Raw genomic sequence first — 56,576 nt, 5'->3', positions numbered from 1 at the left:
GATCCCGGCCGCCTCGCCGAGCCGCGGGTCGTCATTGCGCCAGACGTCGGCCTCGACGCCGAGCTGGCCGAGGTACTGCACCAGGTTGAACACGAAGCTGTCGTAGTTGTCGACGACCAGGATCCGCATCGTGCCAGGGTACCGTCCGCGCCGCTGCGGTGATCGGGCTCAGTACCCCACGGGGCCGGCGGGCTGCGCGTACTGCAGCCGAACGGGTTCGGAATGGCCGACGATCTGCACGTCGGACTTCACCTCTTCGCGATACCCGAGGCCGAAACGGATCACGTACTGCTTGTAGAGGTTCACCAGGGGAGCGGCGGCCAGGGCGGCCTGCATTGCGCCGGCGTCGCCGATCGCGGTGATCGTGTAGGGCGGGCTGTAGGTCCGTCCGTTGAGGAGCAGCGTGTTTCCGACGCACCGCGGCACCGAGGTCGCGATGATCCGCTGGTCCTGCATCTGGATGGCCTCGGCGCCGGCGCTCCACATGGCGTTGAGCACGGCTTCGATGTCTTGCTGGTGCACCACCAGGTCATCGGGGGAGGCGTCGCGCGGGAAGCGGCCGTTGGCGTCACGCCGGGCGTCCTCGAGGGTCACCACCAGGGCCGGGCCGTGGACCGGGTTCATCTCCGCCTCGTCGGCCAGTTCGGCCGACCGCCGCAGCATCGCGGCCAGGGCGGCGTCGGGCGAGCGGCCGTGCGTCGCATCGATCTTGCCCGCCAGTTCGTCGCGCCGCGCGTTCAGCCGATTGACCGACGCCTGCGCTTCCCGGACGAGGTCCACCAGCCGGGGGGCGTCGCTGCGGCGGATCTCGGCGCCGCCGGACACCCCGTGCGTGGCGGCGAGCAGCAACCCCGCCAGCAGGCACACCACGGGCACCCCGAGCCGCCACGCCGAACGGCGCGTGTCGCGTCGGTCGCTCATCGGCTCTCCATTTCCTGGTCACCACGCCAGGTGGGTTAGGCTCATAGCCGGGCTATCCCGTCTGGTGCGTGTAGCCGCCTGTCGTTATCGTTGCACCCCCGTCCCGCCAAGCGTGTTGTTCAGGGAATCCCGAGGTACCAAATGCCCAAATCCAAGGTTCGCAAGAAGAACGACTTCACCGTCGGCGCGGTCAGCCGCACGCCGGTGAAGGTCAAGGTCGGACCGTCCAGCGTGTGGTTCGTGGCGCTCTTCGTCGGCCTGATGCTGATCGGCCTCGTCTGGCTGATGGTGTTTCAGCTCGCGGCCGTCGGAAGTCAGGCTCCGGCGGCCCTGAATTGGATGGCCCAACTCGGCCCGTGGAACTACGCCATCGCGTTCGCCTTCATGATCACCGGCCTGTTGCTCACGATGCGCTGGCACTGAGCGCGGCCCCACGGGTATTGAATTCATTTCGGTGTCGGCGTTTTACTGGGCCAGCAAAGTTGGTGGCACCCAATCACACGCGTGTTATTTATCCCCACTGTTGATAGCGCTTGTGGATAACCCCATCGACGGTGGTCGGAGGGGGTAGGTAACCCATGCAGCAAACCCAGTGGGAGCCGCGCACGGCCGGAATCGCAGGTTGTGCGGTTGTCGGCGTGGCAATGGCTATCGCCAGTGTGACCGTCCTCACAGACGCGCCGGGCCGGGCGCTGGCCGGGATTGCCGCGGCGGGCCTGGTGTTGTTTGCGGGCGCCACGTGGCGTGCCCGCCCGAAACTGGCAATTACCCCCGACGGCCTGGCCATCCGGGGCTGGTTCCGGACGCAGGTATTGCGTGAATCCGACATCAAGGTCATCCGGATCACCGAGTTCCGCCGCTACGCGCGCACGGTCCGGCTACTCGAGGTGGAGACGGTTTCCGGGGGCTTGGTGCTCTTCTCCCGGTGGGACCTCGGGACGGACCCGCTGCAGGTGCTCGACGCGCTCACCGCCGCCGGCTACGCGGGCCGCAAGCGGCGCTAGCGGCTCAAGAGATCGTGATCGACTCGATGACCACCGGCTCGGTGGGGCGGTCGTTGCCGTCGGTGGCGGTGGTGGCGATCGCGTCCACCACCTTCTGCGACTCGGGGTCGGTCACCTCGCCGAAGATCGTGTGGCGCCGGTTCAGGTGCGGGGTCTTGCCCACCGTGATGAAGAACTGCGACCCGTTGGTGCCGGGTCCCGCGTTGGCCATCGCCAGCAGATAAGGCTTGTCGAACTGCAACTCGGGGTGGAACTCGTCGGCGAACTTGTAGCCCGGGCCGCCGCGACCGGTGCCGGTCGGGTCGCCGCCCTGGATCATGAATCCCTGGATCACCCGGTGGAAAACCGCGCCGTCGTAGAACGGGCCGGACGAGCCGCCGGAGGCGTTCTGGGTCGAGTATTCCTTCGTACCCTGCGCCAGGCCAACGAAGTTGGCGACGGTCTTGGGCGCGTGGTTCCCGAACAGGGCGACCTTGATGTCGCCGCGGTTGGTGTGCAGGGTGGCGGTGGCGGTCTGATAGGCGCTATTGGTCACGGCAGCCAAGTCTGCCATTGCCCGCCGATCCGCCCGCACCGGGTGCCGCTGCCGGCCGGGACGGCGGCGGAAACCGCTGTGAGTGCAATGATGAGGCGTTCGGGCGAGCGGCAGAAAGGCGGCAGATGGGCACGCAGACGGGTTCGAGGCTGACGCCGCGGCAGCGGCTGGCTCGCGGGCTGACGTACTCGACGGTGGGTCCGGTGGACGTCACGCGAGGGGTGGTGGGGCTCGGCGCCAAGTCCGCTCAGTCGGCCGCCGCACAGCTCCGCCGGCGCTATCAGGAGGGCCGGTTGGCCCGCGAGATCTCCACCGCCCAGGAGACGCTCGCCCAGGAGCTGGCCGCCGCGCAGGAGGTGGTCGCGGGTCTGCCGCAGGCGTTTCAGGACGCGCGCCGGTCGCGGCGGCGTCGTCCGAGGCCGTGGGTGATCGCCGGGGCGGCCGTGGTGGTGCTGGGTGGCGGCGCCGTCGCGTTCAGCATCGTCCGGCGCTCGATGCGTCCGGACCGCGAGGAACAATCGCCGCGGCCGCCCAGCGTCGAGGTGCAACCGCGTCCGTAGCTGCCTCAGTCCGCGTGCCAGACGACGTTGAGCACGTTGCCGTCGGGCGCTCGCACGAAGAAGCGGCGCACGCCCTCGTATGCCTCCCCTCACCGATCGGCGGGCGACGCTTCGCCGGCGTCTATTTGTGGAGCCTAGGGGAATCGAACCCCTGACACCCGCCTTGCAAAGGCGGTGCTCTACCAACTGAGCTAAGGCCCCTCGTGGTGACCGGCCGGCTGATCGGCCGCCACGTGCCAGACCTCGACCCCGCGTCGTGACCGCACCACCGCCGCCGCGACGGCGAGCACCGCCAGTGGCACCGCGAGTCTCACGCAACGTCTGGACGGGCACATGGTTGTGGGCCTAGGAGGACTCGAACCTCCGACCTCTTCGTTATCAGCGAAGCGCTCTAACCGCCTGAGCTATAGGCCCGAATGCGCATACGGACGAGCGCCGAGATTACCGCAATCGGCGCCCCACCCCCAAAATCACCGCCATCACCGCTAGTCGCGGTCGGCGAGCGTGACCTCGATGCCGCCGATGAGGTCGGTGGTCAGGTTGTAGACGAACGCCGCAATGGTGGCCATGGCCGTCAGCAGCACGATGTTGACCAGGCCGATCAGGACGGCGCCGCCGAATATCGTGCCGGTCGAGATCAGCTCGCTGTTGCTGCCGCTGGTGTTGTTCAGCAGGTCCCCGACGTTGCTGTTCAACTTCGCCCACACGCCCATGCCGCCCAGCACCAGATACAGGAACGCCACGGCGATCATCCACACGAAGAACAGGGCCACCGACAGCAGCAGCGACACCTTCAGCGTGCTCCACGGATCGATGCGGCGGATCTGCATGCTGGCCCGCACCGGCCCGCGGCCCCGCCGGGCCACCTGGACGCGGCTCTCCCGGGCCTCGGTGGTCGCCGAGCGCGCCGGCCCCGTCGCGGCGGTCGGCTCCGGGCTGCGCTCGGGCGGGGTGGGGCGTTGCGCAGCGCGCGGAATGGGGCCCGACAGGTCGGGCAGCTCGCTCGCGTAGGCCTCCCCGGGCGGGCCGTCCGAACGCGCGGGCCCGCCGGAACTCGGCGCCGCGGAGCCGGAGATGAAGCGGTTCAGCCGGGCATCGGCACCCGAGGGGGGTGCCGGCCGGGCCGCGGACACGATTCCCTCCGTCCTGAATCCGGCCGGCCTGTGCGGGCGTCGTGCGGTGGTGCGCACCGGCGCGGTCGGCCGACCCCTCCCCATTGGGGCTGTCGCCCTGGTTGGGGGCGCCCGGCTCGTTCGGTGAGCTCACCCCGACTCCTTACCTCTGCTGCCGGTCCGTCCAAGCGGCGGCCGTCGCATCATGCGCATTATGTCTGGTCGGGCTGAGTCTAGTTGCCGCGGCGGCGGCCCGGGCCGCCGCTTACCCCGATCGTGACCGCTTAGCTCTCCGGCTCCGCGCCGCCGTCACCGTCCGCGATCGCTTCGTCAGCGATTTCCTCGGCGTTGCGGGCGATGGCCAACAGGGTGTCGCCCTCGCCCAGGTTCATCAACCGGACGCCCTTGGTCTGCCGGCCGGCCTTGCGGACCTGGCGCGCGGCGGTGCGGATGACGCCGCCGCCGGAGGTGATCGCGTAGAGCTCGCTGTCCTCGTCGACGATCAGGGCGCCGACCAGCCGGCCGCGCCGGCGGTCGTACATGACCGTCAGGACGCCCTTGCCGCCGCGGCCCTGCACCGGGTACTCCTCGATCGCGGTGCGCTTGGCGTAACCACCGGACGTCGCGACCAGCAGGTAGGTGCCTTCGCGGACCACATTCAGCGACAGCAGCCGGTCGTCGGCGTTGAACCGCATCCCCTGGACGCCCGAGGTGGCCCGGCCCATCGGCCGCAGCGCCTCGTCGGTGGCCGAGAACCGGATCGACTGCCCGTTGGCGGACACCAGCAGCAGGTCGTCCTCGGACGAGCACAGCACCGCGCCGACGAGTTCGTCGTTGTCGCGCAGGTTGATCGCCACGATGCCGCCGGAACGGTTGGAGTCGAAGTCGGTCAGCTTGGACTTTTTCACCAGGCCGTTCTTGGTGGCCAGCACCAGGTACGGCGCATCCTCGTAACCGCGGATCTGGATCACCTGGGCGATGCGCTCCTCCGGCTGGAAGGCAAGGAGATTCGCGACGTGCTGGCCGCGGGCCGTGCGGGAGGCCTCCGGCAGCTCGTAGGCCTTGGCCCGGTAGACCCGGCCCTGCGTGGTGAAGAACAGGATCCAATCGTGGGTGGACGACACGAAGAAGTGCGCGACGATGTCGTCCTGCTTGAGCCCGGCGCCCTGCACGCCCTTGCCGCCGCGTTTCTGGCTTCGGTAGAGGTCGGTCTTGGTGCGTTTGGCGTAGCCGGTTTCGGTGATGGTGACCACGACGTCCTCGCGGGCGATCAGGTCTTCGTCGTTGACGTCGCCGTCGGCCGCCACGATGCGGGTGCGACGGTCGTCGCCGTGCTTCTCGACGATCTCGCCGAGTTCGTCGCGCACGATCCCGCGCTGGCGCTCGGGTTTGGCCAAAATGTCTTCCAGGTCGGCGATTTCGGCCTCGATCTTGGCGAGGTCGTCGACGATGCGCTGGCGTTCCAGGGCCGCCAGGCGACGCAGCTGCATGTCCAGGATGGCCTGGGCCTGGATCTCGTCGATGTCGAGCAGCTCGATCAGCCCGGCCCGGGCGATCTCGACGGTCTCCGACGCCCGGATGAGGGCGATGACTTCGTCCAGCGCGTCGAGCGCCTTGACCAGACCGCGCAAGATGTGCGCGCGCTCGTTGGCCTTGCGCAGCCGGTAGGTGGTGCGCCGCACGATGACGTCGAGTTGGTGATCGACGTAATGCCGAATCATCTGGTCCAGCCGCAGGGTTCGCGGCACGCCGTCGACGATCGACAACATGTTGGCGCCGAAGCTGGTCTGCAGTTGGGTGTGCTTGTAGAGGTTGTTGAGCACCACCTTGGCCACCGCGTCGCGCTTGATCTCGACGACGATGCGCAGCCCCACCCGGTCGCTGCTCTGGTCTTCGATGTTGGCGATGCCCGCGAGCCGGCCGTCGCGCACCTGCTCGGCGATGGAGGTGATGAAGTTGTCGTGGTTGACCTGATACGGCAACTCGGTGATCACCAGCGAGGTGCGGCCGCGCGAATCCTCTTCCACCTCAACGACTCCGCGCATCCGGATGGAGCCGCGGCCGGTCTTGTAGGCGTCGGAGATCCCCTGGCTGCCCACGATCAGTCCGTGGGTGGGGAAGTCGGGGCCCTTGACCCGCTCCATCACCGCGGCCAGCGTGGCCTCCTCATCGGCCTCGTGGTTTTCCAGGCACCAGAACACCGCCTCGGCGAGCTCACGAAGGTTGTGCGGCGGGATGTTGGTCGCCATGCCCACCGCGATGCCGCCCGAACCGTTGGCCAGCAGGTTGGGGAACCGGCTGGGCAGCACCGTCGGTTCCTGCACCCGGCCGTCGTAGTTCGGGATGAAATCGACCGTCTCCTCGTCGATTTCGCGCAGCATCTCCATGGCCAGCGGAGTCAGCCGTGCCTCGGTGTAGCGCATCGCCGCCGGCGGGTCGTTGCCCGGTGAACCGAAGTTGCCCTGCCCGTCGACCAACGGGTAGCGCAGCGACCACGGCTGGGCCATGCGCACCAGGGTGTCGTAGATCGAGGCGTCGCCGTGCGGGTGGTAGTTGCCCATGGTTTCGGCGACCGACCGCGCCGACTTGGCGTGGCTGCGGTCGGGCCGGAACCCGGAGTCATACATCGCGTAGAGGACCCGGCGGTGCACGGGCTTGAGGCCGTCGCGCACCTCGGGCAGCGCGCGGCCCACGATCACGCTCATCGCGTAGTCGATGTAGCTGCGCTGCATCTCCTGCTGGATGTCGACGGGTTCGATGCGGTCGCCGGCCTCGTCGCCCGGCGGCAGCGTGGTGTCAGTCATCTGGTCCTCTTCGGCGTTGGTCTGATGCGGCGGACGCTAACGTCACTAACTAACGTCGCTAAACATCCAGGAAGCGAACGTCTTTGGCGTTGCGGGTGATGAAGCTGCGGCGCGCGTCGACGTCCTCGCCCATCAGGATGGAGAACAGCTCGTCGGCGGCCGCGGCGTCGTCGAGGGTGACCTGGCGCAGCACCCGGACCGACGGGTCCATGGTGGTTTCCCACAGCTCCTTGGCGTCCATTTCGCCCAAGCCCTTGTAACGCTGGATGCCGTCTTCTTTGTTGATCTTCTTGCCGGCCTTCAGGCCGGCCTCCAGCAGGCCGTCGCGCTCGCGGTCGGAGTAGGCGAACTCGGGCTCGGAGCGCTGCCACTTCAACTTGTACAAGGGGGGCTGTGCGAGGAACACGTGGCCGTTCTCGATCAGCGGCCGCATGAACCGGAACAGCAGCGTCAGCAGCAGCGTCGAGATGTGCTGGCCGTCGACGTCGGCGTCGGCCATCAGCACGATCTTGTGGTAACGCAGCTTGGTCAGGTCGAACTCGTCGTGGATCCCGGTGCCCAGTGCGGTGATGATGGCCTGCACCTCGGTGTTCTTCAGCACGCGGTCGATGCGGGCCTTCTCGACGTTGATGATCTTGCCGCGCAGCGGCAGGATCGCCTGGAACATCGAGTCGCGGCCGCTCTTGGCCGAGCCGCCGGCCGAATCGCCTTCCACCACATACAGTTCGGACTTTCGCGGGTCGGTGGAGCGGCAGTCCGCGAGCTTGCCCGGCAGGCCGCCGAGGTCGGTGGCGCTCTTGCGGCGCACCAGCTCGCGCGCCTTGCGCGCCGCGATCCGCGCTTGCGCCGACGACACCGCTTTGTTGACAACGGTTTTCGCCTCGGTGGGGTTGGCCTCGAACCAATGGGTGAGTTGTTCGTTGCAGACCTTCTGCACGAACGACTTCACCTCGGTGTTGCCCAGCTTCGTCTTGGTCTGGCCCTCGAACTGGGGTTCGGCGACCTTCACCGAGATGACGGCCGCCAGGCCCTCGCGGATGTCGTCGCCGGTCAGGTTGGCGTCCTTCTCCTTCAGCAGCTTCTTGTCTTTGGCGTACTTGTTGACGACCGACGTCAGCGCGCTGCGGAAGCCCTCTTCGTGCGTCCCGCCCTCGTGGGTGTTGATGGTGTTGGCGAAGGTGTGGACGGACTCGGAGTAGCCGCCGTTCCACTGCATGGCGATCTCGACCTCGTGCCCGGTGCCTTTCCCGTCGAAGTCGATGACGCTCTGCTGGATCGGGTTCTTGGTGCGGTTGATGTGCTTGACGAAATCGACCAGGCCGCCCGGGTAGTGGAATGTGCGGTGCTTGACCTTGTGCGGCGCTTTCGATTCCGCCGCCTTCTCCTCGGCGGACTTGGGCGCCTCGGCGGTGTCGCTGACCACCTCGTCGACGACCTCGTCCTGCTCGACGCGTTCGTCGGTGAGGTTGATGGTCAGGCCCTTGTTGAGGAACGCCATCTCCTGCAGGCGCCGGGCCACCGTCTCGAAGTCGTACTGGGTGGTTTCGAAGATGTCGGGGTCGGCCCAGAACCGGATGGTGGTGCCGGTCTTCTTGGTGGCCTCGCCCTGCTTGAGGGTGCCCGGCACGGCGCGGTCGTAGTACTGGAACCACTCGTATCCGTCGCGCTGGATGCTGACCTCCAGCCGGGTGGACAGCGCGTTGACGACCGAGACGCCGACGCCGTGGAGCCCGCCGCTGACGGTGTAGCCGCTGTTCTCACCGCCGAACTTGCCGCCGGCGTGCAGCTGGGTCATCACCACGTCGACGGTCGGGGCGCCGGTGGAGTGCATGGCGACCGGGATGCCGCGGCCGTCGTCGGCGACTTCCACGCTGCCGTCGTCGAGGAGCCGCACGTCGACCTTGGTGGCGTAGCCGGCCATCGCCTCGTCGACGGAGTTGTCCACGACCTCCCAGATCAGGTGGTGCAGACCACGCTCACCGGTGGACCCGATGTACATGCCGGGGCGTTTGCGGACCGCCTCCAGCCCTGCGCGCGCGCCGCGGCGCGCGCCTCCTCGAGGGTGCGTCGCACCAGATCGATGCCGCTCGGCCCGCTCGGCGGCCGCAAGGCCTCGAGGTCCTCGTCGTCCGCCCCGCTCACGATCGCACGACCGAAATCCGCCCGGAGTCACCGTCGCGCAGGTCGATGTGGATTCGCCTGGCCGCCCATCCCTCCGGGATGTCGTCCTCGACCGCCGCCGTCACCAGGACCTGCTCGGCCGATTCGGCCACCGTGGCCAGCGCGCGCCGCCGCGCGCTGTCGAGTTCGGCGAACACGTCGTCGAGCAGGAGCACGGGCTCACCGCCCTCGTCGCGGAGCAGCTCGTAGGCCGCCAGGCGCAGCGCCACGGCGAAAGACCACGATTCGCCATGGCTGGCAAAGCCTTTCGCGGGTTGGTCGCCCAGGCGCAATTCCAAGTCGTCGCGGTGCGGACCCACCAGGCACATTCCGCGTTCGAGTTCGGCGGCGCGGCGTTCGGACAACGCGGCCAGCAGCGCGGCTTCGAGGACTTCGCTGTCCGCGCCCGCGATGTCGGCGCCCAGGCTGGCCCGGTAGGTGATGGCGGCCGATCGGGACCCCGGCGCCAGCAGTTGATAGGCCTTTTCCACCTCGGGCGACAGCTGGTTCACCAGCTCCAGGCGGGCCGACATCAGCTGGGCTCCATGCTCGGCGAGCCGGGCGTCCCAGACGTCGAGGGTGTCCAGGGCGCCCGGGTCGCTTCGGTGTCGAGCGCCCGACACAGATTTCAGCAGGGCGGTGCGCTGCCGCAGGACCCGGTCATAGTCGGCGCGGACCGCCGCGATCGTGGGCCGGCGCAACGTCGCCAGGTCGTCGAGGTATCTGCGCCGGTCCGCCGGATCCCCGCGGACCAGGGCCAGGTCTTCCGGCGCGAACAGCACCGCCCGCAACACCCCGAGGACCTCACGCGTGCTGCGCACCGGAGAACGGTTGAGCCGCGCCTTGTTGGCGCGTCCGGTGGTGATCTCCAGGTCGATCGCGCATTCCCTGCCCTCGTTCACGACGATGGTGGAGATCACCGCGCGGGCCTCGCCCGCGCGGATCAGCGGCGCGTCGGTGCCCACCCGGTGTGAGCCGAGGGTGGCCGAATACCACAGCGCCTCAACCAGATTCGTCTTCCCGAAGCCGTTGGGCCCGACGAACACCGTCCGACCCGGCTCCAGTTCGAGGTCGGCGTGTGCCCAGGACCGGAAATCGCGCAGTCCCAGCTGGCGGACGTACACCTAGCCGGGCAACCGGACGGGCATCAACAGGTAGACGTAGTCCGTCGGCGAGGCGGAGAAGGGGCCACCACCGCTCGGCTGATCGTCATCGCCGGCCGGCCGCAACAGAGCCGGCTTGCCCGGGGTGGTGAAACCGAAGGACACCCGGTCGGAATGCACCGACGCGAGGCCGTCGGTGAGGTACGTCGGGTTGAACGCGATCGTCAACGGCTCTCCGACGAAGTCGACCGCGAGATCTTCTTCGGCGCGACCGACGTCATCGGCGCCCGCGGACAGCCGCAGCATGCCGTCGCCGAACTCCATGCGCACCTGCGCGCCGCGGTCGGCCACCAAGGCCACCAGCTTGATCGCCTCGGTCAGCTCGGCGACGTTGATCGTGGCGACGGCCGTGTGTTCGGCCGGCAGCAGCTGGCGGAACTTCGGGAACTCCGCGTCCAGGAGCCGGGTGGTGCTGCGCTTGCCGTTGCCGCTGATACCGAGGAGCCCCTCTTTTCCCACCCCGGTGCCGGCGCCGAGCGACAGCCGAACTTCGGATCCGTCCGCGCCGGCCTTGGCCGCCTCGGCCAACGTCTTGGCCGGGACGAGCACCGCGGCCTCGACGTCCGGTGACGACGGGGCCCAGGTCAGCTCGCGAACCGCCAGCCGGAACCTGTCGGTGGCGGCCAAGACGACCTTGTCCCCGGAAATCTCAACCCTGATCCCCGTCAGCATCGGCAGCGTGTCATCCCGGCCGGCCGCCACGGCGACCTGGCCGATCGCCTCGGCGAAGAGGTCGGCGGGCAACATGCCGGTCTCTTCGGGCAGGGTGGGCAACGTCGGGTAATCCTCCACCGCCATCGTCGGCAGCGAGAATCTGGCGTTCCCGCACGTCAGCGCGACCCGATTGCCGTCGACATAGAAGTCGACGGGTTTGTTCGGCAACGCCCGGGTGATGTCGGACAACAACCGGCCGGACACCAAAACGCTTCCCGGAGAAGCGATTTCGGCGGCAACCTGGGCCTCGGCGGATACCTCGTAGTCGAATCCGGAGATGGTGAGGCCCTCATCCGAGCCCGTCAACAGGACACCGGAAAGGACGGGGACCGCCGGCCGGGCCGGAAGGTTGCGCGCCACCCACGACACCGCGTCGGCGAAGGACTCCCGCACCAAACGGAACTTCAGATCGGTGAGGCCAGCTGTCGTCGTCGCCGCGTCCATAGCGTCCCTTCACCTACCAAGAGTTCACGATTGTGTGACCGGCCTGCCGTGACCGCAACGGCAGTCGAAGAACAACCGTAGATCGTCTTAGGCCATCTTGAAAGCTAGTCCATCCGGGCGACAAGCGGGCGCGACGACCCGGTCACGGCGGGTTGTGCGCGGTGCGTCCCCAGAGCCTTCTTTGAAGAGAAACACCTTCGGATAGATCTCAGTAACAGTAATAAGGGCTGTGCATCCTGGGGATGATCCGACCTTGATGCAGCTAGGGGAGCCGTCGCAGTGTGCATGACGGCGTGGACAGGGGTGTGCGGCCCCGTCGAGCCGCTGGGGATGATCGAGCGCTGTGTACCCAGCCGTTGTTGTTGCACTCCCGTTCAAGGCGTTGTGCACAGGAGTTCACACAACGTCACCGTGTGGCTGGTGTGACAGGGGTGCGTAAAGTTTTTTGAAAGAAAGTTGGCGAACGGCCGGCGGTCAGCGCTTGGAGCGCTGGCGGATGCGGGTGGTGAGCTCCTTGACGTGATCGAAGACCTCACGTCGCTCGGCCATCTCGGACAAGATCTTTCGCTGCGCGTACATCACCGTGGTGTGGTCGCGACCGAACGCCTGGCCGATCTTGGGTAGGGACAAGTCGGTGAGTTCGCGGCACAAATACATCGCGATCTGGCGCGACTGGGCCAGCGCCCGGGTCTTGCCGGGCCCCCGTAGTTCTTCCACCGTGGTGTCGAAATACTCCGCGGTGGCGGCCATGATGGTCGCCGCACTGATCTGCATGGTGCTGGCATCGGCGATCAGGTCGCGCAACACGATCTCGGCCAGTGACTTGTCGATCGGGGTCTTGTTGAGCGAGGCGAACGCGGTGACGCGGATGAGGGCTCCCTCGAGTTCGCGGATGTTGCGCTCGATGCTGCTGGCGATGAGTTCCAACACGTCGTCGGGGACCGCGAGCCGCTCCATCTGCGCCTTCTTGCGCAGGATGGCGATGCGGGTCTCGAGCTCGGGTGGTTGCACGTCGGTGATCAGGCCCCACTCGAACCGCGTCCGCAGCCGATCCTCCAGGGTGGCCAGCTGTTTAGGGGGCCGGTCGGAGGAGATCACGATCTGCTTGTTGGCGTTGTGCAGCGTGTTGAACGTGTGGAAGAACTCCTCCTGGATGCCTTCCTTGCCCTCGATGAACTGGATGTCATCGACCAGCAGCACGTCGACGTCGCGGTAGCTGCGCTTGAACGCGACCTTGCGGTCGTCACGCAGCGAGTTGATGAAGTCGTTGGTGAACTCTTCGGTCGAGACGTACTTGACCCGCATGCCCGGAAATAGCCGCTGGGCGTAGTTGCCGGCGGCGTGCAGCAGGTGGGTCTTGCCGAGGCCGGATTCTCCCCAGATGAAAAGGGGGTTGTAGGCGCGGGCCGGTGCTTCGGCGATCGCCAGGGCGGCGGCATGGGCGAACCGGTTGGAGGCGCCGATGACGAACGTGTCGAAGGTGTAGCGGCGGTTGAGGCTGGCCTCGGTCGTGACGGCCGAGTCGGCGTGCCGCGCGCGCTCGGTGAAGTAATGCGGCCAGCTCTGCTCACCCGCGCCGGCCGTTTCCTCACCGTCGTCACCGTCGTCGAACTCGGCGGCCTCCTCGGCGGCGGTGTCGTGCCCGGCGAACGTGTCGGTCGGGGGGACAGGGTCGGCCGGAACGGCGGGTTCGGCGTCCGCGTCCGGGGGGGCGATGCGCACGCCGAGCTGTATCTGCTGGCCGAGGCGGCGGCTCAGGGCGTCGGTGATGGGTGCGCGCAGGTGGCGTTCGATCTCGTTCTGCACGAAGCTGCTCGGCACGGACAGCAGCGCGAAGCCCTCGACGATGGTCAGCGGTCGAACCAGATTCAGCCAGGCGCGCTGTTGAGGGGTCAGCGGATTGATGAGTGTCATGCGGTTTACCGGGGCTCCGTCCGCGGTGGCCTCGCCGTTGAGCTCGGAGACGACCGCGTTCCACACGGTGCTGAAGCCGGACCCGGGGTCATCGGCCAACGACGCATCTCCCTGGTTCTCGCACATGGGTCGGAACTACGAACGACGCTAGACGACAAAGGCAACTGTCCACATAGTTATGCACAGGTGTGGACAAGGATGATCGTAAGCGAGCCGCAACCTATCGGCGACGGCACGAGATCCCCGTGCTGAAGAAAACCCGTTCGAGGTCGTCTACGCAGCTAGTCGATCCGCCATCCTCGCTTCGTTGTCGAGCGCCGTTCAAGTCTAAATTGACCTTGGCAGAAGCTAACAGTTTTCCGTGCGGCTGCCAACAGTTCTGTTCCATTCCAACAGAGTTGTCTAGGGTCTTTCGGCCCGGGTCGACTTCGGGCCGCCCCGACGGGGGACGCGAAGCGGATCCGGGCCGTCATGGTGCGGGTGCGTTGGCGCAGGCCAGGTTTGACCCAGCCGAGCCGCGTCAGTACCCTCAAACAGTCGCCCGAACGTCGGCGATACGGCTGCGACCCATGGATGGGGACCGCGCCGGCCAGCGAGCAAAGTACCACCCCCCGATCGACCCGTAGACCCACCGGCCTGCGAGCGAGCGGATGAGTGGAACGACTTGAGCGAGACACAACGAGGAGAACGTCGTGGCCAAGGGCAAGCGGACCTTCCAGCCGAACAATCGCCGGCGAGCCCGCGTGCACGGTTTCCGCCTGCGGATGCGCACCCGGGCCGGGCGTTCCATCGTGGCGAACCGGCGGCGCAAGGGTCGTCGCGCGCTGACTGCCTGATCGCAACGCCGGGTTTTGGCGGTGCTTCCCGCACGCAACCGGATGAGGCGGTCGACGGACTTTGAGGCGACGGTGAAGAGTGGCATCAAGGCTGTTCAGCCCGACCTGGTCGTGCACGTCCGGCCGGGCAGGCCCGAGGACGAAGGTGGCGCTCCTCGGGTGGGTCTGATCATCTCCAAGCCGGTCGGGTCGGCCGTTGAACGCCATCGGGTCGCGCGCCGGCTGCGTCACGTCGCCCGCACCATGTTGGGGGACCTTCACGAATCGGACCGGGTGGTGATCCGGGCGTTGCCGAGTAGCCGCAACGCGTCGTCCGCGCGCTTGGAACAGCAGGTGCGGCGCGGGTTGCGCCGCGCGGCCCGGCCGGTGAGCGCGCCGACCGCGCCGCGAACGCTGCTGCAGAACGCCTCGGCGGCGGCGGTGCGAGGCGTGGTCTACCTCATCCAGCTCTACCGGCACATGGTGTCGCCCCTTCGGCCACCGACCTGCCGCTTCGTCCCGACGTGCAGCCACTACGCCGTCGATGCACTGACCGAATACGGCTTGATCCGGGGAAGCTGGCTGGCGGTGGCCCGGCTCGCCAAGTGTGGCCCGTGGCACCGCGGCGGGTGGGATCCCATTCCGGACCGCCCGGGCCGCCAAGACGCGAGCGTGACCGAGGACCGCCCGGCCGCGCGAGGGGAGAGTGAGTCTCTTGTTTGATTTCTTCAGCCTCGACTTCGTCTACTACCCGGTGTCGTGGATCATGTGGGTCTGGTACAAGCTCTTCGGGGCGCTGCTAGGGCCGTCGAACTTCTTCGCGTGGGCACTGTCGGTGATGTTCCTGGTGTTCACTCTGCGGGCGCTGCTGTATCAGCCGTTCGTCCGGCAGATCCGGACCACGCGGCAGATGCAGGAACTCCAGCCGCAGATCAAGGCGCTGCAGAAGAAGTACAGCAAGGACCGGCAGCGGATGGCTCTGGAGATGCAGAAGCTGCAGCGGGAGCACGGCTTCAATCCCATCCTTGGCTGCCTGCCGATGCTCGCCCAGATCCCGGTGTTCATCGGCCTGTATCACGTGCTGCGGTCGTTCAACCGGACCACCGGCGGCCTGGGTCAGCCCCACCTGTCGGTGGCGCAGAACCGGGCCACGGGAAACTACGTATTCACCGCGGCCGACGTCGGCCACTTCCTGGACGCCAACCTGTTCGGGGCGCCGATCGGTGCGTCCATGACCCAGAACTCCGGGTTGGACGCGTTCACCATCTTCAGCCGTCCGGCCGTGATCGCGGTGGGCGCGCCCATCATGATCCTGGCCGGCATCGCGACGTACTTCAACAGCCGCGCCTCGGTGGCCCGCCAAAGCCCGGAGGCGGCGGCCAACCCCCAGACCGCGATGATGAACAAGCTCGCGCTGTACGTCTTTCCGCTCGGCGTGGTCGTCGGCGGGCCGTTCCTTCCGCTGGCGATCATCCTGTACTGGTTCTCGAACAACATCTGGACGTTCGGCCAGCAGCACTACGTGTTCGCGATGATCGAAAAAGAGGACGAGGCCAAGAAACAGGAAGTGATCGCCCGACGGGCGGCCAACGCGCCGGCGCCGGGAGCCAAACCCAAGCGCACGTCGAAAGGCGCGGGCGGGACGGGATTGTCCGGGGGCGCCGACGACGCGGCAGCCGAGGCATCCGACGGGCTCGCCGAGAACGGCGATGACGAATCCGACGCCGCGGTTCAACCCGGCAAGGCCAACCCGCCGGCACGCGTCGACGGCCCCACCAACCGGACGCCGCGTCCGGGCGCACGGCCCAAAAAGCGCAAACGCTGAGGGCCCCACAGCTTCAACGGGGACGCCGTGACAGACGACCCCAAATTGGGCACAGGCCCGGGAATCGAGGGAGAGAAAAGACATGACCGACGCCGATACCACCGAGCGCAACCTTGACGAAGACGTCGATGCCGCCCCGCCGGCTGAGGCGGTCGAGGACGCCGCGCCGGACGCCGACACGGACGCCGACGCGGATGGCGACACGGACGCCGACCACACCGACGACCTCGAGGAGCGATTGGTCGCCGAGGGGGAGATCGCCGGCGACTACCTCGAAGAGTTGTTGGATCTGCTGGACTTCGACGGCGACATCGATCTGGACGTCGAGGGCAACCGCGCGGTCGTGAGCATCGACGGCGGCGAGGACTTGAACAAGTTGGTCGGACGCGGGGGCGAGGTGTTGGACGCGCTGCAGGAGCTGACCCGGCTGGCGGTGCACCAGAAGACCGGGGTCCGTAGCCGCCTGATGCTCGACATCGCGAGTTGGCGGCGCCGGCGCCGCGACGAGTTGGCGGCCCTGGGCGAGAAGGTCGCCCGGCGGGTGCTGGCCAGCGGAGAACGCGAAGAGTTGGCTCCGATGACGCCGTTCGAACGCAAGATCGTGCACGACGCCGTGGCCGCGGTCGACGGGGTGCACAGCGAAAGCGAGGGCGCCGAGCCGGCGCGCCGCGTCGTCGTGCTGCATGACTGACCGAGTTACAGCCGTGTAGTTCCGACCCGCGTCGCGGTGGACGAAGGATGTTTCACGTGAAACATGTCGAGCCGGTCGGCCAGGCCCCGCCGGGCAGCGTGGTCGCGGGGCCGGCGCCCGAGGCGGCGTCCAGGGCGTTCGGGGACCGCCTCGACGTCGCCCGCAGATACGCGGACGCGCTCGCGGACGCGGGCGTGGCGCGCGGCCTGATCGGGCCACGCGAGGTCGAGCGCCTCTGGGACCGCCACCTCCTCAACAGCGCCGCCGTCGCCGAACTCCTCGAACCGGGGGAGCGGGTGGTCGACATCGGCAGCGGGGCGGGGCTGCCCGGCATACCGCTGGCGATCGCGCGCCCGGATCTCGACGTCGTGCTGCTCGAACCCATGCTGCGGCGCAGCGAATTTCTCACCGAGGTCCTCGGGCAACTAGGGTTAGCCGTCGAGGTGGTGCGCGGCCGGGCCGAGGAAAAGTCGGTGCGGGAGCGGCTTGGTGACGCCGACGTGGCGGTGTCGCGAGCGGTGGCCTCGTTGGACAAGCTGACGAAGTGGAGTATGCCGTTGCTACGGCCGGGCGGGCGGATGATCGCGATCAAGGGTGAACGGGCGACCGGCGAAGTCGGAGAACATCGGCGTGTGATGGCTGCGGCCGGCGCGGTTGATGTCAGGGTAGTGACATGTGGCGCGGACTATTTGCGGCCCCCCGCAACGGTCGTTTTGGCCTACCGCGCGGCGCCGAAGCGCGGCGCGGCGGTGGGGAAGGGCAGGGCACGATGAGTTCGCCACAGGACCGTGGCGAGGCGGAGCCGCAGGGCCACCACCCGCCGTCGGGCACGTCCGTCGCGCAGGAGGCCGCCGCGCCGCCGGCCCCCGCCCAGCCCGGGGCGACCGCGGATGTTTCACGTGAAACACCGGACGAATTCGACACCCCGATCGGCGCCGCCGCCGAGCGCGCGATGAGGGTCATCCACACCACCTACGAACCGCTGCGCCGCCCGGGCCGGCGGCGGGTCTTCACCGTCGCCAACCAGAAGGGCGGGGTCGGCAAGACGACCACCGCGGTTAACCTCGCCGCCGCCCTCGCCGTCCAGGGCCTCAAGACCCTGGTCGTCGACCTGGATCCCCAGGGCAACGCGAGCACCGCCCTGGGCATCGCGGACCGCCAATCCGGGACTCCGTCGTCGTACGAGGTGCTGATCGGCGAGGTCCCGCTGAAGGACGCGATACGCCAGAGCCCGCACAGCCAGCGGCTGTTCTGCGTGCCGGCGACGATCGACCTGGCCGGCGCCGAGATCGAGTTGGTCAGCATGGTGGCGCGGGAGAACCGGCTACGGACCGCCCTGGCCGACCTCGACGCCCTCGACTTCGACTACGTGTTCATCGACTGCCCGCCGTCGCTCGGCCTGCTGACGATCAACGCGCTCGTCGCCGCGCCCGAGGTCATGATCCCGATCCAATGCGAGTACTACGCGCTCGAGGGCGTGTCCCAGTTGATGCGCAACATCGAGATGGTGAAGGCCCACCTGAACCCGCGGCTGGAAGTCAGCACCGTGATCCTGACCATGTACGACGGGCGGACCAAGCTCGCCGATCAGGTGGCCGAAGAGGTGCGCCGCTACTTCGGTGCCAAGGTGCTGCGCACGGTGATCCCGCGCAGCGTCAAGGTTTCGGAGGCCCCGGGCTACAGCATGACGATCATCGACTACGACCCCGGCTCACGCGGGGCGATGAGTTATCTCGACGCGAGCCGCGAGCTCGCCGAGCGCGCCGATCACCATTCCTGAAGGGACGACGATGACGCAGCCGTTACGCAAGAAGGGCGGCCTCGGCCGGGGCCTGGCTTCGCTCATTCCGACCGGTCCGGCCGAAGGCGACTCGGGCCCGGCGACGCTGGGCCCGCGGATGGGAGACGCCGCCGCGGACGTTCTGATCGGCGGTGCCGCGCAGGCTCCCGCCGCCATGGGTGCGGTGTATCGCGAGATCCCGCCCACCGACATCGAGCGCAACCCGCGTCAGCCGCGGCAGGTGTTCGACGAAGAGGCGCTGTCGGAACTCGTCCACTCCATCCGCGAGTTCGGCCTGCTGCAGCCGATCGTGGTGCGGGCGGTCACCGGATCCCCGGGCGGCGCGCGCTACCAGATCGTGATGGGGGAGCGGCGGTGGCGGGCGGCCCAGGAGGCGGGGCTGGCGACCATCCCGGCCATCGTTCGTGAGACCGGTGACGACAACCTGCTGCGGGACGCCCTGCTGGAGAACATCCATCGGGTGCAGCTCAATCCGTTGGAGGAGGCGGCGGCCTACCAGCAGCTGCTCGACGAGTTCGGCGTCACCCACGACGAACTGGCGTCCCGCATCGGCCGCTCCCGGCCGCTGATCAGCAACATGATCCGCCTGCTGAAGCTGCCGATCCCGGTGCAGCGCCGGGTGGCCGCGGGCGTCCTGTCGGCCGGCCATGCCCGTGCGCTGCTCTCGCTGGAGGCCGGCCCGGAGGCGCAGGAGGAACTGGCCAGCCGGATCGTCGCCGAGGGCTTGTCCGTGCGGGCCACCGAGGAGGCGGTCACGCTGGCCAACCGGGGCGACGCGGCCACGCCGGCACCCCCGCGCCGCAAGCCCATTCAGATGCCGGGTCTGCAGGACGTCGCCGAGCGACTGTCCAACGCCTTCGACACCCGGGTGACGGTCAGCCTCGGCAAGCGCAAGGGCAAGATCGTGGTGGAGTTCGGCTCGGTCGACGATCTGCAACGGATCGTCGACGCGATGACCGACGCAAAGGCCTGATGCAGGACACCGTTTAATTACGTCACTGTGACGACGACGTCGTTCAAGGGCGCCCGCGGCTTGCTGCGGACACCGAAACTCCACGGAAAGCCGATGCACCCCAAGCCATTTCGGGCGTCCAGCCACCCGCGACCGCCCGGCCGCCGGCGTTTGGCGCCGGGCGCGGGCCGGCCCCGCGAAAGTTGGGCCGAACCGCGCGAACTCTCCTATCCTGGAGGGGTTGCTGGTGCAGTCGGCCGCAGTACCGCACAGAGGCCAGGAGGCTAGTGTCCGCTCGAATCATGCCGCTGCGGCTCGAGGCCTTCGAGCAGCTTCCCAAGCATGCGCGCCGCTGCGTCTTCTGGGAGGTCGATCCCGCCACCCTCGGCAACCACGGCCACCTCGCCGACCCCGAGTTCGAAAAAGAGGCGTGGCTGTCGATGGTGATGCTGGAGTGGGGGTCGTGCGGTCAGGTCGCGACCGCGATACCCGACGAACGCAGCCAGGCCGAACCAACCTGCCTGGGATACGTCCTCTACGCCCCGCCCGGGGCGGTCCCGCGCGCGCAGCGCTTTCCCACCGCGCCGGTGTCGCCGGACGCGGTGCTGCTGACATCGATGGGGATCGAGCCGGGGCCGGCCGCCCAGGATCTGCCCGAGGGCAAGAAGGTGCTCGAGGTCAGCTGCGGTCACGGCGGGGGAGCCTCATACCTGACGCGCAGCCAGCACCCGGCGTCATACACCGGCCTCGTCTTGTCGCCGGCGGGCTGGTGCTGTCCTTCGATCTGGCCGTCAGTCACCGCACCAGGATAGGTCGGTTGCGCGCCGCTACGGCTGGCCGGGAAGCAGCCGCACCATCAGGCCATGGCCCTCGGCCAGCACCGCGTCGTCACCGTCGACGAGTTCGGCGGCGACGAAGGCCTTGCGCCCCTCGGTGCCGGTGACCCGGCCGCGCACCGCCAGCGGGGCGTCGATCGGGGTGACTTTGCGGTAGTCGACGTGCAGGAACGCGGTCCGGCTGATCGGCCGGCCCGCGGCGTGCGAAATCATCCCGAACATGTGGTCGAACAGCAGCGGCAACACGCCGCCGTGCACGGCGTGATTGCCGCCGACGTGGAACCGGCTGAAATGACCGGTCATCTCCACCCCGTCCGGCGCGTACCGGGTCAGCGTCCACGGCGGCAGCAGCAGGCTGCCCATGCCCGGCAGGTCGGGCGACCGGCCCGCCGGCGCCTTGCCCTCGTCGGCCTCGAACGGGCCGAGCAGCTCGACCAGGGCCGCGACGCGGTCGGCGGCTTCGTCCCAGACGGCGTCCCCGGGGTCGGCCGACACGGCGAGGTCCTGCAACCGGCGCATGGCCGCCACGAAGCGGCCGAACCCGGGTCCCGGGCTGGCCGGGCCGTATTCGGGGAATCCGCCGTGGTGCTCATAGTCGGGGTCGAGTTCTTTGGGATCGGCCTCGTGATCGGTCACGGGCGAGCCGCCAGGACGTCGCGGCGCACGATGGTCTGATCACGCCCAGGACCCACGCCGATGCACGAAATATGCGCTCCGGCAAGCTCTTCCAGCCGCAGGACGTAGTCGCGGGCCTTGGCGGGCAGGTCGTCGAATTCCCGCGCGTCCGAGATGTCCTCCCACCAGCCGGGCAGCTCCTCGTAGATCGGCTCGGCGCGGTGCAGGTCGCTCTGGGTCATCGGCATGTCGTGCGTGCGTTTGCCGTCCACCGCGTAGCCGACGCACACCGGCACCGTTTCCAGGCTGGACAGCACGTCGAGCTTGGTCAGGAAGTAATCGGTGATGCCGTTGACGCGGGTGGCGTAGCGGGCGATGACGGCGTCGAACCAGCCGCAGCGGCGGCGCCGGCCGGTGGTGACGCCGAACTCGCCGCCGGTCTTGGACAGGTACTCGCCGCTCTCGTCGAAAAGTTCGGTCGGGAACGGGCCGGAGCCCACCCGGGTGGTGTAGGCCTTGAGGATGCCGAGCACGGCGGTGATGCGGGTGGGGCCGATCCCCGAGCCCACGCACGCCCCGCCGGCGGTCGGATTCGAGGACGTGACATAGGGATACGTGCCGTGGTCGACGTCGAGCAGCGTGCCCTGCGAGCCCTCCAGCAACACCGTTTCGCCGTCCTCGAGCGCGGCGTTGAGCAGCAGCCGGGTGTCGGCGATGCGGTGGGAGAACCCCTTGGCCTGCGCCAGCAGCGCCTCGACCACCTGGTAGGGGTCCAGCGCCTTGCGGTTGTAGACCTTGACCAGGATCTGGTTCTTGAGTTCCAGCGCGGCCTCGATCTTGTGGGTCAGCTGCTCGGGGTCGAGCACGTCGGCGACCCGGATCCCCATCCGGGCGATCTTGTCCTGGTAGCACGGCCCGATGCCGCGGCCCGTGGTGCCGATCTTCTTGCTGCCCATGTAGCGCTCGGTGACCTTGTCGATCGCCACGTGGTAGGGCATCAGCAGGTGGGCGTCGGCCGAGATCAGCAGCCTGGAGGTGTCCACGCCGCGGTGTTCGAGGCCCGCGAGCTCGTCGAGGAGCACGCCGGGGTCCACCACCACGCCGTTGCCGATCACGTTGGTGACGCCGGGCGTCAGCACCCCGGACGGGATCAGGTGCAACGCGAAATGTTCGCCGCTGGGCAGGACGACGGTGTGGCCGGCGTTGCCGTCGTCGTTGTCACCCATCCGCCCCAGTGTCCGATACGCACCGGCCGTCGGCCACGGAGCCCCGGCCACCGGCGTCGAGATAGCCGAGCAGCCCGGCCAGCCGCACCCGGGCGCGGGCGCAGCGGCTCTTGACCGTGCCCTCGGCGACGCCCAGCAGCGCGGCGGTGTCGGCGACCGAGTAGCCCTGCATGTCGACGGCCACCACCGCGGCGCGCTGCTCGACGGGCAGCCGCATCAGGGCGCGGTGCACCGTGATCGCGGTGTCGACTTCCGATGTCCGGTCGGCCACCGGGTAGACGTCCTCGAGCGGTGCGGTCGGGTGGGCCTTGGCGCGCCGCAGCCGGTCCAGGCAGGCGTTGACCACGATGCGGTGCAGCCAGCTGCCCACCGCGGCGTCGTGCCGGAACGCCCCGGCGCCGCGGTGGGCGGAGAGCATCGCGTCCTGCAGCGCGTCTTCGGCGTCCTCGGCGGTGCGGGTGGTGAGCCTTGCCAGCCGATGCAGCTGCCGCTGGTGTCGGCGGAACAGCTCGCCGAACGCGTGCCGGTCCCCGGCGACGTGGGCCGCGAGCAGCTCGGCGTCGCTGCGTTGCCGTTGGACGTGACCCCCGAAACCCACCGCCGGACCGTAACCAATCGGGGTGTGGGCGGCACTTCACCGGCGGGCGGGTCTGTGAGCGGCCGGCGATGCGGGCCGGCACCGTCCGGACTAGGACGCGGCCTGGACCGTGATCTCGGAAATGGAGGCCTGGCTCTTGCCGTTGGTCGTCCCGAGCGTGGAGATCCACACCAGAAGGTTCGATGTGGGCGAGCCGGAGCGGACCGGAATGATGTTGTGGCCGGGCTTGAGCGGGAAGGCCGGGGCCAGCACGGTGGTGTCGTTCAGCGTCGACGGGCTCGGGCTGGAGGCCGATCGAATCTCCACCTTGGTGCCCGTGCTCGGGGTGTCGATGGTCACCTGGCCGACGACGGTGGGGCTCGGCAGCTGCAGCATCAGCCCCTCGCCCTGCTTGAAGCTGGGGAACGGGACGGCGTCTGTGTAGATCTCGCTCGACCACGAGGTCGAGGGATCGCCGTCGATCGCCTGCGCCGCCTGGCCCGGGTTGTCGGCATCACCGTCGGGGGAGTAGACCGTCGCCTTCGTGGGTTTGACCACGGCGCCCGCCGCGGCCGAACTCGACGACGACGACGTCGACGACGAGGGCCCGTTGAGGCCGAGCTCGTCCTTGTTCAGGCCGCCGCCGAGGTTGCCGAAGATCTTGCTCACCACCGACGCCAGCACCAGCAGGGCCACCAGGATGACGGCCAGGCCGACGCCGACCCCGATCAGCAGGTTGCGCCGGCGCCGGGCGTACATCGCTTCGTCGCGGCCGGGTGCCTGCGACGACGGCGGCGGCGCCGAGTCGTCGATGGGGCCCAGCACCTCGGTGCGGTCCGCCACCGCGGTCGCCTGTTGCAGCAGGTTCAAAAGCGTTGACGCGCTGCGTATTCCGCCGTCCTCCTGGACCGCCCGCACGGCCACCGCGGAGACCTGGAAGGGGATGGCACTGTCGATGACCATGGGTTCGACGGGGTTGCCGGCGGCGTCCCGGTCCGCGGGCGCCAGCCCGCTGCGGACCCCGGATTCCGGCAGCGGCCACCGGTTGACCAGCAAGGCGTAGAGCGAAGCGCCGATCCCGCGGATGTCGCTTTGCGGGTTGGCGTCGGGCATGGTCGCCGGGTAGGCCAGCACCACGTCGCCTTCGATGCTGACCCGCACCCGGTTCGGGTGGTCGATCGACAGGGCCACGCCGGCGCGGTGGGCCGCGTCGGCGGCGGCCGCCAGCGACTGCATCGCCCGGACGGCCCCGATGGGCGACGGGGAGGTTTCGGCGACCTCCTGCAGCGAGCCGCCGCGGATCCACTCGGAAACCACCAGGCCGCCGGACCCGGTCTGCACGACGTCGAGGACGCGGGCCACCCCGGGCTTGTCGATCCGGCTGAGCCGCAGCGTGCGCGACAGGATGTCCTGTTGCACGTCGTGGGGGAGCGTGCCGTCGGGGTCGACGAAGGTCAGCGCCACCTGCCGGTCCAGGGCGGTGTCCAGCGCCTGCCAGAACTGCAGCGGCGGCGCGCCGCCATGGAAGACCAGCAGCCGGTACCGGCCGCCGGCGATGCGCGCGCCCGGAACCAGGTGCGGTTCGTCCGTGGAATTGGCGGCCGACGGAATCGGGCCCGGACCGCCGCGGCCCGCATCGGCCGGAAGATCGCCGTTGAGCTGGTCGAACGGCCGGCTGGCGGGGGTTTCGGGCCGGCCGGCCGGGATGTCGGGCTGGAAGTCGTCGGCAACCGGTCGTCGCCGCTCGGCACCCGACACCGGGCCGGACGCGGGGCTGTCGATGGGGCGGTCGGTCACCTCCGGTCCTTTCGCTAGTCGGGCGCCGGCGGCCCGCTCGGGAGGCGTTTCCAGGGACCCTTCCGACGTGCTCCGCCGGATCGGCTGCTGGACCGCGTCTGCCTCGGGCGGGGACGAATTCCTGTGCTCAGGGTACGTGAACCGGTCGCTGGGAGACGATCCAGCCGCTACCGCCGCTTTGTCAAGCCCCGGTGCCGCGTCGCCGTCGTGCGCGACGGCGTGCGCGCGCCGCGCGCGGCGCGACGCTCGACGATCTACCGCAACGTCGAGGGCTGGCTGGCGGTCGGATAGCGTCGACCGGTGAACTTTCCCGCCCGCCGCGAAGCTGTGCGACCCAGCCCCATCTTCCTGGCCCTGGTCGGATCGACGGCGATCGGCGGGGTGCTGGCCTGGCTGGCGGGCGCGAGCGTGCGGCCGCTGTCCTATGCCGGGGTGTTCGTCTTCGTGATCGCGGGCTGGCTGGTGTCGCTGTGCCTGCACGAGTTCGGGCACGCCGTCACCGCGTGGCGATTCGGCGACCACGACGTGGCGGTGCGCGGCTATTTGACCCTCGACCCGCGCCGGTACAGCCATCCCGGGCTCTCGCTGCTGCTGCCGGTGGTGATCGTCGCGCTGGGCGGAATCGGCCTGCCCGGCGCCGCGGTCTACGTGCGGACGTGGTTCATGACGCCGGCACGCCGCACCCTGGTCAGCCTGGCGGGCCCGGCGGCCAACCTGGTGCTGGCGGTGTCGCTGCTGGCCTGCATCCGGCTGTTCTACGACCCCGCGCACGCCGTGTTCTGGTCCGGGGTGGCGTTCCTGGGCTTCCTCCAGCTGACCGCCGTGGTGCTCAACCTCCTGCCGGTCCCGGGCCTCGACGGATACGACGCCCTGGAACCGCATCTGAGCCCGGAGACACAGCGCGCCGTCGCCCCGGCCAAGCGGTGGGGCTTCTTCCTCCTGCTCTTCCTGCTGCTGGCGGCCAGCCAGTGGTTCTTCGGGCTGGTGCTCTGGCTGTTCGATTTCTCCGGCGTGCCGCGCATCCTGGTCGGCTGGGGCGACTCGCTGACCCGGTTCTGGGGCCGCTGGATCTAGCGGTTGCAATATATGCGCTAATCCGCATATATTGCTCGGCATGGGCGCCGGCCACAATCACCCCCCCGCCGAAACCGGCCCGCCCCGCATGATTCACCGGATGGTAGCCGCCGCCGGCATCCTGGCGGCATTCTTCGTCATCGAGCTGACGACGTCGCTGTTGATCAACTCGATCGCGCTGCTGGCCGACGCCGGGCACATGCTGACCGACGTCGTCGCGGTGTTCATGGGGCTGGCCGCCGTGACCCTGGCCCGCCGCGGCAGCTCGTCGCCCGCGCGGACCTACGGCTGGCATCGGGCCGAGGTCTTCACCGCGGTCGCCAACGCGGGGCTGCTGATGGGGGTGGCCCTGTTCATCCTGTGGGAGGCGGTCCAGCGGCTCAAAGAGACCCCGTCGATCCCCGGTGTGCCGATGATCGTGGTCGCGCTGGCCGGGCTGCTCGCCAACCTCGTCGTCGCGCTGCTGTTGCGGTCCCATTCGCAGCAGAGCCTGGCCGTCAAGGGCGCCTACATGGAGGTGGTCGCCGACAGCGTCGGCAGCCTCGGCGTACTGATCGCCGGCATCGTCACGGTCACGACGCGCTGGCCCTACGCCGACGTGGTGGTCGCGGTCCTGGTCGCGCTGTGGGTGCTGCCCCGGGCCATCGCGCTGGCCCGCGAAGCGCTGCGCATCCTCTCCGAATCGTCGCCCACCCACATCGACGTGGAGGAGCTGCGCGGTGCGCTGGGCGCGGTCGACGGCGTGACCGAGGTGCACGACCTGCACGTGTGGACGCTCTCGCCCGGTAAGGATATGTGCACCGCGCACCTGATGAGCGCCGGCGACTCCGCGCGCGTGCTGCACGACGCGCGGGCCGTGCTCTCGGCCCGCGGCCTGGATCACGCGACGGTGCAGATCGAGGGTCCCGGCACGGCCGGCTGCACGGAAACCTTCTAGCGCGCGTGCGTCACAGGCCGAGCGCCCCGCGGGCCTCGGGGTCGCAGTCGTCGAGCAGGTCCACGCAGCGCAGGTATTCGTCGGTCTCGCCGATGGTCTCCGCGGCCCGCGCGAGCGCGGCCACGCAGCGCAGGAAGCCGCGGTTGGGTTCATGCGAATAGGGCACGGGGCCAAAACCCTTCCAGCCGTTTCGCCGCAGCCGGTCCAGGCCGCGGTGGTAGCCGGTGCGGGCGTAGGCGTAGGCGGTGACCGCCGCGTCCTGCGCATCGGAAGCCAAGGCCGCCTCGGCCAGCGCCGCCCAGGCCACCGAGGCCGACGGATGCGCGGCGGCGACGATGCCGGGACTCTCGCCGGCGAGCAGCTCCGCCTCGGCGTCGGTATCGCCCGGCAGCAGGATCGGATCAGGTCCCAGGAGGTCACCCATCGGCGTCATGGCTCCTATTGTGCAGCCGCGCCAGTTCGCCGGGCCGGCGCACCTCGACCAGCACCCCACCGGGGGCGCCGGGTCGCTAAGCTCCATTCATGCCAAAAACACCCGAGCCAGAACGCGGCGCAGAGCCTGGCGACCCCGGGGATCAGGCAGCCGAGGGTTATCCGCTGATACCCCGAGACACCGAGACCGAGACCGTCGTGATCAGGGGCGCCGACGCCCCCGAAGGTCAGCCCGACGACCGGCAGCGCGAACGGCGCTTCACCGCACCGGGATTCGACTCGAAGGAAACCGCGGTGATCGCCACCACCTCGGAACCCGCCACGGAGGTCTTCGCGTCGCCGCCGGGCTCCGACGCCACGGCGCAGATCGGTGCGCAAGCGAAACCGGCTGTGCCGCAGTCCATTCCGCCGCGGCTCGGGACGAAGCTGCAGACCTCCCGGCAGTTCAACTGGGGCTGGGTGCTGGCCATCGTGGTGGTCGTGCTGGCGCTGGCGGCGATCGCGATCCTGGGCACCGTCCTGTTGATGCGCGGCAAACACCCGAAGGCCTCCCAGGAAGACCTGGTCAAGCACACGATCGAGCAGTACGACATCGCGATCCAGCGCGGCGACCTGACCGCGCTGCGCGGCCTGACGTGCGGCTCCGCCGCCGACGGCTACGTCGATTACGACGAGCACGGCTGGGACGAAACCTACCGCCGGGTCTCGGCCGCCAGGCAATACCCGGTGATCGCCAGCATCGACCAGGTGGTGGTCAACGGCCAGCACGCCGAGGCCAACGTCACCGCCTTCATGGCGTTCGACCCGCAGGTCCGCTCCACCCGCAGCCTGGACCTGCAGTACCGCGACGACCAGTGGAAGATCTGCCAGTCGCCCAGCGGCTGAGCGCTCGGGCCCCAGCTTGTTCAGGTGGCCGAACGTGAAGCTGGTTTCACGCTGGGCGCCGGGCGTGAAGCCAGCTTCACGTTCGAGGGGGGCGGCAAGCCGAACGCCCTAGGCGCCCAAGGACTTTCCGGCGCAGCGCAGGTCGTTGCAGGCCTCGACGACGCGCTCGCTCATCGACGCCTCGGCCTTCTTGAGGTAGCTGCGCGGGTCGTACACCTTTTTGACGCCCACCTCGCCGTCGACCTTCAGCACGCCGTCGTAGTTGCTGAACATGTGGCCGGCGATCGGGCGGGTGAACGCGTACTGGGTGTCGGTGTCGACGTTCATCTTCACCACGCCGTAGCGGAGCGCCTCCTCGATCTCCGACTTGAGCGAACCCGAGCCGCCGTGGAACACGAAGTCGAAGGGTTTGGCGTCACCGGGCAGGCCGAGCTTGGCCGCGGCCACCTGCTGCCCCTGGGCCAGGATGTCGGGGCGCAGCTTGACGTTGCCGGGCTTGTAGACGCCGTGGACGTTGCCGAACGTCGCCGCCAGCAGGTACTTGCCGTGCTCGCCGGCGCCCAGGGCGTCGATGGTCTTCTCGAAGTCCTCGGGCGTGGTGTAGAGCTTGTCGTTGATCTCGTGGGCCACGCCGTCCTCCTCGCCGCCGACCACGCCGATCTCGATCTCGAGGATGATCTTGGCGGCCGCGGCGTCCTTGAGCAGTTCCCGCGCGATCACGAGGTTTTCGTCGATCGGCACCGCCGAGCCGTCCCACATGTGCGACCCGAACAGCGGGTCGCCCCCGGCCGCCACCCGCTCGGCCGAGATGGCCAGCAAGGGAATCACGTAGGTGTCCAGCTTGTCCTTGGGGCAGTGGTCGGTGTGCAGCGCGACGTTGACCGGGTAGCGGGCGGCGATCGAGTGGGTGAACTCGGCCAGCGCGACCGCCCCGGCCACCATGTCCTTGACGCCCAGGCCGGAGGCGAACTCGGCGCCGCCGGTGGAGAACTGGATGATCCCGTCGCTGCCCGCGTCGGCGAAACCCTTGATGGCGGCGTTGACGGTCTCCGACGACGTGCAGTTGATGGCCGGGAAGGCGTACTCGCCGGCCTTGGCGCGTCCCAGCATCTCGGCGTAGACCTCGGGCGTGGCGATGGGCATGTGGCTCCTCCTGGGCGGCGCGGATCGATCAAGTATCGCAAGATGGCGCGGTGTGCGCCGGTCGCGCCGGTATGTTGAGTGATCATGAGCATCGCCGTGACGGCCCTGCCCGACATCCTCGACCCGATGTACTGGTTGGGCGCCAACGGCGTCTTCGGGTCGGCGGTGCTGCCGGGAATCCTGGTCATCGTCTTCATCGAGACCGGGCTGCTGTTCCCGCTGCTGCCCGGGGAGTCGTTGTTGTTCACCGGCGGGCTGCTGGCCGCGCACCCGGACCCGCCGGCCAGCATCTGGGTGCTGGCGCCCAGCGTCGCGCTGGTCGCGATCCTGGGCGATCAGACCGGGTATTTCATCGGCCGCCGGATCGGGCCGGCGCTGTTCAAGAAGGAAGACTCCCGGTTCTTCAAACAGCACTACGTGACCGAGTCGCACGCGTTCTTCGAGAAGTACGGGCCATGGGCGGTCATCCTGGGGCGCTTCGCGCCGTTCGTGCGGACGTTCGTCCCGGTGGTGGCGGGCGTGTCCTACATGCGCTACCCGGTTTTCCTCGGGTTCGACATCGTCGGCGGGATCGCCTGGGGCGGCGGGGCGACGCTGGCGGGCTACTTCCTGGGCAACGTGCCGTTCGTGCACCAGAACCTGGAGAAGATCATCCTGGCGATCCTGTTCGTGTCGCTGCTGCCGGCGTTCATCGCGGCCTGGCGCGGGTATCGGGGTCGGCGCCGCGGCGACTCAGGACACCCGACTCCTGCGGTACGCAACGAAAGCGTCTAGCAGCTCGGGCCGGTCGACCGAGCTCAGCTGCGCGGCCTGATCCGGAGCCGCGCCCAGCAGGATGCGCTTGACCGGGATCTCCAGCCGCTTGCCGGTCAGCGTCCTGGGCATGCCGGGCACGGCCAGGATGTCGTCGGGCACGTGCCGCGGCGAGGCGTGCCGGCGGATCTCACCGGCGATCCGCGACCGCAGCTCGTCGTCGAGGGCCACGCCGTCGGCCAGGTGCACGAACAGCGGCATCCAGTAGCCGCCGTCGTCCTGCTCGACACCGACCACCAGGCAGTCGTGCACCTCGGGCATGCGCTCCACCGCGGTGTAGATCTCCGCGCTGCCCATCCGGACGCCCAGCCGGTTCAGGGTCGCGTCCGAACGGCCATGCACCACAACCGATCCCCGGTCGGTGATGGTGATCCAGTCGCCGTGGCACCACACCCCGGGGTACTTGTCGAAGTAGGCGGCGCGGTAGCGGCTGCCGTCGTCGTCGTTCCAGAAGAACACCGGCATCGACGGCATCGGCTTGGTCACCACGAGCTCGCCCTCTTCGCCGATGACGGGTTGGCCCTCACCGACCCACGCCTCGATGGCCGCGCCGAGGCAAAGACAGTTCAGCTCGCCGGCGACCACAGGCAGGAGCGGGCAGCCACCGATGAAGGCCGTACACACGTCGGTGCCGCCGCTCATCGAGACGACGGGAACCGGCCGACCGAGGCCCTCCTGCACCCAGCGGAATCCCGACGCCGGCAGCGGCGAACCGGTGGACCCCACCGCGCGCACCCCGTCCAGCGGGTAGGACTCGCCCGGCTTGAGTCCCTCCTTGGCGCAGGCCAGCAGGTAACCGGCGCCCGCGCCCAGCACGTCGACACCGGATTCGGCGGCCACCCGGAAGAGCCCGTCGGTCACCGGATAGGTCGGGCTGCCGTCGTAGAGCACGATCGTCGCGCCGACCAGGAGCCCGGACAGCAGCAGGTTCCACATCATCCAGCTGGTGGACGAGTACCACAGGAAGCGTTCGCCCGGATGCAGATCCAGTTGCAGCCCAAGGTATTTCAGGTGCTCGAGCACCACGCCGCCGTGGCCGTGCACGATGCCCTTGGGCTTGCCGGTGGTCCCCGACGAGAACATCACCCACAGCGGGTGGGCGAACTTGACGGGCGTGATCTCCAGGTCGGCGTCCGACGCGACCGCCGTCGCCCACGGCACGGTGTGCTCGACGGGGTCCAGGCCCAGCCGGGGGACCACGACGGTGGCGCGCAGCGTGGGCATCGCGCGCCGGATCTCCGAGAGCTCGGCGCGCCGGTCGATGCGCTTGCCGGCGTAGACCGATCCGTCGCTGGCCACCAGCACGGCGGGCTCGACCTGGCCCAGCCTGGCGATCACGCCGTCGACGGACACGTCCTGGTTGCAGACCGCCCAGGTGGCGCCGACGCTGGCCGCGGCCAGGGCGGCGACGGCGGCCTCCCCGATGTTGGGCAGGTAGCCGACCACGGAGTCCCCGGGCCGGACGCCGAGTCCGCGCAGGTAGGCCGCGAACGCCGCGGTCTCGCGCCGCAGCCGCGCCCACGACCACTCGCAGGCACCGTCCTCGCCGACGACGACCAGCGCGGGCCGCTCGTCGGTGGCGTGCCGGAACACCTCGGTGGCGTAGTTCAGCGTGGCGCCGGGGAACCACTGGGCGCCGGGCATGGATTTGTCGCCCAGCACCGCGCGGGGCTGGCTGCTCGCCCGGATGTCGAAGTACTTCCAGACGGCGTCCCAGAACCACTCGATGTCGTCGACCGACTTGCGCCACAGCTCTTGGTAATTGGCGTACTGACCGCGCCCGGTCTCGGCCAGCCAGGCCATGAACCTGGTGAGATTGGCCTGGGCGATGGTGGCGTCGTCGGGGATCCAGCCGCCGGGTTCGCTCATTTCTCCGTCACGGCGGTGACGTTACAGGCGGCCTCCATCAGCATCCAGCCCGAAAGCTGCACCGACAGGTCGCGTTCGGCGATCTCGGACGCGTCGACCGCGCCCTCGACGAACTGCGCCCCCTGGCCGGCCCCGGCCTTCTGCGGCGGCAGCTCGGCGTCGCGGTCCCAGAAGGCGCCGAACAGCGGCAGCCCGTCCACGGTCTGCCGGTAGTCCCACGCCGACCTCGCCGACGACAGCACGATCTGGCGGGCGGTGTCGCGGGCCACGGCGTCGTCGGCGGAGTCGCCCGGCAGGGCGGTGGCGACCAGCGCGAGGTAGCGCGCCGTGATGCCGGCGAACAGCCCGCCGTCGCCGCCGCCGGCGCCCTGCAGCACCCCCGACGGCGCCATCTGTTCCTTGACGGCCGCGACCAGGCGGTGCACCCGCGCCGAGTGCCGCTGCCTGGCCTCGGCGCCGGTGCGGGCGGCCAGCTCGGTCTCCAGCCCGAGCACCACACCCTGGCAGTAGGTGTACTGCACGCGGACCAGCGAACCGGCCTTGATGCCGTCGAACACCAAGTGGGTTTCCGGGTCGATCAGCGTGCGGTCGATCCAGTCGCCCATCTGCTCGGCGCGCTTGAGGCGTTCGCCGCCGGCGGGATAGCGGGCCAGGAAGATCCCGGCCGGGCCGTTGGCGGGGGCGTTGAAGAACTGGTCCTCCTTGCGCCACGGGATCCCGCCGCCGTCCTCGGGCACCCAGGCCTTGACGAACTGGTCGGCGAGCTTGGGCAGGGCTCGGCGGCGCTCGACGCCGGCGATGCGCGCCGCGCGTTCCAGCGCGAGCGCCAGCCACGCCATGTCGTCGTAGTAGTTGTTGGTCCACCGGAAGTTGTTGCGCAGCCGGTGACCGCGGACCTGACGGTTGATCCGGGTGCGCCGTTGCGGCTGCGGGTCGCGCAGCTCCGCGTCAACCAGGCAGTCCAGCAGGTGCGCCTGCCACCAGTAGTGCCAGCTCCCGAACATCCGGTCGCGCCGCGTCGGCGGCCAGCCGACCACGCCCAGCTGGGTTCCCGGCATCGCCCAGACCCGTTTGAGGTGGCGTTGCGTGACGGCCGCTTCGGAGCTGGCCGCCCGGTTGACCCAGAGCTGATCCATAGCCGCCAATCCTGCCTGAGCGCGGCGCCCGGGAAGCCGTCAGCGCCTGCGGCCCAGCACCCAACCCACGAGCAGCGCGACGAGCACCACCAGCGCCATCCCCCCGTACTTCTTGAGCTGGTCGCCGCCGGCCAGGTCGAGCAGGTCGATCGGTTCGGGCTCGGCGGCCGCCGGGTGCCGCGGCTCGGCGACCTGCGCGGGCCCCTCGGGCGTGGCGGGGGTCGCCGGGCCTTCGCCCGCCAGCTCGGCTTCCAGCGACTCCACGAACTGGCCCAGCAGCTTCTCCGACACCTGCTGCAGCATTCCGCTGCCGAACTGGGCCAGCTTGCCGGCGATCTTGAGGTCGGTGTCGACGGTGACGCTGGTGCGCGGGCCGTCCTCGTGCAGCTCGGCGGTGACCGTGGCGGCCGCGTTGCCGCTGCCCCGCGTCTCCTTGCCCTTGGCGTCGATCACGGCGCGATACTGGGCGCGGTCGTGCTCCACGAAGCGCACCTTGCCGCTGAACTCGCTGGTGACCGGCCCGACCTTGACCTTGACCTTGCCGAGGTAGTCGTCGCCCTCGTGGCCCGTCAGCGCCGCCCCGGGCATCAGCGGGATCACGTGGTCCAGGTCGCTCAGCACGTCCCACGCCTTCTCGATGGGTGCGCTGACGGTGAACTGGTGGGCGATCTTCATGCTGTGGTCCTCTCAACGGGCATCACTACGATCATAGAGTCGGGGTGTGCGCGTGGTGATGGATGGGTCCCGCGATGTCGGCCAGCGGCCGGCCGCCGCCGCCCCAGCGCTTGGCGATGATGTCGGCGGCGATCGACACCGCCGTCTCCTCCGGGGTACGGGCCCCGAGGTCCAGGCCGATGGGGCTGGACAACCGGCCCAGCTCGGCGCCGGTCAGGCCCGCCGCCCGCAGCCGCGCCATCCGGTCGTCGTGGGTGCGCCGCGATCCCATCGCGCCGACATAGCCGATGCGGGGCAGCCGCAACGCCACCTCGAGCACCGGGACGTCGAACTTCGGGTCGTGGGTGAGGACGCAGACGACGGTGCTCGCATCGACGGCGCCCGCTGCGGCCTCGGCGGCCAGGTAGCGGTGCGGCCAGTCGACGACGACCTCGTCGGCCGTGGGGAACCGCGCCCGGGTCGCGAACACGGCGCGCGCGTCGCACACGGTGACCCGGTAGCCGAGGAACGAGCCCTGCTGCGCCAGGGCCGCGGCGAAGTCGATGGCGCCGAACACCAGCATCCGGGGGCGCGGCGCGTAGCCGGCGACGAAGACCTCCATGCCCTCGCCCAGCCGTTGCCCGTCGGGCCCGTACTCGAGGACATCGCTGCGGCCGACCGCCAGCAGGCCGCGTGCATCGTCGGTGACCGCGGCGTCCGCGCGGGCCGAACCCAGCGACCCCCCGACGGGTGCGGCCGGGTCCGGCCGGATGACGAGCCGTCTGCCGACCCGCGTCGGGTCCGGGTGGGCGATGACGGTGGCGACGGCGACCGCGCGGTGCTCGTCGATGTCGTCGGCGACGGCCCCGAGTTCGGGAAAGGTCGCCTGCGAGACCGCCTCGACGAAGACGTCGATGATGCCGCCGCAGGTCAGGCCGAGCGCGAAGGCGTCGCCGTCACTGACCCCGTAGCGTTCCAGCCGCGGCGTCCCGGTCGCGCGGACCTCGCCGGCGGCCTCGTACAGCGCGCCCTCCACGCAGCCGCCCGACACCGACCCCGCCACCGACCCGTCCGGCGCCACCAGCATCGACGCTCCGGGTGACCGGGGCGCGGACCGGAAGGTCCGCACCACGGTGCCGACGCCGGCCGTGCCGCCGGCGCGCCAGACCGACATCAGCTCGGCAAGGACGTCACGCACGCGTCTCAACGTAAGCCAGGAACCCGTGACCCCGGCTGAACTTCGGGCCTATTCGGCGGTGGTGCGGCTGCGAGGTCAGCCCTGGGCGCCGGTTGTGCCCGGGCTGCCCGACAGCGCGCTCGTCGCACGAATCGTGCTCGTCGCGCGCCTCATCCCCCCGGCCCCGCCGTTCGGGTTCGTCGCCGTCCCGGCGGCGCCGTCGCCGATCAGCGGGCGCCCAAACGCCGCCTGCACCGGCGCATTGACCGCATTCAACGCGTTCTGCTGCGCGTTGGCGGCCTCGGCGCCGACATAGGAGGCCGCACCGCCATTCATCAGCTGAACGAACTGGTTATGAAACGCCGTGGCCTGCGCACTGAGGGTCTGGTAGGCCTGCGCGTGGGCGCCGAACAACGCCGCGGCAGCCGCCGACACCTCGTCCGCGCCGGCGGCCACGATCCCGGTCGTCGGGCCCGCCGCCGCCGCGTTGGCGGCGCCGATCACCGAGCCGATATTCGCCAAATCCGACGCCGCAGAGTGCATAAACTCCGGCGCCACGATGAGAAAGGACATCGGCCTCCGCCCGGTTGACAGGTCAGTGCGTTATTGGACTCGGGCATAATAACGCCCTCAAGGCGGCCGCCGGTGCGCTATCGGACCGGTTACCAGGCGCGCGACAGGTCGGCGTGCTGCCGGATCCACGCGTGCATCGCGATCCCCGCGGCGACCCCGGCGTTGATGCTGCGCGTCGAGCCGAACTGGGCGATCGACACCGTCATCGCGGCGCCCGCCCTGGTGTCGCCGGTGATGCCGGGACCCTCCTGGCCGAACACCAGCAGGCATTCCCGCGGAAGCGCGGCCTGCTCCAGCCGGGCGGCGCCCGGGACGTTGTCCACGGCGACGACCGTCAGGCCGGCGCGCGCGGCGAAGTCCAGCAGCTGGGCGCTGTCGTCGTGGTGGCACAGCCGCTGGTATCGGTCGGTCACCATGGCGCCGCGGCGATTCCAGCGCCGTCGGCCCACGATGTGCACGGTGTGCACGGCGAACGCGTTGGCGGTGCGCACGACCGATCCGATGTTCGCGTCGTAGCCGAAGTTCTCGATCGCCACGTGCAGCGGATGCCGGCGGGTGTCGATGTCGGCGATGATCGCGTCCCGGGTCCAGTACCGGTAGGCGTCGACGACGTTGCGAGAGTCGCCCTGCTCCAACAGGACTGGGTCATAGCGCGGGTCGTCGGGCGGTTCCCCCACCCACGGCCCGACGCCGCCGGCCGGCTCCCCCCACTCGGTGGGTCCGGGCTCGGTCATCGCTGCGTCCACACACCGGCGTGCGTGCCGTCGATCGCGACGGTGGCGTACAGCAACGCCTGGTTGATCTCGCCCTGCGTGCACAGCGACGCGTTGACGTGCACCGCGTCCTGCGACGCGTCGGGCAGGATCAGCACCGACGACCCGTACGCCGCACACGCGCGGTTCAGTCCCGCCCCGGGCACGGTGGGCGAGGCGAGCAGCATCATCGGGCCGCCGCGCCGCGCGGAGTCGTCGCGATAGCGGGCCGCGACGGCGTCGGCTTCCAGACCCAGCAGCATGTAACCGTTGCCGGTGAAGGCCCCGGGATCGCCGAGCTGCGCCTTGGTCACCGGAACGCCGTCGGCCCGCCACGCCGACAGGCTGACGGTCTGGACCGTCAGGCCGCTGTCGTTGGCGTTGGTCGGCATCAGTCCCACCGGGAATGCGGCGGGATAGGCCGACGAGGTGTTCGGGATGCGGTCGCGGGGCGAGTACACGTACACGCCGCGGACCTGGCTCCGATCCGTCAGCGGCCCAAGGCAAACCGTGCCCGTGAGCCGGCCGGCGGGCGCCGACAGCGGTGCCGGGATGTCGTGCACGGTGGCCGCGGCGGCGTCGCAGCTGCCCAGCCCGGTGGACTCCATCGGATGCGACAGGGCGCCGTAGAGCCCGAACCGGACGTCCTCGGGCGCCGCGTGCGGGTCCTTGGCCGACGCGACGCTGGCGTCGACGTCCACCAGCACGTAGTCGCCGCCCCAGCGCAGGTTGGACACCGAGATGTTCCAGCCCAGCAGCGCCAGCGACTCCCCGAGCCGCGCGCCCCGGGCGCCGTAGGGGGCGGCCGCGCGGTCGCCGCCCGAGCAGGCGGCGAGGCAGGCGACGATCACGACCGACGCCAGCAGCCTGCGCCTGCGCCTGCGCGGCATCAGATCAACCATCGTTCACATTCGCCACACGAGTCTCTCTCCCGGGGGTGTGACGATGTGCCCGCCTCATAGCGACAATCCCTGGGCGGCAGGGTGATGCGAGCGCGTTGTCGCTATGAGGCGGGCACAAAGCCGGTCGCCCGGACGAGAGACTCCTGTGGCGTCTGGGACAGCCGGTGCATGCGGTGATCACAGGGGCCTAGCCGAGCCCCAGCTCGGCCAGGCCCAGCACGCTGCGGTAGGGCAGTCCCTCCGCTTCGATCGCCTCGGCCGCGCCGGTGGCCCGGTCCACCACGGTCGCCACGCCCACCACCTCGCCGCCCGCATCACGGACGGCGCGCACCGCGGTCAGCGCCGAGTTGCCGGTCGTGCTGGTGTCCTCGACGACCAGCACCCGCTTGCCGGCGACGTCGGACCCCTCGATAAGGCGTTGCAGCCCATGGGTTTTCGCCGACTTGCGCACGACGAACGCGTCGATGGGCCGCCCGGGCGCGTGCATGACGGCGGTGGCCACCGGGTCGGCCCCCAGGGTCAGACCGCCCACCACCGCGTAATCCCAGTCGGCGGTCAGTTCGCGCATCAGCCTGCCGATCAGCGCCGACGCCCGGTGGTGCAGGGTGGCGCGGCGCAGGTCGACGTAGTAGTCGGCCTCCTTGCCCGACGACAGCGTCACGCGGCCGTGCACGACGGACAGCCGCCGCACCAGGTCGGCCAGCTCCTCGCGCGGATCAGGTCCGGCCACGGCCACCGCCGATTCGCTTGGTGACGGCCCGCATCAGCGTCCGCGGGATCAACCGCTCGGCGGCGATGATCGCCTTGTACTGCAGGCCCGGGATGCTGATCACCTTGCCGCGGGCGATGTCGGCCAGGCTCTGGCTCACCACGTCGTCCACCTCGAGCCACATGAACGACGGCGACTTGGCCATGTCGATGCCGGCCCGGCTGTGAAATTCCGTGTGCACGTAGCCCGGGCACACGGCGTGCACTCCCACGCCGGTCCCCTGCAGGCCGACGGAAAGGCCCTCGCTGAACGAGATCACCCACGCCTTGGACGCCGAGTAGGTCGATCCGCGTCCCGGCACGAGCCCGGCGACGCTGGCGATGTTGACGACGGTGCCCGCGCCCGCGTCGAGCATGGCCGGCAGGGCGGCTCGGGTGAGGTGCATGACCGCGGTGACGTTGACGTCGAGTTGCGACTGCAGCAGGGCGGGGTCGGTCGCCCAGAAGTCGCCGGAGGTGCCGAAGCCGGCGTTGTTCACCAGGACGCGCACTCCCCGGGCCAGGCGATCGCAGACCTTTTCCCGGCCGGCGGCGTCGGCCAGGTCGGCGGGCAGGATCTCGACTTCGCCGGCCTGGCCCTCCAATTCGCTCGCCAGGCTCATCAGCCGGTCGACGTCGCGTGCGACCAGCACCAGGTCGTAGCCGTCGCGCGCGTACCGTCGCGCGTAGCCCGCGCCGATTCCGGACGTCGGCCCGGTCACCAGGGCTACGGGGCGGGGCATGAGCGACATCCTAGTGACGGGTCACCGGCCGTTGCCGGGCCCACCCCGGGCGCTCAGAGCTGGTAGTTGCTGGCCTGACGCCCGTTGCGGGGCGCGGGCGGCGGGCGCCGATCACCCTCGGCGCGGGGCTGCTCGCGGCGCACCGGCTCCTGGGCGCGGCGGGCGGCAGCTCCGCGCGGCCGGCCGGCGCCAGGGGACGGCCGGGAGCCGCGGTGCGGACCTGCGCCGGTTCCCCCGCGTCCGCCGTCTCCTCGGGGATCGGCGGCAGCACCCGGAGCAGGTCGTTGAACTGGCGCACCGTGCGCAGGCCCTCGTCCCACTGGGTGCGGGTGCTGGTCACCGGCATGGCGACCAGGGTCCAGTTCTGCTCGTTCCACATGATCTCGGCCGAGTCGGGGGCGGTGTGGGCGAAGGTGACCATGCGGCGGTCGCAGGCGCGCCGGGCCGCATCCAGGTTGGTCGAGTACACCATGCGCGGGCCGATAGCGCCCAGCAGCCAGATGTCGTTCTCCCGAGGCTCTTTGAGGCCCTTGAGCCGCAGGTCCATCACGACGTTGGTGCCGACCTTGCGGTGCAGGGCGATCACCGTGGCGACCTCCTCGAGGTCGAAGATGTACACCGCCTCGCCGCGGATCTGCCCCAGCACGACGTTGTGCGCCGAGACGTCGCCAACCGTCGACATCACCCCGCGCTTCCAGCGCTGGAGGATCTCGGTTGATTCACGCTCGTAGTCGAAGCCGTGGGAACGCGCCCACGACTTACGGCGCCGGCTGCGACCGCGGCGTCGATCGATGTCGACGTACAGCAGCACCGCCGCACCGACAAAGCACAGTGCGGACAGCGTGAACCAAAGGGGGACCATCCAAGACAGGGTATCTGCTGTCGGGCCTGAACACAGAAGCCCGGCGGGTCACAACCGCATCACAGCTAGTGGCGATCGGGCCTCCGGTCGCGATCGCCGCTAGCCCAGGATCAGCGAGTCGCCGTCGGGGCTGACGTTCACCGGGACGGTGTCCCCGTCGTGCACGTCACCGGCGAGCAGCATCTTGGCCAGCTGGTCGCCGATCGCCTGCTGCACGAGCCGGCGCAACGGCCGCGCGCCGTAGACCGGGTCGAACCCGCGCTGCGCCAGCCACTGCTTGGCCGGCAGCGACACCTCGAGCGTGAGGCGGCGCTGCGCCAGCCGCTTCTGCAGCTGCGCCAGCTGGATGTCGACGATCTGCACCAGCTCGCCGGGTTCGAGGCCGTGGAAGATGATCACGTCGTCGAGCCGGTTGATGAACTCGGGTTTGAACGCCGAGCGCACCGCGGCCATCACCTGCTCCTCGCTGCCGCCCGACCCCAGGTTGGACGTCAGGATGAGGATGGTGTTGCGGAAGTCGACGGTGCGGCCCTGCCCGTCCGTCAGGCGACCCTCGTCGAGCACCTGCAGCAGCACGTCGAACACGTCGGGGTGCGCCTTCTCGATCTCGTCGAACAGGATCACCGTGTACGGGCGCCGGCGCACCGCCTCGGTCAGCTGGCCGCCCTGGTCGTAGCCGATGTAGCCGGGAGGGGCGCCGACGAGCCGGGCGACGGAGTGCTTCTCGCCGTACTCGCTCATGTCGATGCGCACCATCGCGCGCTCGTCGTCGAACAAAAACTCGGCGAGCGCCTTGGCCAGCTCGGTCTTGCCGACGCCGGTGGGTCCCAGGAACATGAACGAGCCCGTCGGGCGGTTCGGGTCGGCGACGCCGGCCCGGCTGCGACGCACGGCGTCGGAAACCGCCTGCACGGCCCGCCTCTGCCCGATGACCCGCTTGCCCAGCTCCTCTTCCATGCGCAGCAGCTTGGCGGTCTCGCCCTCGAGCATGCGGCCGGCGGGAATGCCGGTCCAGGCCGACACCACCTCGGCGATGTCGTCGGGCCCGACCTCCTCCTTGAGCATCACGTTCTCGCGCGCCTCGGCGTGCGGCAGGGCGGCGTCGAGCTTCTTCTCGACCTCGGGGATGCGGCCGTACCGCAGCTCGGCGGCCTTGGCCAGGTCGCCGTCGCGCTCGGCGCGCTCGGACTCCCCGCGCAACGCCTCCAGCTGCTCCTTGAGCTCGCGGACGACGTCGATCGCGCTCTTCTCGTTCTGCCACCGGGTGGTCAGCTCGGACAGCTTCTCCTTCTGGTCGGCCAGCTCGGAGCGCAGCTTCTCCAGCCGCTCCTTGGAGGCCTCGTCCTCCTCCTTGGCCAGCGCCATCTCCTCGATCTCCAGCCGGCGCACCAGGCGCTCGACCTCGTCGATCTCGACCGGCCGGGAGTCGATCTCCATCTTCAGCCGGCTGGCGGCCTCGTCGACCAGGTCGATGGCCTTGTCCGGCAGGAAGCGCGCGGTGATGTAACGGTCGGACAGCGTGGCGGCGGCCACCAGCGCGGAGTCGGTGATCCGCACGCCGTGGTGCACCTCGTAGCGGTCCTTCAGGCCGCGCAGGATGCCGACGGTGTCCTCCACCGACGGCTCGCCGACCAGCACCTGCTGGAAGCGCCGCTCCAGCGCGGCGTCCTTCTCGATGTACTTGCGGTACTCGTCGAGCGTGGTGGCGCCGACCAGGCGGAGCTCGCCGCGGGCGAGCATCGGCTTGATCATGTTGCCGGCGTCCATCGCGCCCTCGCCGGTCGCGCCGGCGCCGACGATGGTGTGCAGCTCGTCGATGAACGTGATGATCTGGCCGGCGGAATTCTTGATGTCGTCGAGCACGGCCTTGAGGCGTTCCTCGAACTCGCCGCGGTACTTGGCGCCGGCCACCATCGAGCCCATGTCGAGGGAGATGACGGTCTTGTCGCGCAGGCTTTCGGGCACGTCGCCGGCGACGATGCGCTGGGCCAGGCCCTCGACGATCGCGGTCTTGCCGACGCCGGGCTCGCCGATCAGCACCGGGTTGTTCTTGGTGCGGCGGCTCAGCACCTGCACGACGCGCCGAATCTCGTTGTCACGCCCTATGACCGGGTCGAGCTTGCCCTCGCGGGCGCGGGCGGTCAGGTCGGTGGAGTACTTCTCCAGCGCCTGGTAGGTCGCCTCGGGCTCGGGGCTGGTGACCCGGGCGCTCCCACGGACCTTGACGAACGCCTCGCGCAGCGCCTGCGGCGAGGCGCCGTGGCCGGTCAGCAGCTTGGCGACGTCGGAGTCCCCGGTGGCCAGGCCGACCATCAGGTGCTCGGTCGAGACGTACTCGTCGTCCATCTCGGTGGCCAGCTGCTGGGCCGTGGTGATCGCGGCCAGCGATTCGCGCGACAGCTGCGGCTGCGCGCTGGCGCCGCTGGCCTGGGGCAGCCGGTCCAGCAGCCGCTGGGCCTCGGTGCGCACGGTGGCGGGCTCCACGCCGACGGCCTCCAGCAGCGGCGCGGCGATCCCGTCGTTCTGCGTCAGCAGCGCCAACAGCAGGTGGGCGGGCCGAATCTCGGGGTTTCCGGCGGCCGAGGCGGCCTGAAGCGCCGAGGTGAGCGCGGCCTGCGTCTTGGTGGTCGGGTTGAAAGAGTCCACGACAGCTCCGTTCGGGGTATGGGGGAAATCGTTCTCGGGTAGTTCAACGCCGTCAAGGTTGAGTGTGTTCCGCTCAATTTTAGTCCTTTGTGCGATCCGGGCTCCAGGAGGGCGCCATAGAGCGCGAAAACGGGCGTCCGGGCCGCCGCCGGCGCTGCGCTGACCGGCGTTGCCGGCGCGCGGCGCGCCTAGAATCGGGCTCCGTGAGCCTCGAGGACCGGGATGCGTTGCGGATTTTGCGCGACGCGTTCGCGGGCCCCGAGCTCGTGCACCGCTTCTACACCCACTGGTTCGCCCTGGACGTCTCGGTGCGCGACCTGTTCCCGCCCGAACTTGACGCCCAGCGGGCCGCTTTCGCCCAGGCCATGTTCTGGGTCTACGGCGAGCTGGTCGAGCAGCGCGCGGCCGAGCCGGTGGCGTTCCTGGCGCAGCTGGGCCGCGATCACCGCAAATACGGTGTGCTGCCCAGGCATTACGGCACGCTGCGCCGCGCGTTGTCGGCAAGCCTGCGCACGCACCTGGGCGAGGCGTGGACCGACGCCGTCGACGCGGCGGCCGCGCAGTCGCTGAACCTGATCACCGGGGTGATGAGCGGGGCCGCCGAGGCCGAGGAGGGACCGGCCTGGTGGGACGGCACGGTGATCGAACACAACCGCGTCTCGCGTGACCTCGCCGTGGTGCGGCTGCGCCTGGACCGGCCGATGCAGTACTACCCCGGCCAGTACGTCAACGCCCATGTGCCGCAATGCCCGCGCCGCTGGCGCTACCTCAGCCCGGCGATTCCGGCCGACCCCGACGGCGGGATCGAGTTTCACGTCCGGCAGGTGCCCGGCGGCCTGGTCAGCACCGCCGTCGTCAACGAGACCCGCCCCGGTGACCGGTGGCGGCTGTCCAGCCCGCACGGCGGCCTGCGGGTCGACCGCGGGGGCGGCGACGTGCTGATGGTCGCCGGCAGCACCGGCCTGGCACCGCTGCGGGCCCTGATCCTGGACCTGGCTCGCTACGCCGAAAACCCGCGCGTGCACCTGTTCTTCGGCGCCCGCTACCGCTGCGAACTCTACGATCTGCCGACCCTCTGGCAGGTGGCGTCGCACAATCCGTGGCTGTCGGTCTCGCCGGTCTCGGAGTACAGACGGGACCCCCCGTGGGCCGCCGACTACCCCGACGTGACCCCGCCGCGCGGCCTGCACGTGCACCAGACCGGCCGGCTGCTCGACGTGGTGACCAAGTACGGCGGCTGGGGCGACCGGCAGATCCTGATCTGCGGCGGCCCGGCGATGGTCCGCGCCACCAAGGCCGCGCTGATCGCGAAAGGCGCTCCGCCCGAACACATTCAGCACGACCCCCTGTGGAGGTAGCCAATGGACGTCGTCACACTGACCGACCCGGCGTCGGAGGTGGCCGCGCAGTTCGTGCCCTCCGCGGGCATGATCGGCACCTCGCTCACCGACGCCGGGGCGCAGCTGCTCGGGCAGCGCCGCGGCCTGGACGCCTACCTCGAGGCGGGCAAGACGATGGGCATCCCCATCCTGTACCCGTGGGCAAATCGCCTGAGCGCCAACACCTATACCGCCCAGGGCGAGACGGTGACGCTGACGCCGGGTGAGAACGGCGTGCGCGCCGACCCCAACGGGCTGCCCATCCACGGCGTGCTGGCCGCCTACCCGGGCTGGCGGGTGACGGCGCGGTCGGGCAACGAACTGACCGCCGAGCTGGACTTCGGCGCCGAGCCGCGGCTGCTGGCCAGCTTCCCGTATCCGCATGTGCTGAACGTCGCGGTCCGGCTCGCCCAGCGCACCTTGACCGTTCGCACCACCGTCACCGCCACCGGCGCCAGGGCGGTGCCGCTGTGCTTCGGGTTTCACCCCTACCTGCAGCTGCCGGGGCTGCCGCGCGGCGACTGGGTCATCGAGACGCCGCCGCTGCGGCATCTGGGCCTGGACGATCGCGGGCTGCCGACCGGGGCATCCACGCCGCGGCCGGCACGGCAGGAAGCGCTGGGCGACAAGGCTTTCGACGACGCCTTCGACGGGGTCGACGACGGGGCGGTGTTCGCGGTGTCCGGCGGCGGACGCCGCATCGAGGTGCACTTCGAACGTGGATACCCGGCGACGCAGATCTTCGCGCCGACGGGTAAGGGCCCGGACAAGCAGGTCGTGTGCTTCGAGCCGATGACCGCGCCGACCGACGCCCTGCGCCGCGGCGGCTACCGATGCGCGTTACCGGGCGAGCCGGCGGTCACGCAGTTCTCGATCCGCGCGTGATCAGCCGCGCGACCGGCGCGGCTGCCACACCACCACCGCGGTGCTCTTGGGCAGCACCGCCAGGTCGCGGCGCTGGCCGGCCCGCACCTGCGCCAGCTCCTCGGTGAGCTCCTTGATCCGCGACTGCAGCGCCTCGACCTGGTTGGTCAGCTCGATGATGCGCTTGATGCCGGCCAGGTTGACGCCCTCGTCCTGGGACAGCCGCTGGACCTCGCGGAGCAGATCGACGTCGTTCTGCGAATAACGCCGTCCCCCACCGGAAGTGCGGCGCGGACTGACCAGGCCCAGGCGGTCGTAGGTGCGCAGGGTTTGCGCGTGCATGCCGGCCAGTTCGGCGGCCACCGAGATCAGGAAGGTTCGCGACTCGTCCTTCTTCTTGGGATCCCTGTTGACGGCCATCAGCGATTACCCGCCCATCCGGCCCGTGGGTCGAAACCGCTGGCCCGCTCGGCGGCCGCGTACGCCTCCAGCGCCTCCTGGGCCGCACCCTCCACGTTGGACGGCACGGCCACCTTCACGGTGACCAGCAGGTCCCCGCTGCCGCCGCTGCGCTTGGGCACGCCGCGCCCACGCACCCGCAGAATGCGGCCGTCGGAGGTGCCCTTGGGCACCCTAACGCCGACCTTGCCGTCCAGTGTGGGCACCGAAAGCGTTGTGCCCAAGGCCAATTCGGTGAAACTGACGGGCACGGTCACGGTCAGGTCGTCACCGTCGCGGCCGAACACCTTGTCCGGCCGCACATGCACGGTCACGTACAGGTCGCCCGAGGGCGCCCCCCGCAATCCGGCCTCGCCCTGCCCGGGCAGCCGAATCCGCTGACCGTCCTCGACGCCCGGGGGGATCCGCACGTTGATGGTGCGCGTCCGGGTGGTGACGCCGGTGCCCTTGCACTCGTCGCAGGGGTGCTCGATGATCGAGCCGCTGCCGCGGCAGTCGGTGCAGGGTTCGGAGAAACCGAACGCGCCCTGGTTGCGGTTGATCACCCCCGAACCGTTGCAGCTCGGGCACACCTTCGGGCTGGTGCCCGGCCGCGCGCCGCTGCCGTGGCAGTTGGTGCACGGCGCCGGGCTGGTCAGCCGCAGCGGCATCGCCACGCCCTTGGCGGCCTCGACGAACTCCAGTTGCGTCTCGGTCTCCAGGTCGTTGCCGCGGCGCGGCCGGCTCGGGCGGGCGCCGGCGCCGCGGCCGAAGAGCCCGCCGAAGAGGTCGCCGATGTTGGCTCCCCCGCTTCGCCCGGCGGCGTCGAACAGGTCGTTCAGGTTGAATTCGGCGCCGTCACCGCCGAACCCGCCGAATCCGCCCTCCTCGAACCGGCGGCCACCGAAGCGGCCACCCGCGAACAGCCGGCGGGTTTCGTCGTACTCCTTGCGCTTGGCGGGGTCCGACAACACGTTGTGCGCCTCGGAGACCGCCTTGAACCGTTCTCCGGCCGCCGGGTTGTCGGGGTTGGCGTCGGGATGCAGGTCGCGCGCCAGCTTTCGGTAGGCGCGCTTGATCTCCTCCGGGCTGGCATCGGAGGAGACGCCCAGCTCCTTGTAGAAATCCTTTTCGACCCATTCACGCTGGGCCATGTCGCGTCACCCCCTCACCTCTGTCTTTCGTTGTGCTTTTTGCTGTCCTGATTGTGTGGTCTAGTCACCGGAGCCGGCGGCTTTATCGTCCGATTCCTCGCCGGTGTCGGCGGCGACCGTGTCCACCACGGCGACCAGGGCGTGCCGCAGCACCTGCTCACCGAGCCGGTAGCCCTGCCGCATGACCGTGCCGATCACCGGCTTTGAACCGTCGGCGCCGTCGCCCTCGTGCTGCACGGCCTCGTGCAGCAGCGGGTCGAAGTCCTCGCCTTCGGCACCGAAGGCGGTGAGCCCCAGCCCGCTCAGGGCGCTGTCCAGCTTGTCCGCCACCGATCTCAGCGGTCCCGATTCCAGGTCGCCGTGCTTGCGCGCGCGCTCGAGATCGTCGAGCACGCCCAGCAATTGGGTCACGACGGCCGCCTTGGCCCGGTCCGCCGCGGCCTGCTGGTCACGCAGCGCGCGCTTGCGGTAGTTCGCGAAGTCGGCCTGCACCCGTTGCAGATCGCCGAGCAACTCGGCCGCCTTGCCGGCCTCCTCGGGGCTCTCGCCGGGGAACGCCCCCGGCGCCGACCCGCCTGGGGTCGGGCCGGGGGAACTGGGCTGCCGCACTTCACCCGTCTCGGGATCGATGCGCCGCTTGTCGGTGACCGTCACCTGTTCCTGGCCTTCGGCCGCTCGTCCTTCGCTCACTTGGACTCCCGGTCGTCGTCGACCACCTCCGCGTCCACGACGTCGTCGGACGAACCGGACGCGCCGTCCCCGGCGGCGCCGGCCTGCGGGCCCGCGGCCTGGGTGGCCTCATAGATCGCCTGTCCGAGCGCCTGGGACTCCTCGCCCAGCTTCTCCATCGCCGACTTGATCGCGCCGATGTCGGTGCCGCCCAGCGCCGTCTTGGCTTCGGCCACAGCGGCTTCCACCTTGCTCAGGGTGTCCTCGGGAACCTTCGGCCCACCCTCGGCGCCGCGCTGCTCGGAAACGAACTTCTCCGTCTGGTAGACCAGCGTCTCGGCCTGGTTGCGGACGTCGGCCTCCTCGCGACGCTTGCGGTCCTCCTCGGCGTGCGCCTCGGCGTCCTTGATCATCCGGTCGATCTCGTCCTTGGACAGGCCCGAGCCCTCCTGGATGCGGATGGTGTTCTCCTTGCCGGTGCCCTTGTCCTTGGCCGTGACGTGCACGATGCCGTTGGCGTCGATGTCGAAGGTGACCTCGATCTGCGGGACGCCGCGCGGCGCCGGCGGGATTCCGGTCAGCTCGAAGGAACCGAGCAGCTTGTTGTGCGCCGCGATCTCGCGCTCACCCTGATAGACCTGGATCTGCACCGACGGCTGGTTGTCGTCGGCGGTGGTGAAGGTCTCCGACCGCTTGGTCGGGATGGTGGTGTTGCGCTCGATCAGCTTGGTCATCACGCCACCCTTGGTCTCGATACCGAGGCTCAGCGGCGTCACGTCAAGCAGCAGAACGTCTTTCACCTCACCCTTGAGCACGCCGGCCTGCAGGGCGGCGCCCACGGCGACGACCTCGTCGGGGTTGACGCCCTTGTTGGGCTCCTTGCCGCCGGTGAGCTCCTTGACCAGGTCGGTCACCGCGGGCATGCGGGTGGAACCACCCACTAGCACCACGTGGTCGATGTCGGACACCGAGATGCCGGTGTCGGCGATCACCGACTGGAACGGCTTGCGGGTGCGGTCCAGGAGGTCCTGGGTGATGCGCTGGAACTCCGCGCGCGTCAGCTGCTCGTCGAGGAACAGCGGGTTCTTGTCGGCGTCAACGGTGATGTAGGGCAGGTTGATCGAGGTGCTCTGCGAGCTCGAGAGCTCGATCTTGGCTTTCTCGGCCGCCTCGCGCAGCCGCTGCATCGCCATCTTGTCCTTGGTCAGGTCGATGCCGCTGGTGCCCTTGAACTTCTCCACCAGCCAGTCGACCACGCGCTGGTCCCAGTCGTCGCCGCCGAGGTGGTTGTCACCGCTGGTGGCACGCACCTCGACCACGCCCTCGCCGATCTCCAGCAGGGACACGTCGAAGGTGCCGCCGCCGAGGTCGAACACCAGGATCGTCTGCTCCTTCTCGCCCTTGTCCAGGCCGTAGGCCAGCGCGGCCGCGGTCGGCTCGTTGACGATGCGCAGCACGTTGAGGCCGGCGATCTGGCCGGCGTCCTTGGTGGCCTGGCGCTGGGCGTCGTTGAAGTAGGCGGGAACGGTGATCACCGCGTCGGTGATGTCCTCGCCGAGGTAGGCCTCGGCGTCGCGCTTGAGCTTCATCAACACGCGGGCGCTGATCTCCGGCGCGGTGTATTTCTTGTCGTCGATCTCGATGGACCAGTCGCTGCCCATGTGCCGCTTGACCGAGCGGATGGTGCGGTCGACGTTGGTCACCGCCTGGTTCTTGGCGGGCTGACCCACCAGCACCTCGCCGTTGCGCGCGAACGCGACGACCGACGGCGTGGTCCGGGAGCCCTCGGAGTTGGCGACGACGACGGGGTCGCCGCCCTCGAGAACCGCGACGACGGAGTTGGTGGTCCCGAGGTCGATACCGACCGCACGAGCCATGGTGATTTCCTCCTGAGTAGTAGAGCTTTCGGTACTGCACTGCTGAGTGCACCCCGCTCAAGCCTGCTCTGGCCGACGTTGGTATGTCAACCCAAGCTTGAGCCTTGTTCACTCAACTTATCGACCATGCTAACGGCGGGCGCGGCGGTCTTGTTCCCGGGTGCGCAGCGAGATTTTGTGGGGCAGCGTGCGCCGCCCCCATGCGTTAGCCTGTGGATCCCGGAGGGCCACAACAGCAGGAGCTCGATGTCACCGTCGGACAGCGCGCACCTCGCGCGCGAAGAGGTGGGGTATCACAAGGGGCTCAAGAACCGCCAGATAACGATGATCGGCCTCGGCGGGGCCATCGGAACCGGGCTTTTCCTCGGCGCCGGCGGGCGGCTCGCATCGGCCGGCCCCGGCCTTTTCCTGGTGTACGGGATCTGCGGGATCTTCGTTTTCCTGATCCTGCGCGCGCTCGGTGAGCTGGTGTTGCACCGCCCGTCGTCGGGCTCGTTCGTGTCCTACGCCCGGGAGTTCTTCGGCGAAAAGGTCGCCTTCGTCGCCGGCTGGATGTACTGCATCAACTGGGCGATGACGGGCATCGTGGACACCACCGCGATCGCCCACTACTGCCACTACTGGGACGCGTTCCACGCGATCCCGCAGTGGACGCTCGCGCTGATCGCGCTGATCGTCGTGCTGTCGATGAACCTCATCTCGGTCAAGGTCTTCGGCGAACTCGAGTTCTGGGCCTCGCTCATCAAGGTGCTGGCGCTGGTGACCTTCCTGGTGGTCGGCACCGTGTTCGTGGTCGGGCGGTTCAAGGTCGACGGCCACGACACCGGCCCGGTGCTGTGGGAGACCCACGGCGGCCTGCTGCCGGCCGGGCTGCTGCCCCTGGTGCTGGTCACCTCGGGCGTGGTATTCGCTTATGCCGCAGTTGAACTCGTCGGGATCGCCGCCGGGGAGACCGTCGATCCGGAAAAGATCATGCCCCGGGTGATCAACTCGGTGGTGCTTCGCATCGCGGTCTTCTACATCGGGTCGACGGTGCTGCTGGCGCTGCTGCTGCCGCACACCGCCTACCGGGCCAACGTGAGCCCATTCGTGACGTTCTTCGCCAAGGCCGGGTTCAGCGGCGCCGGCAGCCTGATGAACATCGTGGTGCTGACCGCGGCGCTGTCGAGCCTCAACGCGGGGCTGTACTCCACCGGCCGCATCCTGCGGTCGATGGCGATCAACGGCAGCGGCCCGAGGTTCACCGCACCGATGTCGAAGAACGGCGTGCCCTACGGCGGGATCCTGCTGACCAGCGCCATCGGCCTGCTCGGCATCGTGTTGAACGCCGTCAAGCCCAGCCAGGCTTTCGAGATCGTGCTGCACATCGCCGCCGTCGGCGTGGTGGTCGCCTGGGGCACCATCGTGGCGAGCCACCTGCAGCTTTACCGGCTGGCGCGCGCCGGAAGGGTGCAACGGCCGGCCTTCCGGATGCCGTTCGCCCCGTACAGCGGCTATCTGACGCTGGTATTCCTGGTGGGCGTCGTGGTGCTGATGCTGTTCGACAAGGTTCAGGGTCCCTGGCTGATGGGCGCGATCCTGTTCGGCTCCACCGCGCTCTTCGGCGGCTGGTTCCTGGTCCGCCACCGGGTCAGGGCCGCGGCCGAGGACACCGGCGCGTCGACCTCACCGCTCAACGACCCGCCCGTGGCGGCTTAGCGCGCGTCGTCCGGCGCGTCGATGTCGCGGCCGCCGGCCAGGTCGCCGCACTCCACGCGCCCGACGTCTCCCCTGCCCCGAAGGAACGCGCCGGCCCCGCGATCCCCGGACAGCCCGGCCAGCACGTCGGGCCAGTGCCGGCGCGCGAGCACCACGGGATGACCCGGCCGACCCGCGAAATACGCGCGCGCCAGGCCGCTTTCCGACGCGACCGCCCGCCCCAGCACCCGCGCCACCACACCGGGGCCGACATCGGGGGTGTCGACGACGTGCAGCACCGCGTAGTCCGCCCGCAGGCGGTCGGCCCCGGCCAGGCCGGCGCGCACCGAGGCGCTCAGCCCGTCGCGCCAGTCGGCCGCCGCGACCGCGATGACACCGGGCGGCGCCGGCACCTCCCCGGCGCCCAGCACGAGCACGACGTCGGCGCAGCCCCCGCCCCTCAGCGCGTCGACCGCGATGTCGAGCCAGCCGTCGACCAGGACCTTCGGCCTGCCGTACCGCAGCCCCGCGCCGGCGGCCAGCAGCACTCCGACGCAGCGGGCCGGGCCTCTCGACTCCGGTAACGGCACTCTCCTATGATGACATTCAGCTTCTCGCTCAGCGACAATCTGATGGAGCGCCATGACTCAGGACGTGCAGGGGGCGGCGACCGCTTTGACCGCTCCGACGCCCCGATACGCCGGGACCCGCGTGCAGAGGGTCGAGGACGGCCGGCTGCTGACCGGCCACGGCGGCTTCGTCGACGACGTCACCCGGCCCGGAATGCTGCACGCCTGCTTCGTCCGAAGCCCGTTCGCGCGCGCGAAGATCAACGGCATCGACGCGTCGGCGGCGCTCGCGCTGCCCGGCGTGCACGCGGTGTTCACCGCCGCGGACCTCAACCCCGCCGTCCGCGAGGCCTGGCACGCCGTCGCGGGCAGGGACGTGCCGGACACCCCGCGCCCGCCGCTGGCCGAGGGCGAGGCGAAGTTCGTCGGCGACCCGGTCGCCCTGATCGTGGCCGACAGCCGCTACGTCGCCGAGGACGCGCTCGAACTCGTCGACGTCGACTACGAGCCGCTGCCCGCGATCGTCGACTTCACCGCGGCGCAGTCCTGTGGCGTGCTCGTGCACGACAGCTACCCCGCCAACGTCGCGGGCGGGATGGCCGGGGCACCGCCGGACGAGGAGCTCTTCGAAAGCGCGCCGTGCGTGGTGAAAGAGAATGTCTACCAACAGATCTACGCACCGGTCCCGATCGAGACCCGCGGCCTGGTGGTCGAATGGACGGCGGCCACCGGGGAACTCACCCTGTGGGCCTCCACGCAGACCCCGCACGAGTTGCGGGCCTTCTGCGCGCGGCTGTTGGGCATTGCGGCCCAACGGGTTCGGGTGATCATGCGCGACACCGGCGGTGGTTTCGGGCAGAAGGTGGTGCCGATGCGCGAGGACATGTGCATCATGCTGGCCGCCCGCAAGGTCCCGGCCGCGCTGAAGTGGATCGAGGACCGCCGCGAAAACCTGATGTCGGCCGGGCAGGCCCGGCACGTCGACGGCACCGGGCGCCTCGCGTTCGACGACGACGGCAAGATCCTGGCCGCCGACATCGATTACGTCCAGGACATCGGCGCGTACCCCACGCCCTACCCGGTGCTGACCACGGCCGCCATCGGGATGTTCTTCCCGGGGCCCTACCGCGTGCCCAAGGCCAGCTTCAACTACAAGACGGTCTTCACCAACACCGCCGGGCTGGCCGCCTACCGCGGCCCGTGGCAGTACGAGACGCTCGCGCGCGAGGTCCTGCTCGACATCGCCGCGCGCAGGATGAACATGGACCCCGTCGAGCTGCGCCGCCGAAACCTGCTGCGGCGCGACGAGATGCCGTACTTCAACCCCAACGGCATGCCCTACGACCACGTCGCCCCGATCGAGACCTTCGAGCAGGCGGTGAAACTCCTTGACCACGAAGGGTTCCGCAAGGAGCAGGCCGAAGCGCTCGCGCAGGGCCGGTATCTGGGGCTGGGGTTCTCGGCGTACATCGAGCCCACCGGGGCGGCCACGGGCCACCTGGCCACCGAGGGCTGCACCATGCGGATGGAGCCGACCGGCAAGATCAACGTCTACGTCAACGGCGGCTCCAGCGGAAACAGCTTGGAAACCACCGTCATTCAGCTGACCGCCGACGTGCTGGGCGCCGACATCGAGGACGTGTGCACCATCCAGGGCGACACGGCCATCACTCCCTACGGCGCCGGGACGCAGGGCAGCCGCAGCGGCCCCATGACGGCCGGGGCCGTCAACGAGGCCGGGACCATCCTGCGCCGCAAGATCGTCGCGCTGGCGGCCCACCACCTCAAGGTCGCCGAGTCCGAGGTGGAGTTGGCGCAGTCGACCGCGGCGGTGCGCGGCGACCCGTCCAAGCAGGTGAGCTTCGGCGAGCTGGCCTACCTGGCGCACTACTCGCCGCAAATGCTGCCGCCGGGAACGTCGCCCGAGCTGGAGGCCACCGCGCGCTTCGTCGCCACGGCGCCCATCCTGTGGTCCAACGCGACCCACGCCTGCACCTGCGAGGTGGACGTGGCCACCGGCAAGGTCACGCTGCTGCGCTACATCGTCAGCGAGGACGTCGGGCCCATGATCAACCCGAGCATCGTCGAGGGCCAGATCGCCGGCGGAACCGTGCAGGGCATCGGCGGCGCCCTGATGGAGGACATGGTCTACGACGACGACGGCAACCCGCTGGCAACGACGTTCGTGGACTACCTGCTGCCCACGGCCACCGAGGTCCCGCCGATCGAGTTCGGCCACGTCGAGATCCCCGGGCCCGGGCCGGGCGGGTACAAGGGCGCCGGCGAGGGCGGGGCCATCGGCTCGGTGCCGGCGGTCATCAACGCCGTCAACGACGCGCTGGCGCCGCTGGGCGTGACGGTCACCCGGCTACCGGCCACCCCGGCCTCCGTCGCCGCGCTGCTGAACGAGGCGGCACGGTGAAGCCCGCCGCCTTCGACTACCACCGCCCCGGCACCGTGCAGGACGCCGTGAGCCTGCTCGCCGAACTCGGCGACGACGCCAAACTCATTGCCGGCGGCCAGAGCCTGGTGCCGATGCTGGCGATGCGCCTGGCCTACTTCGACCACCTGATCGACATCTCCCGGCTCCCCGAACTGCGGGGCATCGAGCGCCGCAACGGCGAACTCCGGATCGGCGCGGGCACCACCGAGGCCACCGTAGGGGCCGATGCCCAAGTGCGCCAGGCGGTTCCGCTGCTGACCCGGGCGACCCCGTTCGTCGGGCACTTCCAGATCCGCAACCGCGGCACCCTCGGCGGGTCGATCGCCCACGCGGACCCCGCCGGCGAATACCCCGCCGTCGCGCTCACGCTGGACGCCGTGATGGAGGTGCGCTCTCCGCGCGGATCCCGCGAGATCGCCGCCGCCGACTACTTCGTCGGCGTGTGGGAGACCGCGATGGAGTCCGACGAGGTGCTGACCGGCGTCCGATTCCCGGTGTGGGAGGGCCGCTCCGGATTCTCGGTCCAGGAGTTCTCGCGCCGGCACGGCGATTTCGCGATCGCGGGAGCCCTCGTCGCCGTCCAGCTCGACGACGGCGACCGGGTTCGCCGGTGCGCCATCGGCCTGCTGGGCCTGGGCGCCACGCCCCGGCGCGCGACCGCGGCCGAGGCGTCGGTGATCGGCAAGCCGGTGGGCGAGCTTGCGCCCGAGGAAATCGGCCGGGAAGCGCTGGCGGGCCTCGACGACATTCCGGTGGACCTGCAGGGGTCGGCGTCATACCGAACCCAGGTCGGGGCCGCCATGGCCGCACGCGCCTGGACCCAGGCCGTCCACGAGGCCCGACAGGAAGCGAGGACCGGCGATGCCTGAGGTGCCGATCCGGTTGTCCGTCAACGACAGCGGGGTCTCGGCCCGCGTCGAACCCCGGATGACGCTGGCCGATTTCCTGCGGGAGAAGTGCGGGCTCACCGGCACCCACCTGGGTTGCGAGCACGGGGCCTGCGGGGCCTGCACGGTGCTGCTGGACGGCGCCGCCGTGCGCTCCTGCCTGATGTTCGCCGTGCAGGCCGACGGCCAGGAGGTGACCACGGTCGAGGGCATCGCGTCGCCGGACGGGACGCTGTCGGCGGTGCAGTCGGCGCTGCGCGAATGCCACGGGCTGCAATGCGGCTTCTGCACACCGGGGTTCGTCCTGTCACTGACCGCGCTGCTGCGCGACAACCCCGATCCCACCGATACCGAGATCCGGGAAGGCTTGTCCGGCAACTTCTGCCGCTGCACCGGATACCAGGGCATCGTCGCGGCGGCGCACCGGGCCGCCGAGTTGACCCGCGAATCGGTCACGCGACGGTAAAGCTTCACCATCGGCCCCGCATCCGCCCGCATTCCCAGCGCGTCACTGCAGTCACTTGCGTCACCGCGTTTGTACCCTGGCTCCTGACATGACGATCGAGCAGGAGCGGCGCGTGCGGCTATCGCAAAGGGCACGGTGGAGCCTTGCCGGCGGATCCCTGCTGCTGTCGCCCATCCTGGCCAGCCCGCTGCTGATCGACGGCTGCTCGTCCGTCATCGAGGGCAGGCCGGTCGCCGCGCCCGGAGCCGGGCCGGTGGAACCCACCTTCCCCACCCCCCGGCCGACCACCTCGACGCCGGCGCCCAGCGCGGCGCCGGTCACGCCGACGGCACCCGGAAGCCCGACCGCACCGGCCGGAGCCATCCCGCTTCCGCCCGACCAGAACGGCTACGTGTTCATCGAGACCAAGTCGGGCGTGACGCGCTGCCAGATCAACAAGGACACCGTCGGGTGCGAGGCACCGTTCACCAACTCCCCACTGCAGGACGGCGAACACGCCAACGGCGTCAGCATCAGCGCCGACGGCAAGGTGCAGTGGGTGCTGGGCAACCTCGGCGCGATCCCGACGGTCACCATCGACTACAAGACCTACGAGGCGCAGGGCTGGAAGATCGACGCCGCCCCCGACGGCACCCGGTTCACCAACGACCACACCGGCCACGGCATGTTCGTCAGCCTCGACAACGTCAACACGTTCTGACGTCGCGCCGGCTGACGTCAGTAACATCGAATCCGTGGCACGCAACGGCCCACCGGACGACTTCCACAACCAGCCGACTCAGTTCTCCGACTTCCGCGCGGCTGCGCCGCCGCCCCGGGAGGGCCCCGCCGAGGACGAGTCGCAGCAGCCCGTCGATACCCTCGACGCCCCCGAACCGACCCCCTGGTACCGCAAGCCCGCCGCGCTGGCCGGGTGGATCGCGGCCGTCCTGATTCTCCTCGGCCTGATCGCGTTCGGCCTGTCTGAACTCCTGCACGATACGCAGGGCACCGGCAACACCCCGTCGACCAGCACGAGCACCGCTCCGTCGCCGACGACCACGACCACGACCCCGACGACGACCACGCCCTCGACCACGACCACGCCCTCGACCAGCGCCACCGTCGAGTCGCCGGCCCAGCAACCCACCCAGCAGCCGACCCGGCAACCCACCCAGCAACAGCCGACGCATCGGCACCACCTGCCGCCCCTGCCGTCGGTGATCACCATCCCGGAAGTGCCGACCGTGATCACCCTGCCGCCGGGCCTGTCCTGACGGATCCGGAGGCGCCCGCGCACCTAGACTCGCGGGAAGCCACGGCCGTCAGGGTGAGGGCCGTCCGGCCGGACAACGGATACAGGGGTGCGCATGATGAGCGATTCGCTCGGGCTCTCGATCGGGGTGGCCCACCTGGTTGCTGCGCACGCGGGTCGCGCGCCGGTGGCCCGCAGTCCCGTGGTGACGCTGTTCGAGAACGCGCCGACCGAAGTCGGCCTGCCCGAGGAGAATCCCAACCTCACCCATCCCGGGCTGGTGCTGCGGGGATTCGTGGAGCGCGTCGGCGACCGGACCCCGTTGGTGGCGGCCGACGGCACCAAGTATCTCGGCGAGGTGCTGACGGTCGAAGCGATCGAGGCGATGGCGCGCACCGTCGGCTACGGCACGCCGGTGACGATCGCGATCCCGGCGTACTGGTCGGAGGCCCGCGCAACCGCCCTGAGCGAGGAATTCTTCGCCCAGCCGGACCTCGCCCGCCGCGGGGTCCCGCCGGCGCTGGTCTCCGATGCCGTGGCGGCGCTGACGGCGCTGCGTGCCCAGCCCGGACTCCCGGCCGACGGCGTGGTCGCGCTGTGCGATTTCGGCGCCGGCGGCACCAGCATCACCCTGTTCGACGCCGGCTCGGCCTTCCGGCAAATCGGCCCGACGGTGCGGGACACCGATTTCTCCGGCGACGCGCTCGATCAGCTCGTCCTGAGTCAGGCGGCGGCCTCCACCATGACCACCGACGTGGCCGGCACCGCCCGCATCGGCTCCCAAGCGCGCCTGCTGGCTGAATGCCGGCGCGCCAAGGAGCAGCTCTCGGGCACCTCCGTGGCTGCCGTGGCCGGCCCGGGCGGGGACGTGGTGTTGTCGCGCAGCGACTTCGAGCAGCTGCTGTCCCCGGCGCTGGACCGCTTCATCGGCGGCGTCGGGCAAGCATTGCGGGACAACGGCATTACGCAGCTGGCCGCGCTGGCGGCGGTCGGCGGCGGCGCCGCCATCCCGCTGCTCGGCGCCCGCCTCTCCGCCCACTTCGGGGTGCCGGTCCACAGCGCGCCGCAGCCCGGGTTCAGCGCGGCCGTCGGCGCGGCGCTGCTCGGC

Annotated in this window: 52 protein-coding genes, 2 tRNA genes and 6 pseudogenes (1 of these 60 running past the window's edge); 25 read left to right on the top strand and 35 right to left on the bottom strand. The window is 69.9% G+C overall.

The window, feature by feature from the left end:
- A protein-coding gene (locus tag BN971_RS20140) for an aminodeoxychorismate/anthranilate synthase component II (protein WP_085179786.1) crosses the window boundary here: on the bottom strand, positions 1-129 show its 5' end (the start). Its footprint begins 558 nt before the window's first position; the window shows 129 of its 687 coding nt (coding positions 1-129); its start codon is at positions 127-129; its stop codon lies off the left edge, out of view.
- 39 nt (positions 130-168) lie between these two features.
- Entirely contained in the window at positions 169-921 is a 753-nt protein-coding gene (locus BN971_RS20135; RefSeq protein WP_085179787.1) for a DUF881 domain-containing protein, read from the bottom strand.
- Positions 922-1,062: 141 nt separating this feature from the next.
- Between BN971_RS20135 and crgA the strand changes: the two genes are divergently transcribed.
- Positions 1,063-1,344, top strand: coding sequence for a cell division protein CrgA (crgA, locus tag BN971_RS20130; RefSeq protein WP_085179788.1), 282 nt, complete (start codon positions 1,063-1,065; stop codon positions 1,342-1,344).
- 155 nt (positions 1,345-1,499) lie between these two features.
- Positions 1,500-1,925, top strand: a complete 426-nt coding sequence (locus tag BN971_RS20125) for a PH domain-containing protein (protein ID WP_085179789.1) — start codon at positions 1,500-1,502, stop codon at positions 1,923-1,925.
- A 4-nt stretch (positions 1,926-1,929) separates the two neighbouring features.
- On the opposite strand, the gene BN971_RS20120 is transcribed toward BN971_RS20125, so the two are convergent.
- Entirely contained in the window at positions 1,930-2,478 is a 549-nt protein-coding gene (locus tag BN971_RS20120; protein ID WP_085179790.1) for a peptidylprolyl isomerase, read from the bottom strand.
- 107 nt (positions 2,479-2,585) lie between these two features.
- On the opposite strand from BN971_RS20120, the gene cwsA reads away from it, so the two are divergent.
- The gene (gene cwsA, locus BN971_RS20115) at positions 2,586-3,020 is read left to right on the top strand and encodes a cell wall synthesis protein CwsA (RefSeq protein ID WP_085179791.1); all 435 of its coding nucleotides are present in this window, start codon (positions 2,586-2,588) and stop codon (positions 3,018-3,020) included.
- Between the two features lie 128 nt (positions 3,021-3,148).
- Here cwsA and BN971_RS20110 read toward each other — a convergent pair.
- The 10 genes and pseudogenes from BN971_RS20110 to dnaA all read right to left on the bottom strand — a co-directional run bounded on the left by BN971_RS20110 (position 3,149) and on the right by dnaA (position 13,430).
- Positions 3,149-3,221, bottom strand: a tRNA-Ala gene (locus tag BN971_RS20110).
- A 139-nt stretch (positions 3,222-3,360) separates the two neighbouring features.
- A tRNA-Ile gene (locus BN971_RS20105) sits at positions 3,361-3,434 on the bottom strand.
- Positions 3,435-3,505: 71 nt separating this feature from the next.
- Complete coding sequence (locus tag BN971_RS20100) at positions 3,506-4,153, bottom strand: DUF3566 domain-containing protein (protein ID WP_428978069.1); 648 nt, start codon at positions 4,151-4,153, stop codon at positions 3,506-3,508.
- A gap of 58 nt (positions 4,154-4,211) precedes the next feature.
- A pseudogene (locus BN971_RS26880) lies at positions 4,212-4,286 on the bottom strand (hypothetical protein); the annotation flags it as partial.
- Between the two features lie 130 nt (positions 4,287-4,416).
- Positions 4,417-6,936, bottom strand: a complete 2,520-nt coding sequence (gene gyrA, locus BN971_RS20095; protein WP_085179793.1) for a DNA gyrase subunit A — start codon at positions 6,934-6,936, stop codon at positions 4,417-4,419.
- 58 nt (positions 6,937-6,994) lie between these two features.
- A complete protein-coding gene (gene gyrB / locus BN971_RS20090) occupies positions 6,995-8,962 on the bottom strand; it encodes a DNA topoisomerase (ATP-hydrolyzing) subunit B (protein ID WP_211704231.1) in 1,968 nt (655 codons plus the stop codon).
- Positions 8,893-9,078 carry a hypothetical protein gene (locus BN971_RS25185; RefSeq protein ID WP_170322206.1) on the bottom strand — a complete coding sequence of 62 codons (186 nt, stop codon included), beginning with the start codon at positions 9,076-9,078 and terminating at the stop codon, positions 8,893-8,895. Before BN971_RS25185 ends, gyrB begins: the two co-directional genes overlap by 70 nt.
- Entirely contained in the window at positions 9,075-10,220 is a 1,146-nt protein-coding gene (gene recF / locus BN971_RS20085; protein ID WP_085179796.1) for a DNA replication/repair protein RecF, read from the bottom strand. The genes BN971_RS25185 and recF overlap by 4 nt, the downstream gene beginning before the upstream one ends.
- On the bottom strand, positions 10,221-11,417 hold the full coding sequence (dnaN, locus tag BN971_RS20080) for a DNA polymerase III subunit beta (RefSeq protein WP_085179797.1): 1,197 nt from the start codon (positions 11,415-11,417) through the stop codon (positions 10,221-10,223).
- Between the two features lie 474 nt (positions 11,418-11,891).
- A complete protein-coding gene (gene dnaA, locus BN971_RS20075) occupies positions 11,892-13,430 on the bottom strand; it encodes a chromosomal replication initiator protein DnaA (RefSeq protein ID WP_085179862.1) in 1,539 nt (512 codons plus the stop codon).
- A 593-nt stretch (positions 13,431-14,023) separates the two neighbouring features.
- Here dnaA and rpmH point away from each other — a divergent pair.
- From rpmH to BN971_RS20030, 9 genes and pseudogenes are all read left to right on the top strand, one after another.
- On the top strand, positions 14,024-14,167 hold the full coding sequence (rpmH, locus tag BN971_RS20070; protein ID WP_085179798.1) for a 50S ribosomal protein L34: 144 nt from the start codon (positions 14,024-14,026) through the stop codon (positions 14,165-14,167).
- A 21-nt stretch (positions 14,168-14,188) separates the two neighbouring features.
- Positions 14,189-14,524, top strand: a pseudogene (gene rnpA / locus BN971_RS20065) (ribonuclease P protein component); the annotation flags it as partial.
- 9 nt (positions 14,525-14,533) lie between these two features.
- The gene (yidD, locus tag BN971_RS26010; protein WP_308203833.1) at positions 14,534-14,869 is read left to right on the top strand and encodes a membrane protein insertion efficiency factor YidD; all 336 of its coding nucleotides are present in this window, start codon (positions 14,534-14,536) and stop codon (positions 14,867-14,869) included.
- Positions 14,853-15,971: a membrane protein insertase YidC gene (gene yidC / locus BN971_RS20055; protein WP_085179799.1), complete on the top strand. Its 1,119-nt coding sequence runs from the start codon at positions 14,853-14,855 to the stop codon at positions 15,969-15,971. Before yidD ends, yidC begins: the two co-directional genes overlap by 17 nt.
- 82 nt (positions 15,972-16,053) lie before the next feature.
- Positions 16,054-16,662 carry a Jag family protein gene (locus tag BN971_RS20050; RefSeq protein WP_085179800.1) on the top strand — a complete coding sequence of 203 codons (609 nt, stop codon included), beginning with the start codon at positions 16,054-16,056 and terminating at the stop codon, positions 16,660-16,662.
- Positions 16,663-16,709: 47 nt separating this feature from the next.
- On the top strand, positions 16,710-17,435 hold the full coding sequence (rsmG, locus tag BN971_RS20045; protein WP_085179801.1) for a 16S rRNA (guanine(527)-N(7))-methyltransferase RsmG: 726 nt from the start codon (positions 16,710-16,712) through the stop codon (positions 17,433-17,435).
- A pseudogene (locus tag BN971_RS20040) lies at positions 17,432-18,456 on the top strand (ParA family protein). The gene rsmG and the pseudogene BN971_RS20040 overlap by 4 nt, the downstream one beginning before the upstream one ends.
- Positions 18,453-19,436: a ParB/RepB/Spo0J family partition protein gene (locus BN971_RS20035; RefSeq protein ID WP_085179803.1), complete on the top strand. Its 984-nt coding sequence runs from the start codon at positions 18,453-18,455 to the stop codon at positions 19,434-19,436. Before BN971_RS20040 ends, BN971_RS20035 begins: the two are co-directional and overlap by 4 nt.
- Before the next feature lie 266 nt (positions 19,437-19,702).
- Positions 19,703-20,074: pseudogene (locus BN971_RS20030) on the top strand (acetyltransferase); the annotation flags it as partial.
- Between the two features lie 168 nt (positions 20,075-20,242).
- Here BN971_RS20030 and BN971_RS20025 read toward each other — a convergent pair.
- The 4 genes and pseudogenes from BN971_RS20025 to BN971_RS20010 all read right to left on the bottom strand — a co-directional run.
- Complete coding sequence (locus BN971_RS20025) at positions 20,243-20,887, bottom strand: PaaI family thioesterase (RefSeq protein WP_085179459.1); 645 nt, start codon at positions 20,885-20,887, stop codon at positions 20,243-20,245.
- Complete coding sequence (locus BN971_RS20020) at positions 20,884-22,155, bottom strand: adenylosuccinate synthase (protein WP_428978070.1); 1,272 nt, start codon at positions 22,153-22,155, stop codon at positions 20,884-20,886. Before BN971_RS20020 ends, BN971_RS20025 begins: the two co-directional genes overlap by 4 nt.
- On the bottom strand, positions 22,085-22,690 hold the full coding sequence (sigM, locus tag BN971_RS20015; RefSeq protein ID WP_085179809.1) for an RNA polymerase sigma factor SigM: 606 nt from the start codon (positions 22,688-22,690) through the stop codon (positions 22,085-22,087). The genes BN971_RS20020 and sigM overlap by 71 nt, the downstream gene beginning before the upstream one ends.
- Positions 22,691-22,780: 90 nt before the next feature.
- Positions 22,781-24,607 (bottom strand): annotated as a pseudogene (locus tag BN971_RS20010) (protein kinase family protein); the annotation flags it as partial.
- A 159-nt stretch (positions 24,608-24,766) separates the two neighbouring features.
- Between BN971_RS20010 and BN971_RS20005 the strand changes: the two are divergent.
- Both BN971_RS20005 and BN971_RS20000 read left to right on the top strand, forming a co-directional pair.
- Positions 24,767-25,540, top strand: coding sequence for a site-2 protease family protein (locus BN971_RS20005; protein ID WP_085179462.1), 774 nt, complete (start codon positions 24,767-24,769; stop codon positions 25,538-25,540).
- Positions 25,541-25,580: 40 nt separating this feature from the next.
- Positions 25,581-26,477: a cation diffusion facilitator family transporter gene (locus BN971_RS20000; RefSeq protein ID WP_090350512.1), complete on the top strand. Its 897-nt coding sequence runs from the start codon at positions 25,581-25,583 to the stop codon at positions 26,475-26,477.
- A 10-nt stretch (positions 26,478-26,487) separates the two neighbouring features.
- Here BN971_RS20000 and BN971_RS19995 read toward each other — a convergent pair whose 3' ends face one another.
- On the bottom strand, positions 26,488-26,910 hold the full coding sequence (locus BN971_RS19995; protein WP_085179464.1) for a DUF3151 domain-containing protein: 423 nt from the start codon (positions 26,908-26,910) through the stop codon (positions 26,488-26,490).
- 89 nt (positions 26,911-26,999) lie between these two features.
- On the opposite strand from BN971_RS19995, the gene BN971_RS19990 reads away from it, so the two are divergent.
- Complete coding sequence (locus BN971_RS19990) at positions 27,000-27,794, top strand: Rv0361 family membrane protein (protein WP_085179465.1); 795 nt, start codon at positions 27,000-27,002, stop codon at positions 27,792-27,794.
- Between the two features lie 108 nt (positions 27,795-27,902).
- Here the strand turns inward: BN971_RS19990 and fbaA are convergent, their stop codons facing one another.
- Complete coding sequence (gene fbaA / locus BN971_RS19985; protein ID WP_085179466.1) at positions 27,903-28,937, bottom strand: class II fructose-bisphosphate aldolase; 1,035 nt, start codon at positions 28,935-28,937, stop codon at positions 27,903-27,905.
- An 84-nt stretch (positions 28,938-29,021) separates the two neighbouring features.
- Here fbaA and BN971_RS19980 point away from each other — a divergent pair, with 84 nt between their 5' ends.
- On the top strand, positions 29,022-29,711 hold the full coding sequence (locus BN971_RS19980; protein ID WP_085179467.1) for a DedA family protein: 690 nt from the start codon (positions 29,022-29,024) through the stop codon (positions 29,709-29,711).
- Here BN971_RS19980 and BN971_RS19975 read toward each other — a convergent pair.
- The 11 genes and pseudogenes from BN971_RS19975 to clpB form a co-directional block, all read right to left on the bottom strand.
- The gene (locus BN971_RS19975; protein ID WP_085179468.1) at positions 29,670-31,619 is read right to left on the bottom strand and encodes an acetoacetate--CoA ligase; all 1,950 of its coding nucleotides are present in this window, start codon (positions 31,617-31,619) and stop codon (positions 29,670-29,672) included. The two genes, BN971_RS19980 and BN971_RS19975, sit on opposite strands and share 42 nt — an antisense overlap.
- Positions 31,616-32,755: a glycoside hydrolase family 76 protein gene (locus tag BN971_RS19970; RefSeq protein ID WP_085179469.1), complete on the bottom strand. Its 1,140-nt coding sequence runs from the start codon at positions 32,753-32,755 to the stop codon at positions 31,616-31,618. Before BN971_RS19970 ends, BN971_RS19975 begins: the two co-directional genes overlap by 4 nt.
- A 39-nt stretch (positions 32,756-32,794) precedes the next feature.
- Complete coding sequence (locus tag BN971_RS19965) at positions 32,795-33,430, bottom strand: SRPBCC family protein (RefSeq protein WP_085179470.1); 636 nt, start codon at positions 33,428-33,430, stop codon at positions 32,795-32,797.
- A gap of 31 nt (positions 33,431-33,461) precedes the next feature.
- Positions 33,462-34,607: an XdhC family protein gene (locus tag BN971_RS19960; RefSeq protein ID WP_085179471.1), complete on the bottom strand. Its 1,146-nt coding sequence runs from the start codon at positions 34,605-34,607 to the stop codon at positions 33,462-33,464.
- An 87-nt stretch (positions 34,608-34,694) separates the two neighbouring features.
- Positions 34,695-35,159: pseudogene (locus BN971_RS26330) on the bottom strand (PE family protein); the annotation flags it as partial.
- A gap of 89 nt (positions 35,160-35,248) precedes the next feature.
- Positions 35,249-35,893: a TrmH family RNA methyltransferase gene (locus BN971_RS19950; RefSeq protein ID WP_085178850.1), complete on the bottom strand. Its 645-nt coding sequence runs from the start codon at positions 35,891-35,893 to the stop codon at positions 35,249-35,251.
- Positions 35,890-36,813: a hypothetical protein gene (locus BN971_RS19945; protein WP_372511965.1), complete on the bottom strand. Its 924-nt coding sequence runs from the start codon at positions 36,811-36,813 to the stop codon at positions 35,890-35,892. The genes BN971_RS19950 and BN971_RS19945 overlap by 4 nt, the downstream gene beginning before the upstream one ends.
- Positions 36,814-37,000: 187 nt before the next feature.
- Positions 37,001-37,543, bottom strand: coding sequence for an orotate phosphoribosyltransferase (pyrE, locus tag BN971_RS19940; protein ID WP_085178856.1), 543 nt, complete (start codon positions 37,541-37,543; stop codon positions 37,001-37,003).
- Positions 37,530-38,303, bottom strand: a complete 774-nt coding sequence (locus tag BN971_RS19935) for an SDR family NAD(P)-dependent oxidoreductase (protein ID WP_085178857.1) — start codon at positions 38,301-38,303, stop codon at positions 37,530-37,532. Before BN971_RS19935 ends, pyrE begins: the two co-directional genes overlap by 14 nt.
- A gap of 10 nt (positions 38,304-38,313) precedes the next feature.
- Entirely contained in the window at positions 38,314-39,165 is an 852-nt protein-coding gene (ttfA, locus tag BN971_RS19930) for a trehalose monomycolate transport factor TtfA (RefSeq protein ID WP_139027151.1), read from the bottom strand.
- 99 nt (positions 39,166-39,264) lie between these two features.
- A complete protein-coding gene (gene clpB, locus BN971_RS19925; RefSeq protein WP_085178847.1) occupies positions 39,265-41,811 on the bottom strand; it encodes an ATP-dependent chaperone ClpB in 2,547 nt (848 codons plus the stop codon).
- A gap of 203 nt (positions 41,812-42,014) precedes the next feature.
- On the opposite strand from clpB, the gene BN971_RS19920 reads away from it, so the two are divergent.
- Positions 42,015-43,169: an FAD-binding oxidoreductase gene (locus BN971_RS19920; protein WP_085178846.1), complete on the top strand. Its 1,155-nt coding sequence runs from the start codon at positions 42,015-42,017 to the stop codon at positions 43,167-43,169.
- 3 nt (positions 43,170-43,172) lie between these two features.
- Entirely contained in the window at positions 43,173-44,075 is a 903-nt protein-coding gene (locus BN971_RS19915) for an aldose 1-epimerase (RefSeq protein ID WP_085178845.1), read from the top strand.
- On the opposite strand, the gene BN971_RS19910 is transcribed toward BN971_RS19915, so the two are convergent.
- From BN971_RS19910 to dnaK, 4 genes are read right to left on the bottom strand one after another with little or no spacing between them, the layout of a single operon-like run.
- The gene (locus tag BN971_RS19910; protein WP_085178844.1) at positions 44,076-44,474 is read right to left on the bottom strand and encodes a heat shock protein transcriptional repressor HspR; all 399 of its coding nucleotides are present in this window, start codon (positions 44,472-44,474) and stop codon (positions 44,076-44,078) included.
- Positions 44,474-45,646, bottom strand: coding sequence for a molecular chaperone DnaJ (dnaJ, locus tag BN971_RS19905; RefSeq protein ID WP_085178843.1), 1,173 nt, complete (start codon positions 45,644-45,646; stop codon positions 44,474-44,476). The genes BN971_RS19910 and dnaJ overlap by 1 nt, the downstream gene beginning before the upstream one ends.
- Before the next feature lie 60 nt (positions 45,647-45,706).
- Entirely contained in the window at positions 45,707-46,336 is a 630-nt protein-coding gene (grpE, locus tag BN971_RS19900) for a nucleotide exchange factor GrpE (RefSeq protein ID WP_085178842.1), read from the bottom strand.
- Positions 46,333-48,192, bottom strand: a complete 1,860-nt coding sequence (dnaK, locus tag BN971_RS19895) for a molecular chaperone DnaK (RefSeq protein ID WP_085178841.1) — start codon at positions 48,190-48,192, stop codon at positions 46,333-46,335. The genes grpE and dnaK overlap by 4 nt, the downstream gene beginning before the upstream one ends.
- A gap of 246 nt (positions 48,193-48,438) precedes the next feature.
- Between dnaK and BN971_RS19890 the strand changes: the two genes are divergently transcribed.
- Positions 48,439-49,890, top strand: coding sequence for an amino acid permease (locus tag BN971_RS19890; RefSeq protein ID WP_085178840.1), 1,452 nt, complete (start codon positions 48,439-48,441; stop codon positions 49,888-49,890).
- Here the strand turns inward: BN971_RS19890 and BN971_RS19885 are convergent.
- Positions 49,887-50,459, bottom strand: a complete 573-nt coding sequence (locus tag BN971_RS19885; protein ID WP_245836451.1) for a nucleotidyltransferase family protein — start codon at positions 50,457-50,459, stop codon at positions 49,887-49,889. The two genes, BN971_RS19890 and BN971_RS19885, sit on opposite strands and share 4 nt — an antisense overlap.
- A 52-nt stretch (positions 50,460-50,511) precedes the next feature.
- Between BN971_RS19885 and BN971_RS19880 the strand changes: the two genes are divergently transcribed.
- The 6 genes from BN971_RS19880 to BN971_RS19855 form a co-directional block, all read left to right on the top strand.
- Positions 50,512-52,860, top strand: coding sequence for a xanthine dehydrogenase family protein molybdopterin-binding subunit (locus BN971_RS19880; protein WP_085178838.1), 2,349 nt, complete (start codon positions 50,512-50,514; stop codon positions 52,858-52,860).
- Positions 52,857-53,750: an FAD binding domain-containing protein gene (locus tag BN971_RS19875; RefSeq protein ID WP_085178837.1), complete on the top strand. Its 894-nt coding sequence runs from the start codon at positions 52,857-52,859 to the stop codon at positions 53,748-53,750. Before BN971_RS19880 ends, BN971_RS19875 begins: the two co-directional genes overlap by 4 nt.
- The gene (locus BN971_RS19870; RefSeq protein WP_085178836.1) at positions 53,743-54,234 is read left to right on the top strand and encodes a (2Fe-2S)-binding protein; all 492 of its coding nucleotides are present in this window, start codon (positions 53,743-53,745) and stop codon (positions 54,232-54,234) included. The genes BN971_RS19875 and BN971_RS19870 overlap by 8 nt, the downstream gene beginning before the upstream one ends.
- 112 nt (positions 54,235-54,346) lie before the next feature.
- On the top strand, positions 54,347-54,934 hold the full coding sequence (locus BN971_RS19865) for a hypothetical protein (RefSeq protein ID WP_085178855.1): 588 nt from the start codon (positions 54,347-54,349) through the stop codon (positions 54,932-54,934).
- 34 nt (positions 54,935-54,968) lie between these two features.
- Complete coding sequence (locus BN971_RS25175) at positions 54,969-55,490, top strand: hypothetical protein (protein ID WP_085178835.1); 522 nt, start codon at positions 54,969-54,971, stop codon at positions 55,488-55,490.
- A 96-nt stretch (positions 55,491-55,586) separates the two neighbouring features.
- Positions 55,587-56,576: Hsp70 family protein (locus tag BN971_RS19855; protein ID WP_170322207.1), on the top strand; the 990-nt coding region annotated here is incomplete at its 3' end.

Origin of the sequence: Mycobacterium bohemicum DSM 44277, assembly GCF_001053185.1 — a bacterium.
Taxonomy (GTDB): domain Bacteria; phylum Actinomycetota; class Actinomycetes; order Mycobacteriales; family Mycobacteriaceae; genus Mycobacterium; species Mycobacterium bohemicum.
Note: the sequence above shows the minus strand (reverse complement) of the source record. Positions and strands in the feature narration are given on the sequence as shown.

Bases quoted from the DNA above. Each gene is read 5' to 3' on its own strand.
- BN971_RS20135 (WP_085179787.1), bottom strand. From the start codon at position 921: ATGAGCGACCGACGCGACACGCGCCGTTCGGCGTGGCGGCTCGGGGTG.
- crgA (WP_085179788.1), top strand. From the start codon at position 1,063: ATGCCCAAATCCAAGGTTCGCAAGAAGAACGACTTCACCGTCGGCGCG.
- BN971_RS20125 (WP_085179789.1), top strand. From the start codon at position 1,500: ATGCAGCAAACCCAGTGGGAGCCGCGCACGGCCGGAATCGCAGGTTGT.
- BN971_RS20120 (WP_085179790.1), bottom strand. From the start codon at position 2,478: ATGGCAGACTTGGCTGCCGTGACCAATAGCGCCTATCAGACCGCCACC.
- cwsA (WP_085179791.1), top strand. From the start codon at position 2,586: ATGGGCACGCAGACGGGTTCGAGGCTGACGCCGCGGCAGCGGCTGGCT.
- gyrA (WP_085179793.1), bottom strand. From the start codon at position 6,936: ATGACTGACACCACGCTGCCGCCGGGCGACGAGGCCGGCGACCGCATC.
- dnaN (WP_085179797.1), bottom strand. From the start codon at position 11,417: ATGGACGCGGCGACGACGACAGCTGGCCTCACCGATCTGAAGTTCCGT.
- BN971_RS20050 (WP_085179800.1), top strand. From the start codon at position 16,054: ATGACCGACGCCGATACCACCGAGCGCAACCTTGACGAAGACGTCGAT.
- rsmG (WP_085179801.1), top strand. From the start codon at position 16,710: ATGTTTCACGTGAAACATGTCGAGCCGGTCGGCCAGGCCCCGCCGGGC.
- BN971_RS20035 (WP_085179803.1), top strand. From the start codon at position 18,453: ATGACGCAGCCGTTACGCAAGAAGGGCGGCCTCGGCCGGGGCCTGGCT.
- BN971_RS20000 (WP_090350512.1), top strand. From the start codon at position 25,581: ATGGGCGCCGGCCACAATCACCCCCCCGCCGAAACCGGCCCGCCCCGC.
- BN971_RS19995 (WP_085179464.1), bottom strand. From the start codon at position 26,910: ATGACGCCGATGGGTGACCTCCTGGGACCTGATCCGATCCTGCTGCCG.
- BN971_RS19990 (WP_085179465.1), top strand. From the start codon at position 27,000: ATGCCAAAAACACCCGAGCCAGAACGCGGCGCAGAGCCTGGCGACCCC.
- fbaA (WP_085179466.1), bottom strand. From the start codon at position 28,937: ATGCCCATCGCCACGCCCGAGGTCTACGCCGAGATGCTGGGACGCGCC.
- BN971_RS19980 (WP_085179467.1), top strand. From the start codon at position 29,022: ATGAGCATCGCCGTGACGGCCCTGCCCGACATCCTCGACCCGATGTAC.
- BN971_RS19975 (WP_085179468.1), bottom strand. From the start codon at position 31,619: ATGAGCGAACCCGGCGGCTGGATCCCCGACGACGCCACCATCGCCCAG.
- BN971_RS19970 (WP_085179469.1), bottom strand. From the start codon at position 32,755: ATGGATCAGCTCTGGGTCAACCGGGCGGCCAGCTCCGAAGCGGCCGTC.
- BN971_RS19965 (WP_085179470.1), bottom strand. From the start codon at position 33,430: ATGAAGATCGCCCACCAGTTCACCGTCAGCGCACCCATCGAGAAGGCG.
- BN971_RS19950 (WP_085178850.1), bottom strand. From the start codon at position 35,893: ATGACCGAGCCCGGACCCACCGAGTGGGGGGAGCCGGCCGGCGGCGTC.
- BN971_RS19945 (WP_372511965.1), bottom strand. From the start codon at position 36,813: ATGGTTGATCTGATGCCGCGCAGGCGCAGGCGCAGGCTGCTGGCGTCG.
- BN971_RS19935 (WP_085178857.1), bottom strand. From the start codon at position 38,303: ATGCCCCGCCCCGTAGCCCTGGTGACCGGGCCGACGTCCGGAATCGGC.
- ttfA (WP_139027151.1), bottom strand. From the start codon at position 39,165: ATGGTCCCCCTTTGGTTCACGCTGTCCGCACTGTGCTTTGTCGGTGCG.
- BN971_RS19915 (WP_085178845.1), top strand. From the start codon at position 43,173: ATGGACGTCGTCACACTGACCGACCCGGCGTCGGAGGTGGCCGCGCAG.
- BN971_RS19910 (WP_085178844.1), bottom strand. From the start codon at position 44,474: ATGGCCGTCAACAGGGATCCCAAGAAGAAGGACGAGTCGCGAACCTTC.
- dnaJ (WP_085178843.1), bottom strand. From the start codon at position 45,646: ATGGCCCAGCGTGAATGGGTCGAAAAGGATTTCTACAAGGAGCTGGGC.
- dnaK (WP_085178841.1), bottom strand. From the start codon at position 48,192: ATGGCTCGTGCGGTCGGTATCGACCTCGGGACCACCAACTCCGTCGTC.
- BN971_RS19890 (WP_085178840.1), top strand. From the start codon at position 48,439: ATGTCACCGTCGGACAGCGCGCACCTCGCGCGCGAAGAGGTGGGGTAT.
- BN971_RS19880 (WP_085178838.1), top strand. From the start codon at position 50,512: ATGACTCAGGACGTGCAGGGGGCGGCGACCGCTTTGACCGCTCCGACG.
- BN971_RS19870 (WP_085178836.1), top strand. From the start codon at position 53,743: ATGCCTGAGGTGCCGATCCGGTTGTCCGTCAACGACAGCGGGGTCTCG.